This is a genomic window from Curtobacterium sp. MCLR17_007 (genome assembly GCF_003234655.2).
Lineage (GTDB): Bacteria > Actinomycetota > Actinomycetes > Actinomycetales > Microbacteriaceae > Curtobacterium.
Window position 1 is genome coordinate 1,474,891 of sequence record NZ_CP126271.1, and the last position, 57,671, is coordinate 1,532,561.

Consider the following 57,671-nt stretch of genomic DNA (forward strand, 5'->3'; position numbering starts at 1 on the left):
CGAGTAGCAGTCGCCGATGATCGCGTGGTCTTCGATTCGCTGGGGCATGCACCGATCGAACCACCGACCGCCGATGTTCCACCGGCTGCCGGAGGGATCGGCTGAAGGTCGGCTCAGGGTACGGAGCGTCAGCTGTCGGGCTGGTCGCCGAGGTCGGCGAGCCCGATCCGGCCGAGTTCGGTCCACAGGCCGGCACCGTCCGGGGCGTAGACCCACGGCGCGCTGGAGTCCCGCGATCGCTCCTGGGCGCGCGACCGACCACCGGCGAGCACTGCTTCACTCGTCGACAGCTGCCGGATCGCCACGCCGGCGACGTTGCCGGGGTGCTCGCGGACGAAGTCGCCGTACAGGGTCTCGTCGTGCTGCCCGTCGTCGCCGACCAGCAGCCACTGCACGTCGGGGAAGTCGCGTGCCAGGCGCCGGAGGTTCTCGTGCTTGTGCATCTGCCCGCTGCGGAAGAACCGGTCGTGGGTGGGGCCCCAGTCGGTCAGCAGGAGCGTGCCGGACGGGTACATGTTGCGCGTCAGGAAGCGCTGCAGCGTCGGCGCGACGTTCCACGCCCCGGTGGACAGGTAGACGGTCGGGGCGCCGGGGTGCTGCGCGAGGACGCGCTCGTACAGGACGGACATGCCCGGCACCGGGCGGCGGGCGTGCTCGGTGACGACGAAGGAGTTCCACGCGGCGAGCAGGGGCCGGGGGAGCGCGGTCACCATGACGGTGTCGTCGATGTCGGACAGCAGCCCGAAGCGCGTGTCGGGGTGGACGATGAAGACCTCGGCCTCGACGTCACGCTGCCCGCCCGCGGACAGCCGGACGGTGTGCCACCCGGGCTCGAGGTCGATCGGCACGATCGTGTCGACGACGCCGCCCCGGTCGGACTGCACGGTGTGCGAGGTCCCGCCCGCGGTGACCGTCACCTCGGCGTGGTCGACCGCGACGCTCGTGAAGGACTTCCACCCGCGGACGCCCTCGTAGGACACGTCGGACGCCAGGCCGCGCCGCGTGAGGAGCACCCGGCACAGCACGCGGATCCACCCCGGCGCGCCGTACCCGGTGTAGGGGATGACGGTCGGGACCTGTCCGCGGCGGCGGGCACGCTGTTCACGGAACTCCTGCACGGCGTCCTCGATGCGGGCGGCTCGGTGCAGGATGGGCTCGGCCAACGACGGTTCGTGGGACGTCGGGTCGGGCATCGGGCCATCATCCCACGGTGCGGACGCCGGTTGTCCACGATCCGGTGTCGACACTCGACGAATCGCAGCGATGTTCCAGCCGGGCTCTGGGAGAGTTGCCCCGTCACACAATCAGTCCGCGCTCGCTGCGAGAAGGAGAACACGTGCTCGTCACCGAGGTTTCGAACGCACTGCCGGGGGGATCATCACTGCTCAGGAACGAGCCGGTCCAAGCCCGCAGTTCGGCACGCCTCGCCGGACTCCTCGACGCGGCAGCGGCCGTCATCGACGAGATCGGGTTCGAGCGGCTCACGACCGCCATGGTCGCCGAGCGCGCCGGGGCGTCCATCGGCACGGTCTACCGGTACTTCCCGGACCGCATCGCCGTGGTCGAGGCCCTCGCGATCCGCAGCACGCAGCGTCTGGCGGCCCGCTTCGTCGAGGCGCTCGAGACCAGCGGGGCGACGACCTGGCAGGAAGCCTGCGACGCCCTCATCGACATGACGAGCGAGATGTACCGGACCGAGCCGGGGTTCCGCGCGATCCGCTTCGGTGACCCGGCCGACTCGGGCGTCGGTGACGACGACGACCGCATGGCGGCGCTCGGCGGCACCGTCGGCACGATCCTGCGGGAACGGTTCGGCATGCCCGACAACGAAGCGGTCTCGCGTGCGTGGGTGGTCCTGGCCGAGTCGTCCCACGCGCTGCTCGCCCGTGCGCACCGCGACCGCGAGCACCCGGACACCGCGCTCATCGAGGCCTACCGCACGATGAGCCGGGGCTACCTCGAGAAGGTCGTCGCAGCCTCCTGACGTGTTCCGGCGGGTGTCCCGCTGTCCGCGACACGTCACGATTCGACACGCGGTGCGACCACTGTCGGTCCTGACGGGTACTCTCACTCGGAGTCGGGCTACCTCCCATCAGAAGGGCACCCACCCATGATCGAATTCCGCTCGGTGCGCAAGACGTACCCGGACGGCACCAACGCCGTCGAGCGGTTCGACCTCGTCATCCCATCCCGCACCACGACGGTCTTCGTCGGGTCCAGCGGCTGTGGCAAGACGACGTTGCTCCGCATGATCAACCGGATGGTCGACCCCTCCTCGGGCTCGGTCTCCATCGACGGCAAGGACGTCGCCGACGGCGACCCCGTCAAGCTCCGTCGCAGCATCGGCTACGTGATGCAGAGCTCGGGGCTGCTGCCGCACCGCAAGGTCGTGGACAACATCGCCACGGTCCCGTTGCTGACGGGTGTGTCGAAGTCCGAGGCCCGGTCGCGGGCCCTCGAACTGATGGACACCGTCGGTCTCGACCGGGCCTTCGCGGACCGGTACCCGTCGCAGCTGTCCGGCGGGCAGCAGCAGCGCGTCGGCGTCGCGCGCGGCCTGGCCGTCGACCCGAACGTCCTGCTGATGGACGAGCCCTTCGGCGCCGTCGACCCGCTGGTCCGCAACGACCTGCAGGACGAGCTCATCCGCCTGCAGCGTGAGCTCGGCAAGACGGTCGTGTTCGTCACGCACGACATCGACGAGGCCTTCAAGCTCGGCGACCAGGTCGTCATCCTCAAGAAGGGCGGCGAGATCGCCCAGCTCGGCACGCCGGCGGAGATCCTCTCCGAACCGGCTGACGACTTCGTCGCGAACTTCATCGGTGCGGGCCGGGGCCGTCGTGCCCTGCGCATCGAGCAGACCCCCACCGGCCCGATCGTCGTCGACGGCGACGGTCGTGCTGCCGGAGTCCTGACCGGTCCCGTGGCGGTGGTGGACGCCGCGGCAGCAGTGTAGGGTGCCCCGTCCGCCACGACTGAGGCTGTTGCGTCCCACGACGCAGCGGGTGCTCCGGCGCAGGGTGGGAGCACCGAGTGAACTGGGTGCTGGCGAACGTCGACACGATCTGGGACGACGTCGTCGCACACCTGGTGATCGCGATCCCGCCGATCGTCATCAGCTTCCTGCTGTCGATCCCGATCGGGTGGCTCGTCGTCCGGCTCCGTCGCGCCGGCGGTCGGCGAGTCACTCGCGGCGTCGGCGGCGGCATCGTCACGGTCGCGGGTCTGCTCTACGCGATCCCCTCGCTCCCGCTGTTCATCGCGCTGCCGAGCATCCTGGGCACCGGTCTGCAGGACCCCGTCAACGTCGTCATCGGCCTGACGCTCTACGGCCTGGCGCTGATGGTGCGGTCGACCGTCGACGGCCTCGAGTCGATCGACGGCCCGACGGTCTCGGCCGCCACGGCGATGGGCTACTCGGGAGCGCAGCGGTTCTTCCGCGTCGACCTCCCGCTCGCCGGCCCGGTGCTGTTGGCGGGGCTGCGCGTCGTCGCGGTGTCGACCATCTCGCTCACGACCGTCGGTGCCGTGCTCGGCATCCAGAGCCTCGGCTCGCTGTTCACCGACGGCATCGGTCGCGGCATCACCGAGGAGATCGTGACCGGCATCGTGATGGTCCTGGTCCTGGCGTTCGCGCTCGACGGACTGCTCGTGCTGCTCGGTCGGCTCGTGATGCCCTGGACCCGGAAGTCCACTGTGTCCAAGCGTCAGGCGCGCCGGGTGCTGCAGGCTGCAGAGGTGACCTCGTGATCATCGGACAGGCCTTCGCGTGGGTGTTCGACCCCGCCAACTACGGCGGCTACAACGCCATCCCGACGCGGCTGTGGGAACACATCTGGATCTCGCTGCTCGCGGTGGTCATCGCGTCGCTGATCGCCGTGCCGCTCGGCTGGTTGATCGGGCACACCGGGCGCGCCCGTGGTGTCGCGATCGCGCTGTCCGGGGGCATCCGCGCCCTGCCGACACTCGGCGTCCTGACCCTGTTCGGCCTGCTGCTCGGCGTGGGGCTGCAGGCGCCGCTGCTGGCGCTCGTGATCCTCGCGATCCCGTCGGTGCTGGCCGGTGCCTACTCGGGCATCGAGTCCGTCGACCCGGTGACCGTGGACGCAGCCCGGGCGCAGGGCATGACCGGGTGGCAGATCCTGGCCAAGGTCGAGGTCCCGCTCGGCCTGCCGCTGCTGATCGGTGGCATCCGAGCCGCCGTGCTGCAGGTCGTGGCCACCGCCACCCTCGCCGCGTACGTCGGGGCCGGCGGCCTCGGTGGCTACGTCTTCCTGGGGCTCAAGACCCAGGACTACGCCGAGATGCTCGGCGCTTCAGTCCTCGTGATCGCACTCGCGATCGCGTTCGAGATCGTCTTCTCCCTGCTCCAGCGAGCGGTGGTGCCCGCGGGCGTCTCCGGTCGCACCGCGGGGGGACGCCAGGGATCGCGCGAGCGAGCCCGCAATCCCATCCCGGAAGGAAATCCCTCGTGATCACAGCACCCAAGATCCGCGCCGGCATCGCCGTTGCGCTGGCCGCGGGCGTCGTCGCCGCGTTGTCGGGCTGCGCGTCCAGCAACCCGCTCGACAGCGGTTCCAGCGCCTCGTCCGACTCGAAGACGATCGTCGTCGGCTCACAGCAGTACTACTCGAACGAGATCATCGCCGAGCTCTACTCCCAGGTCCTCGAGAAGGACGGCTTCAGCGTGAAGCGCAACTTCAACATCGGCCAGCGCGAGGTCTACCTCCCGCAGCTGCAGAAGGGCGCCATCGACGTCATGCCCGAGTACAGCGGCAACCTGCTGCAGTACTACGACAAGAACTCGACCGCGAAGACCGCGTCGGAGATCTCCGCCGGCCTCAAGGACGCACTGCCGAAGGGCCTCCGGGCACTCGACGCGGCCGAGGCCACGGACCAGGACAGCTACACCGTGACCAAGGAGTTCTCCGAGAAGAACGACGTCACGAGCCTGTCCGACCTGTCGAAGGTCAGCGACAAGCTGACCGTCGGCGCGAACTCCGAGTTCCAGACCCGACCGTACGGTCCCGAGGGCCTGAAGTCCGAGTACGGCGTCGACGTCGGCTTCACGGCCATCGAGGACTCCGGCGGGGCCCTGACCGTCAAGGCGCTCAAGGACGGCACCGTCCAGCTCGCCGACATCTACAGCGCGGACCCGAGCATCAAGGCGAACGACTTCGTGTCCCTCAAGGACCCGAAGAACCTCATCCTGCCGCAGAACGTCACGCCCGTCGTGTCGAGCAAGGTCAGCGACAAGGCCGCTGCCGACATCGACAAGGTCAGCAAGGTCCTGACGACCGACGCGCTCATCGAGCTCAACTCGAAGAGCACCGCGGACAAGGAGAAGGCGTCCACCATCGCCAAGGAGTTCCTGACTGACAAGGGTCTGCTGTAAGCACTGCGAACCGGTAGTACAACGACAGGTGTCGGGCGAACGCCCGGCACCTGTCGTCGTTCGTGGGGGCACAGGGTTTCCGCACGGTTGTGCCGTGCAGGCAGGTTGCACATTCGTGCACGAGCGGCTTCTACAACTTGTAGGAGCAGGTCTCCACTCGGTACCGTTGCAGTGTCCCGAGGACGCGACGAGAACGAAGTGCCCCTCCTACAGGAAGCAACTGACGTGCACCACCTGCGCGCGGCGACCCCGAGCGGAACAGCCGCATGAACGACCTCCTCGATCCCCTGATCCTGTCGCGCTGGCAGTTCGGCCTGACGACGATCTACCACTTCCTCTTCGTCCCGCTCACCATCGGGATGGCCGTCGTCGTCGCCGTGTTCCAGACGGCGTGGTACCGCACGGGCCGGGCCCACTACCTGCAGCTCACGCGGTTCTTCGGCCGCATCTTCCTCATCAACTTCGCGATGGGCGTCGTCACCGGCATCGTGCAGGAGTTCCAGTTCGGGATGAACTGGTCGAACTACTCCCGGTTCGTCGGCGACGTGTTCGGCGCACCGCTCGCGCTCGAGGGCATCCTGGCCTTCTTCTTCGAGGCGGCGTTCATCGGCATCTGGATCTTCGGGTGGGACCGCCTGCCGAAGGGCCTGCACCTGGCGAGCATGTGGTGCGTCAGCGCGGGGACGATCATGTCGGCGTACTTCATCATCGCGGCGAACGCGTTCATGCAGCACCCCGTCGGGTACGAGATCAACCAGGCCAAGGGCCGCGCCGAGCTGACGGACATCTGGGCAGTGCTGACGAACAAGGTCGCGCTGGCGGCCTTCCCGCACACGCTCTTCGCCTGCTTCATGGTGGCGGCCGGCGTGATCATCTCGGTCGCCGCCTGGCACCTGGCGCGCAACCAGAACCTCGAGACGATGATGCCCGCGCTGAAGTTCGGCCTGTGGTTGATGGTCGCGGCCGGAGCGCTCACCGTGCTGACGGGCGACCAGCTCGGACTCACCATGGTCGACACGCAGCCGATGAAGATGGCGGCAGCCGAAGCCCTGTACAACACGGCAACCGGCAAGGACGCCTCGTTCTCGATCTTCACGCTCGGCACCCCGGACGGCGTGCACGAACTGTTCTCGATCCGCGTCCCGTACCTGCTGTCGTTCCTGTCGACGCACACGTTCAGCGGCACTGTCGAGGGCATCAACAACCTGCAGGCCGAGTACAGCCAGGTCTACGGCCCGGGGGACTACAAGCCGGTGATCTGGGTCACCTACTGGTCGTTCCGCTGGATGATCGCCCTGGGCGTGGGCGCCGTGATGGTGTCGCTCGCCGGGCTCTGGCTGACCCGCAAGGGCCGGTTCCCGACGCAACGCTGGGTGTGGCGGATCGCGACGTGGGCCGTCCCGCTGCCGATGGCCGCGATGATCGTCGGCTGGGTCTTCACCGAGATGGGCCGCCAGCCGTGGCTCGTGTTCGGTCTGCTGAAGACCGCCGACGGCGTCTCCCCGAACGTCACCGGGCTCGAGGTACTCATCTCGCTCGTGGTGTTCACGCTCATCTACGGCACCCTGGCGGTGGTCGAGTTCCGGCTCATCAAGAAGGTGGCCCAAGAAGGACCGGCGGCGCCCGCCGAGGTCGACGAAGCGACCGGCGAGGTCAAGCACGAAGTGACGGTGTACTGAGATGGACCTGCCCGTGCTCTGGTTCGCGATCGTCGCGCTGTTCTTCGTCGGCTACTTCGTCCTGGACGGCTTCGACTTCGGCGTCGGCATGGCGCTGCCCTTCCTCGGTCGCGACGACACGGACCGCCGCGTGATGATCAACACGATCGGACCCGTCTGGGACCTCAACGAGACGTGGGTCATCGTGGCCGGTGCGTGCTTGTTCGCGGCGTTCCCGGAGTGGTACGCCACCATGTTCTCCGGGTTCTACCTGGCGCTGCTGCTCATCCTGGCCGCGCTCATCGCCCGCGGGGTGTCGTTCGAGTACCGACACCAGGACAAGCAGCTGTCGTGGAAGCGCCGCTTCGACCTCATGATCATCGTCGGCAGTGCCGTGCCCTCGTTCCTGTGGGGCGTCGCGTTCGGCAACGTCGTGCGGGGCATCCCGATGGACGCCGGACACAACTTCACCGGCACGGTGTTCGACCTGCTCAACCCCTTCGCGCTGCTCACCGGCGTCGCCACGCTGCTGGTGTTCTTCACCCACGGCGTCGTGTTCATCGCGCTCAAGACCGAGGGCGACATCCGCATCCGGGCGAAGCGCCTGGCCACCCGCGCCGGCGTCGTGACGATCGTCGTCGCTGCGGTGTTCCTGGTCGCGATGGCGTTCGTCCGCGCGACGCCGACGTCGCTCGTGCTGTCGGTCGTCGCCGCCCTGGCGCTCGTGCTGGCCGTGCTCTGCAACGCCTGGGGCCGTGAAGGCCGGGCCTTCACCCTGATGGCCGTCACGATCGCCGCGGTCGTGCTGGCGATGTTCACGGCGGTCTTCCCGAACGTGATGCCCGACTCGGTCGACCCCGCGAACAGCCTGACGGTGACGAACGCGAGCAGCGGCACCTACACGCTGACGGTGATGAGCTGGGTGGCGTTGGTCTTCGTGCCGCTCGTGTTCGCCTACCAGGCGTGGACCTACTGGGTCTTCCGCAAGCGGGTCTCCCGTGCACACGTGACCGCCGCTGCTCACTGAGCCACCGACCCCGGGAAGGCACGCCATGAAACCGCTCGACCCGCGTCTGCTCCGCCTGTCGCGGTCCGCGCGCGGCTTCGTCGTGGCCGCCGCCACGACCGGACTGGTCCGGACGGTGGCGACGATCGGCATCGCCTGGGCCGTCGCGGCCGCGGTGACCCAGGTGATCGACGCCGTCGACCGGGGCGTGGTCCCCGAGCGGTTCCCCGCCACCCTCGCGCTGCTCGGCGCGGCCTTCGCCGTGCGGGCGGTCGCGGCGTGGGCGACGGACGACCTGGCCGCCCGTGCAGCTGCGTCGGTCAAGAGCGAGCTCCGGACGACGGTCCTGGCGCGGGCCGCCGAACGCGGCCCCGCCTGGTTGGCCGGGCGATCGAGCGCCGGCTTCGCGACCACGCTCGGCCCCGGGCTCGACGCCCTGGACGCCTACTTCGGCCGGTTCCTGCCGCAGCTGGCACTGACCGCCGTCGCGACGCCCGTGCTGCTGGTCGCGATCGGCCTGAGCGACCGCACCAGCGCACTCATCGTCCTGTGCGCCCTGCCGGTGATCCCCGTGTTCATGGTCCTGATCGGGCTGGCCACCCAGGCGCTGCAGCGGGGTCAGGCCGACGCGCTCGCACGGCTCGGCAGCGCCTGGACCGAGGCCGTCGAGGGACTGGCCACCCTCAAGGTCTTCGGACGCGCACGGCGACAGGTCGGCCGCATCGGCACGGTCACCGACGAGTACCGGCGCGGCACGCTCGGGGTCCTGCGCCTGTCGTTCGTCAGCGGCTTCGCGCTCGAGCTCGCCGCCAGCCTGTCGGTCGCACTCGTCGCGGTCACGATCGGCATCCGGCTCGTCGACGGATCGATGGGCCTGGGCGCGGCGATGTTCGTCCTGGTGCTCGCTCCCGAGGCCTTCGCCCCGATCCGGCAGGTGGGTGCCGACTTCCACGCGGCCCAGGACGGCGCAGAGGCCGCCGGCGCGGTGCTCGACGTCCTCGACGCCGACGATGCGGCGCCGACCGCCACCGACGATGCGGCCCCGACCGCCACCGTCGGTGCGGCGCCGACCGCCACCGTCGGTGCGGCGCCGACCGCCACCGTCGGTGCGGCCGGCGCCGACGCGCTCGTCCTGCGCGGCGTGACGGTCCGTCGCGACGACGTGCGCATCGGTCCCGTCGACCTCGAGGCACCACGCGGGTCGGTCGTCGTGCTGACCGGGGCGAGCGGATCCGGCAAGTCCAGCCTGATCGCCGCGATCCGCGGGGTCCTGCCACACGAGGGCGGGGTCACCGTGCCGGGGCCGGCCGGGTCGACCCGGGCCGACCGGATCGCGTGGGCCGACCAGCGGCCCCGCCTGCTGCGCGGGACGGTCGCGGAGAACGTCGCGCTCAGCGCGACCCCCGACGACGTCGCGGTGCGTTCTGCGCTCGGTGCGGTGGGGCTGGGACTCGACCCGGACCTCCAGGTCGGCTCCGGTGGCACCGGCCTGTCCGGAGGCCAGGCGCAGCGCGTCGCCGTGGCCCGTGCCCTGTACCGGGCCGCGCAGGCAGACACGGCGCTCGTCGTGCTCGACGAGCCGACCTCCGCACTCGACGCCGAGGCCGAGGCGACCGTGCTGACCGCCGTCCGCCGCCTGGCGGACCGGGGCGTCGTCGTCGTCGTCGCGAGCCACCGACCCGCGGTGGTCGCCGCGGCCGACATCCGTGTCGCCGTCGACGCGGCCGTCACCGGAGCGCACGCATGAGCACCACCGAACGGGAGGCCCGGTCCGGCTCCGTCCTGCGACTTGCGACGCCGACGGGGGCCGGGTGGGGACGCGCGGTCGCGGCCGGCGCGCTGAGTGCGCTGTGCGCCGTGGCGCTGTTGGCCGCGAGCGGGTACCTGATCACCCGTGCAGCGGAGCACCCGCCGATCCTGTACCTGACGCTGGTGATGGTCGGGGTGCGCGCGTTCGCGCTCGGCCGGGCCGCGCTTCGTTACCTGGACCGGCTTGCCGGGCACGACGCGTCCTTCCGGCAGCTGGCGGTGGTCCGGACGGCGATGTACCGGCGGCTCGCGTCGGTCGCTCCTGCCGGACTCGGCAGCGCTGGACGGGGCGACCTGCTGACGCGGCTCGTCACGGACATCGACCGGCTGCAGGACCTGCCGATCCGGGTCGTCGGGCCGCTTGTGTCCGCCGGCACGACCGCCGTGCTGTCCGTCGTCGCGGTGGCGGTCGTGTCACCACCGGCGGCGCTCGTCCTGCTCGTGGCGCTGGTCGTGGCGGCGCTCGTCGGTTCGGTCGTGACGGCGTCGATCGCCCGCTCGAGCGACCAGGCGACCGCGGCCGACCGTGGGCGTGTCGCCGACCTGGTGCTCGACACGGTCCGGCTGCTCGACGTGTTCGCCGCGTACGGCACGCTCGACGAGCGCCTCCGCCAGGTCGAGGACCTGGACCGACGGGTGACCCGAGCGGTCCGGCGACGCGGAGCGGTCGAGTCCCTCGTGGGCGCCCTCGTCGGCCTGGCCGGTGGCGGTGCGGTCGTCGGGATCCTCGCCGTCGGTGCACCGCAGGTCGTGTCCGGGGCGCTCGACGGACCGTTGTGGGCGCTGGCGGTGTTCGTCCCCCTGGCGCTGTTCGAGGTCGTCGGCACGGTGCCGATCGCGGTCCTCACCCTGCGCCGTGTGCGCGCGGCGGCCGAGCGGGTCGAGCAGGTCGTCCCGGCGACGCTGCCTGATGGACTCGTCGCCGAGCCGGACGAGCCCGCGTCACCGGCGTCGCTCGTGGTGCACGGTCCGGTGTCCGTCGCGGTGCGGGGGATGCACGTCCGCTGGCCCGGGTCGGCGACCTCCGCGGTCCGGGACGTCTCCTTCGACCTGCACCCCGGCGAGGTCGTGGTGGTCGCGGGTCCGAGCGGCGCGGGCAAGTCCACGCTGGCGCAGGCACTGGTGCGCTTCGTCGACCACGAGGGCAGCTACACGCTCGACGGGGTCGAGGCCCGGTCGATGCACCCCGACGCCGTCCGTGCGCGGATCGGGCTCATCGAGCAGGACCCGTTCGTCTTCGACCAGTCCGTCCGGCAGAACCTGCTGTTCGCGCGCGAGTCCGCGTCGGACGACGAGCTCTTCGCAGTGCTCGACCGCGTCGGGCTCGGTGACTGGGTGTCCCGCCGCGGTGGACTCGACGCCGGGGTGGGCGAGCGCGGCGTCCTGGCGTCCGGCGGTCAGGCGCACCGCCTGGCACTCGCCCGGGCGCTGCTGCACGAGTTCCCCGTGCTGGTGCTCGACGAACCCACGGCGGGCATCGACCCGGACCTCGGGGACCGGGTGCTGCGGGACCTGGTCGGGACGGCCCGTGGCGCAGGGCGCACCGTGGTCGTCGTGTCGCACGTGCCGGTGCCGCCGGAGCTCGTCACGAGGACCCTGCGGATGCGGGACGGCCGCCTGGTCGGGTGAGCCCGCCGTCCGTGCCGGGTGCTCCGGGCTTGTACCCTTGGGGACCGGCGCATGTCTTGCGGACCTGCACCGCGCCTCCAGACCGATTGAGAGTTCCGTGACCACCGAGCAGCACGTCGAGGACCCGAACGCCTACGACTTCCGTCGTATCCAGGACAAGTGGCAGGGCCGCTGGGAAGAGCTCGGGCTCTTCACCACCGACCACGACGACCGCCGTCCCCGGAAGTACATCCTGGAGATGTTCCCGTACCCGTCCGGCGACCTGCACATGGGCCACGCCGAGAACTGGGCGCTCGGCGACTTCGTGGCGCGGTACTGGCGGCAGCAGGGCTTCAACGTGCTGCACCCGATCGGCTGGGACTCGTTCGGGCTGCCCGCCGAGAACGCGGCGATCAAGCGCGGGGTCGACCCCGGGGCCTGGACCTACGCCAACATCGCGCAGCAGAAGGCGTCGTTCAAGCGGTACGCGCCGTCGTTCGACTGGTCGACCGAGATCCACACCTCGGACCCCGAGTACTACAAGTGGAACCAGTGGCTGTTCCTGAAGATGTACGAGAAGGGCCTGGCGTACCGGAAGGACAGCTGGGTCAACTGGGACCCGGTGGACCAGACCGTGCTGGCGAACGAGCAGGTCCTGCCCGACGGCACCTCGGACCGCTCCGGCGCCGTGGTCGTCAAGAAGAAGCTGACGCAGTGGTACTTCGGCATCACGAAGTACGCCGACCGCCTGCTCGACGACCTCAACCAGCTCGAGGGACGGTGGCCGTCGAAGGTCATCGCGATGCAGCGCAACTGGATCGGTCGTTCGGTCGGCGCGGACGTCGACTTCGTCATCGAGGGGCGCGACGAGCCCGTGACGGTGTTCACCACGCGTCCGGACACCATCCACGGCGTGACGTTCCTGGTCGTGGCGCCGGACTCCGACCTGGCGGCGGAGCTCGTCGAGTCCGCCGACGAGTCGGTGCGCACCGCGTTCTCGGACTACCTCGTGGCGACGCAGAAGACCTCCGAGATCGACCGGCAGAACGCGGACCGCCCGAAGACCGGCGTCCCGCTCGACCGGTTCGCGGTCCACCCGCTGACGGGTGAGCGCCTGCCGATCTGGGCTGCCGACTACGTGCTCGCCGACTACGGTCACGGCGCCGTCATGGCGGTGCCCGCGCACGACCAGCGGGACCTCGACTTCGCCCGCACCTTCGACCTGCCGGTGCGTGTCGTCGTCGACACGAACCAGCCGGTGACCGGCGCGATCCCGGTGATCCCCGAGGGCGCGACGCTCGACGACTTCGACGTGCCGACGCTCGACCCGGCATCGACGGGCCAGGCGTTGACCGGCCAGGGGCGGATGATCAACTCCGGCCCGCTCGACGGCATGTCGAAGCAGCACGCGATCACCGCGGCGATCAGGCTCCTCGACGAGCGTGGCACCGGTCGCGCGGCCAAGACCTACCGCCTGCGCGACTGGCTGATCTCGCGCCAGCGGTTCTGGGGCACCCCGATCCCGATCATCCACGGCGAGGACGGCACCGAGCACCCGGTGCCGTTCGACCAGCTGCCGGTCCGCCTGCCGTCCACCGAGGGGCTCGACCTCAAGCCGAAGGGGACGTCGCCGCTCGGTGGCGCCACCGAGTGGGTCAACGTGCCGAACCCGGTCGACGGCACCCCTGCGCTCCGTGACACCGACACGATGGACACGTTCGTCGACTCGTCGTGGTACTTCCTGCGGTTCCTGTCCGCGAACGACGACACGCAGGCCTTCGACCCCGAGCTCGCCCGCAAGTGGGCACCGGTCGACCAGTACATCGGCGGCGTCGAGCACGCGATCCTGCACCTGCTGTACGCGCGCTTCGTGACGAAGGTGCTGTTCGACCTGGGCTACCTCGACTTCACCGAGCCGTTCTCGGCGCTGCTCAACCAGGGCATGGTGCTGTCCGGCGGCTCGAAGATGTCGAAGTCGAAGGGCGGCGTCTCGCTCGGCGACGAGCTCGACGCGCACGGGGTCGACGCCATCCGCCTGGTGATGGGCTTCGCCGGTCCGCCCGAGGACGACATCAACTGGGAGGACGTCTCGCCGGCGGCCTCGGCGCGTTTCCTCGCCCGCGCCTACCGCCTGGCGACCGACGTCACCTCGTCGCCGGACGCCGTGTGGGCCGACGGGGACCGCGCCGTCCGCCAGGTCACCCACCGGTTCCTGGCAGACGCGCCCGGACTGATGGAGTCCTTCAAGTTCAACGTCGTGATCGCGCGGCTGATGGACCTGGTGAACGTGACCCGCAAGGCGATCGACAGCGGCCCCGGCGCCGCGGACCCCGCCGTGCGCGAGGCGACCGAGACCATCGCGCTCGGGCTCAGCGTGTTCGCGCCGTACACCGGCGAGGAGATGTGGGAGCAGCTGGGCCACGACACCACCGTCGCGACGCACGGGTGGCGCAAGGCCGACCCGACGCTGCTCGTGCAGGAGACCCTGACCGCCGTCGTGCAGGTCAACGGCAAGGTGCGCGACTCGTTCGAGGTGTCGAAGTCGATCGAGGCGGACGAGCTCGAGCAGCTCGCGCGGTCGTCGGCGAACGTGCAACGGTACATCGGTGAGCGCGAGGTCGTGAAGGTCATCGTGCGGGCGCCGAAGCTCGTGAACATCGCCATCAAGGGGTAGCGCCGCTCCTCCACATGTCGAGCGTGTTCCTGGCGCTCCACAGTCGCACGTCGAGGAGCCCGGTCTGACGGTCGGGCTCCCTAGCGTTCCCGACATGTCCCGGTTCACCCTCTCGCCGCGTGCGGCGGTCATCCTGGCGGCCGTCGTCGTCGCGGTCGCCCTGGTGGTCGTCGTGCTCGGTGCACGGGGGAGCGGCGCTGCGGGCACGGTGTCCGTGTCGGGCGCCGCGGGGGTCTCCGCCGCGCCGACGGCTCCTCCCACGACCGAGCCCGGCGCCGGGTCCGGTTCCCCGGCCCCCTCGGCGTCGCCGGCACCCGTCGTCGTGCACGTGGTCGGCGCCGTCGGGCGCGCGGGTCTGGTCACGCTGCCCGGTGGCAGCCGGGTCGCGGACGCCCTCGACGCGGCGGGCGGGGCCGGTCCGGACGCTGATCTCGCTCGGGTCAACCTGGCGCGCGCGGTGGTCGACGGGGAACGCCTGTACGTGCCGCGGACGGGGGAGACCGAGATCCCGGCGACCGTGGACGGGGGCAGCGGTGCTGGTGCCGGTACCGGTGCCGGTGGGTCGGCTCCGGGCGCGGGCGGTGCGTCGGCTCCCGGTGCCGGTGGTGGGCCGGGCGACGTCATCGACCTGAACGCCGCTGACCAGACCGCACTCGAGACACTGCCGGGCATCGGCCCGGCGCTCGCGCAGCGCATCCTGGCATGGCGTCAGGAGCACGGCCGTTTCGCATCGGTGCAGGACCTGCTCGAGGTGAACGGCATCGGTGACGCTCGTTTCGCCGAGCTCGAGGACCGGGTGCGGGTGTGAACGTCGCACCGGACCGGTCGGACCTCCGGATCGCCGTCCCTGCAGCGGTCGTGTGGGTCGCGGCAGCGGTCCTCGTCGGGGTCCCGCAGGCAGCCTGGCGGGTGGGTGCGGTCAGCGGTGCGGTGGCGGCGGTCGCGCTCGTGGTCACCGTCGTCCGCGGTGCGGCCCACGGTCGCACGGCCGATCGGATGCCCGTGGCACCCGTGGCACCCGTGGCACCCGTGGCACCCGTGGGGTCCGTGTTCCGGGTGACGGCCGCCCTGCTCGTGACGACCGGACTGCTGGTCGGCCTGGTGGCGGTCGCCGTGGCGGTGGGGGACGCTCGCCGGCGGCCCGCGGCCATCAGTCCTCCGCCGGCCGGTGCCGTTCCGGTCCTCGTCGTCCTCGACCGGGACCTCGCCGCGGCTGACCGGTCGGTGCTCGGCACGCTCCGCTCCGTCGGCGAGTCCGCGGGACTCGACGTGCCGGTGCTGGTCGTCCCGTCGCGCGACGACCAGCGGCACCACACACTCGGCGCCGGTGCCACACTGTCGGGGCCCGCGCAGATCGAGCCCGACGAGCCGGGGTCGTCGACCGCGTTCGTGCTGTTCCTGCGGACTCCGAGCGCGGTCACGGACGCGTCGGGGCTCCTCGGGGTGACGAACGACCTCCGGGCGTCCTTCGCCGCCGTGACCTCCCGGTTGCCGCAGCCGGGCGGCGCACTCCTGCGCGGTCTCGCGATCGGGGACCGCAGTGGTCTCGACCCGACGACCGCGTCGGCGATGGAGACCAGCGCCCTGACGCACCTGACCGCGGTGTCGGGCTCGAACTGCGCCGTCGTCGTCGCCCTGGCGGTGCTGTCGGGTCGCGCGCTCGGCCTCGGGCGGGTCACGCGCGCGGCGTGCGCGGTCGTGCTGTTGCTGGGGTTCGTCGTCCTGGTCCGCCCGGACCCCTCGATCGTCCGGGCGACCGTGATGGCGATCGTCGCGCTCGTCGTGCACCTGGTCGGCAGACCGGTCCGCGGCGTCCCGCTCATCGGTCTCGCAGCCGTCGGCATGCTCGTCGTCGACCCGTGGTCCGCGCGCTCGTTCGCGTTCGGGCTGTCCGTGCTGGCGACCAGCGGGATCGTCGTCCTGGCCCCGCCGCTGACCGCGCTGCTCGGCCGACGGTGCTGGACCCCGGTGGCTGCTGCCCTCGCCGTGCCGATCGCAGCGCAGGTCGCATGCTGGCCGCTGACGATCCCGCTCGCCCCCGCCCTGCCCACGTACGCGGTGCCGGCGAACCTGCTCACCGAGCCGCTCGCGCCCGTGGTCACGGTCCTCGGCCTCGGTTCCTGTCTCCTGGCACCGGTGTGGCCGTGGGGTGCGACCGTCATCGCGGGCATCGCCTGGGTCCCGGCAGCCGCCATCGGGGCCGTTGCCCGCGGGGCCGCGGTGCTGCCGTTCGCGTCGGTGCCCTGGCCGCTCGGCGTGGTCGGTGTCGCCGCGGCCGTCGTGGTCAGCGCCGCGGTCGTCGTCGCCGTCCTCGCCCCCGCGGCGATCCGGTCGCGTGTGCTGCTCGTGGCAGCGGTCGTCGTGGTGATCGGTGTCGCGTCGACCTCGGTGCCGACACTGCTCGTCCGCGCCGGGTTGCCGACGGGCTGGAGCGTCGCGGCGTGCGACGTCGGACAGGGTGATGCGACGCTCCTGCGCAGTGGTGACTCGACCGCGCTCGTGGACGTCGGGGACGACCCGGTCCGGCTCCAGCGCTGCCTCGACCTGCTCGGCGTCCACCACGTCGACCTGCTCGTCCTGACGCACTTCGACCGGGACCACGTCGGAGCCGTGGACACCGTCGCCGGGATCTCCGAGGTCGCACTCGTCGGCCCATCCGGGCGCCCCGCTGACCACGCCGTCGTGCGTGCCCTGGTCGGCGCCGGGGTCGACGTCCGGCGGGCCGACGACCACACCGCTGGGACCCTCGGCGCCCTGGCATGGCGGGTCCTCTGGCCGCGGGCAGGCGACACGACCAGTGGCAACGCGGCGAGCATCGTCGTCACGACCTCGGTCGCGCAGCCCTGCGGGACGTGCGTGCAGGCGACCCTCCTCGGGGACCTCGACGAGCGCGCGCAGCGGCGGTTGCGCGACGCGGTCGAACCGGGACCCGTCGACGTCGTCAAGGTGTCGCACCACGGCTCGTCGGACCAGGACCCGGGACTCTACCGACAGCTCGCGGCGCCGGTCGGGCTCATCGGCGTGGGTGCGGACAACACCTACGGGCATCCGACCTCCCGGGCGCTGGACATGCTCACCGCAGCGGGGACGACGCCCTTCCGGACCGACCGGCAGGGCACGATCGTCGTCCGGCGCGGTGCCGATGGCCCCGAGGTCTGGACCGAGCGACAGGATGCCACCGCTGCCGTTCCGTCAGGATCGGCCGCGTCGGGGCACGTCGTCCCGTCGACGTCGGCGCGGGCCGTGTCGGGGTCGACCCGTAGACTCGGCAGCCGCACCACCGGAAGGACCGCATGCCCGCCAAGAAGCCCGTTCGAGCCGCCGCGAAGATCGACCAGGTCCCGTGGTCGGGCATCCGTCCCGCGCCCGTCGTCCTCGTGACCGGCCCCGAGACGTTCCTGGCGGAGCGCTCGACCGGCATGCTGCGTGACCTGCTCCTCGGCGAAGACCCCGCGCTCGAGGTCCACGACCTCGAAGCCGACCAGTACGCGCCGGGTCTGCTGGCGACCCTCGCCAGTCCGTCCCTGTTCGGCGAACCACGCATGGTCCGCGTCACCAACGTCGAGAAGTGCACCGACGCCTTCATCACCGAGACCATCTCGTACCTCGGCGCCCCGGCCGACGACGTCACCCTCGTCCTGCGGCACGGTGGTGGCGTCCGCGGCAAGAAGCTGCTCGACACGATCCGCAGCGGTGTGGGCGGCGGGATCGAAGTGCAGTGCGACGAACTCAAGCGCGAGACCGACCGCATCGACTTCGTGAACGCCGAGTTCCGCGCCGCGCGGCGCAGGATCGCTCCCTCGGCGGTCCGGACGCTGGTGGCCGCCTTCGCCGACGACCTCGCCGAGCTGGCGGCGGCGTGCCGGCAGCTCCTGGCGGACGAAGCCCAGGAGATCACGGACAAGGTCGTCGACAAGTACTACGGCGGCCGCGTCGAGACCAACGCGTTCAAGGTCGCCGACATCGCGCTCGCGGGTCGGTCCGCGCCGGCGATCGTCGAACTCCGACACGCCCTCGCGACCGGCGAGGCCCCGGTGCCGATCGTCGCCGCCTTCGCCAGCAAGATCCGCACGATGGCCAAGGTCAGCGCGTTCCGCGGGTCGAGCGGACAGGCCGCCTCCGCGCTCGGGCTGGCACCGTGGCAGGTACAGCGTGCGCAGCGCGACGTCGCGGGGTGGAGCGAGTCCGGCCTGGCGAACGCCATCATCAGCATCGCCGAGGCGGACACCGCGGTGAAGGGCGGTTCGCGCGACGCGCACTACGCCCTCGAGGTCATGGTCCGCACCATCGCCCGACGCGGCGAGCCCCGCTGACGCAGGACGGGCCTCCTGACCGGCGCAAGCACCCCACTCAGCGCCCGGAACGACGGAAGCCCCACACCGGAACGGTGCGGGGCTTCCGAGATGGTCAGTGCGTCAGAGCGACGCGACCTTCTTCGCGATGGCCGACTTGCGGTTCGCGGCCTGGTTCTTGTGGATGACGCCCTTGCTCACGGCCTTGTCGAGCTTCTTCGTCGCGGTGACGAGAGCGGCAGCGGCCTTCTCCTTGTCGCCAGCGGTGATGGCTTCGTTGGTGTGGCGGATGAGCGTCTTGAGCTCGGACTTGTAGGCCTTGTTGCGCTCCTGGGCCTTCAGGTTGGTCTTGATGCGCTTCATCTGCGACTTGATGTTCGCCATGTGGTGCTCCTGCTTCGTCTCGTACGGGTGAATGCGACCGCTGGGTAGAGGGGCCCTTGGTCGTCTCGCGTTCCACCCGTGGGCGGGGAACGCGCAAGCCAGCAAGCCACACTACCAGGGCGGAGCGCCGCGGACAACGAGCAGGGGAGCGTGTCACGGACCGGAAACACGGCTCCGTTACCGTGATCGGCATGCCGTCCCTCGCACCTCGGATCGAGACCGTCCCCGCCTCCGGCATCCGCCGCGTCTTCGAGCAGGCGGCGCTCCTGCAGGCCGGCGGCGAGGACGTCACGATGCTCGTGATCGGGGAGCCCGACGTCCCCGTGGCGACGCACATCGGCGACGCGGCACGACGCGCCTGGACGGAGGACCACACCGGCTACACGCCGAACGGCGGCATCGCGCCGCTGCGTCGCGCGATCCAGGAGAAGCTCCTGCGCGAGAACCGCATGGCCGCCGACCTCGAGCAGATCTGGGTGACGGTCGGCGCGACGCAGGCGCTCTTCCAGGCCATGACGCTCGTGCTCAGCCCGGGCGACGAGGTGCTCGTGCCGGATCCCGGGTACACGACCTTCACGATGAACGCGCACATCCTCGGGGCGACGCCGGTGCCGTACCGCCTCGAACCGCAGCACGGGTTCGAGCCCGACCTCGAGGCCCTCGAAGCCAGCGTCACCGAGCACACCCGCGCGATCGTGGTCAACTCGCCCTCGAACCCGCTCGGGTCGGTCTTCGGTGAAGCGACCCTGCGCGAGGTGCTGGCGCTCGCCCGGAGGCACGACCTCTGGGTGGTCTCCGACGAGGTGTACGAGTACTTCACCCACGACGTCCGGCACGTGAGCCCGGCTGCGCTCGACGAGGACGACCGCGTCTTCACGGCCTTCTCGCTGAGCAAGACGTACGCCATGACCGGAGCCCGGGTCGGGTACCTGGTCACACCGAAGGGTCTCGGCCCCACGATGCGCACGACCCAGGAAGCGATGATCAGCTGCGTCGCCGAACCGGACCAGTACGCGGCGCTGGCGGCCATCGTGGGCGACCACTCTGCCGTCCGGGACGCCCGCGAGCACTACCGCGAGAACCTCAGGGTGGCGACGGAGGTCCTCGACGCCGCAGGCATCCGGTACAACGACCCGCGCGGGGCGTTCTACCTGTGGATCGACGTCTCGCACGCGACGGACGGCGACGTCGCCGAGTGGGCGCTCGCCTTCCTGCAGCGCGAGAAGGTCGCCGTGGCGCCGGGGAGCGCGTTCGGCCGGACGGGCGAGGGGTGGATCCGGGTCTGTCTGGCCGCGACGCCCGACGACCTGCGTCGCGGGCTCGGTGCGCTGCCGAGGAAGTGAGGAAGGTGAACAACATGTAGTATTCCGGATACTACTTCCGAAGGGTCTCCTGTTGTCCATGCATCCCCCTGTCCTCCGACGGTCCGTGATCGCGACCGTGCTCGCATCCGCCGCCCTCGTGGGGAGCGCGCTCACCGCCGCTCCCGCCGCCGCTGCTCGTCCGTCGGCACCCGCGGACGATCGCCTGAGCGGTCCACTGGTGTTCCACGCGCAGTCACCGAGCTCCGCGAACTCCTACTGGTACGGCGTCGGCGCTCCCGAGTCGTCCACCCTCGTGCCTGTCAGTCCGGGCGGTTCCTCGGCGGCCGTCGTCGGCGACGCCGTCGCGTGGACCATGCCGGCGCTCGGCGCGACCGGGCCGGTCTCACCCGCATCCGACGAGGCGACGTGTCTGGAGGACCCCAACCAGCAAGCGCTGAGCGCGGTCGCCTGCACCGGGGCACCGATCCAGGACTACCGCTGGGTCGACGTCCCGACGGGGAAGGCACTCCAGAACGTCGTCACCCGGAACTACCTCGGTACGGCTTCGGACGGCGCCAGGGACTACCTGCAGCCGGCGAAGTCCAGCGCCTACGGGACGGGTGCCGTCGACACGGACCTGTTGACCGGTGGTGTCGCACCGCCGGTCGACGATCGGCTCCACGGGCGGGTCGTCTTCCGGCAGGGGACGCACTGGTGGGCGGTCGGAGACCCCGACGACCGCGGGAGCGGACGGGCGAGGGCCGGTGCCGATGCCGCCGCCGCCGCGCGCGTCGGCGCCGACTGGACGACTCCCGCACTCGGTGCGACCGGTCCGCTCTCGCCGGAGGCCAGCCCGACGACGTGCCTCGACGCGAACGCCCGCGGCGCCGTCTACGTGGTCGTCCGCTGCGACGGCAGCGCCCTCCAGCAGTGGCGGTGGGTCGAGCTGCCCGGAGGCGTCGGCTTGCAGAACGTCGCCGACCCGGTCAAGTACATCGGAACGGGGAACGGCGGCGGATTCGACGACTACCTCGAGGGAGCCTCGTACTACGAGGGGCGTGCGAACGGCGTCATCGACCCGACGTACCTCCAGGGCGACGGCGACGGCGACGGAGACGGGGACGGCGACGTTGCGGTGCCGACGGGTTCGGTGGCGTTCGATGCTGACGTGTCCAAGAAGGCCACGGTGTCCGGCACCGGTGTCGATGGTGCGACCATCACCCTGTTCGAGGGCACCGAGAAGATCGGTACCAGCACGGTCACGGGCGGTACGTGGTCCACCCCGATCGATGCGCTGGGTGCGGGCAAGCACACCATCCGCGTCGAGCAGTCCGGCATCGAGGGCGTGCAGACCACCACGACCGAGGCTGATTTCGGTGTTGGGGTGGATGTGACGTCGCCGTCGGCGGGGCAGGTCACGCCGGGCGAGGTCCACGTGCAGGGCACGGGGCAGGACGGTGCGAAGATCACCGTCACGGCCGGCGGGGTGACCGAGACCGGCACGGTCACGGGCGGGACGTTCGACGTCCCGATCGAGGTCCCCGCGTCGAAGGACCCGATCGATGTCACCGTGTCGCAGCTGTCCAAGGGCAACCTGACCACCACCGACACGGTGCAGGTCACCCCCGACGGTGCGCAGCAGCTGCAGCGCGTCGCGATCGAGGGCCCCGGCTCCTACGTCAACGGCGTCAACGGCTACGTCACCGGCACCGCGACCCCCTACGCCTCCGTCGAGGTCTCCCACCAGTGGGGCGTCATCAAGACCATCACCGCGGGCAAGGACGGCACGTGGGGGTTCTGGCGCGGGTTCGGCCCCGACGTGGCCTACACGCTGACCGCGAAGCAGACCACGATCAGCGGGCAGAGCTCCACCTCGGACCCGTTCACCCTCGCCCCCGAGGGTGCTGACCAGAACGCTCCGGCCGTGATCACCGGACCCGAGAAGGGCTGGTACGACCCGACCTCTGGCGGCAACCACGTGACCGGCACCGCGGCGCCGAACGCGTCGGTCGAGATCCGCAGCCAGTTCGGCACCGTGAAGACCGTGCCGGCCAACGGATCCGGCCACTGGGAGTTCTACCGCGGGTTCGGCCCGAACGTGGTCTACCAGCTCACCGCGACCCAGACCCGCACCGATGGCACCACCTCGACCTCGGACGTGTTCCTGCTCAAGCCGAAACCGTCCCAGACCTCCCCGGTCATCATCACCGGCCCGATCGATGCCAAGTACGACGTCGCGGCAACCCTGCTGCAGGGCATCGCCTCGCCCGGCGCGACCGTGCAGGTCTCCTCCCAGTGGGGCGTGCTCGACACCGTCACCGCGAACGCGGACGGCGAGTGGTTCTTCTGGCGCGGCTACGGCCCGAACGTGGACTACACGATCACCGCGGTCCAGACCCGCACCGATGGCACCACCACCACCTCCCCGGCCTTCACCATGACCCCGAGAACCACCAACTAACCACCCACCACAACCACCACACACAACGCACCACACAGAGGGGCGCTCCCGCACACGCAGGAGCGCCCCTCACGGTCACCGAGGACCGTGCACGACCCTCGGTGCACCGGTCGAGCGAGCGCGAGGACACCGATGCCCGCGCAACCGTGGGACAATCGTCCGACCGTCCGACCCACCTGAGGAACCGTGAGCCCACAAGCATCCGCTCCGCTCGAGCCCGCCGCGACTCCGGCCGAGGCGATCCGCAACTTCTGCATCATCGCGCACATCGACCACGGCAAGTCGACGCTGGCCGATCGCATGCTCTCGATCACCGGCATCGTCGAGGACCGGGCGATGCGCGCGCAGTACCTCGACCGGATGGACATCGAGCGCGAACGCGGCATCACGATCAAGTCGCAGGCCGTCCGGATGCCGTGGGAGCTCGACGGTGCGACCTACGCGCTGAACATGATCGACACGCCCGGGCACGTCGACTTCTCGTACGAGGTGTCCCGGTCGCTGGCGGCGTGCGAGGGCGCGATCCTGCTGGTCGACGCCGCCCAGGGCATCGAGGCCCAGACGCTGGCCAACCTGTACCTGGCGCTCGAGAACGACCTGCAGATCATCCCGGTCCTCAACAAGATCGACCTGCCCGCCGCTGACCCGGACAAGTACGCGGCCGAGCTCGCGCAGCTGATCGGCGGCAAGCCCGAGGACGTCCTCCGGGTGTCGGGCAAGACCGGTGTCGGCGTGCCGGAGCTCCTCGACCTCGTCGTCCGCACGGTGCCGGCACCCGTCGGTCGTGTCGACGCCGCGCCCCGCGCGATGATCTTCGACTCGGTCTACGACAGCTACCGCGGCGTCGTGACCTACATCCGCATGATCGACGGCTCGATCGCCCCGCGCGAGAAGGTCCAGATGATGTCGACCAAGTCGACGCACGAGATCCTCGAGATCGGGGTGTCGAGCCCCGAGCCGAGCCCGACGAAGGGCCTGTCGGTCGGCGAGGTCGGCTACCTCATCACCGGCGTGAAGGACGTCCGCCTGTCCAAGGTCGGCGACACCGTCACGAGTGCGCAGCGGCCGGCGACCGAGGCCCTGCCCGGCTACACCGACCCGAAGCCCATGGTGTTCTCGGGCCTGTACCCGATCGACGGCTCGGACTACCCGGACCTCCGTGAAGCGCTCGACAAGCTCAAGCTCTCCGATGCGGCGCTCGTCTACGAACCCGAGACCTCGGTCGCGCTCGGCTTCGGGTTCCGCTGCGGGTTCCTCGGGCTCCTGCACCTCGAGATCATCACCGAGCGCCTGTCCCGCGAGTTCGGGCTCGACCTCATCACCACGGCCCCGAGCGTCATCTACGAGGTCACCAGCGAGGACAACTCGGTCACCGAGGTCACGAACCCCTCCGAGTTCCCGACCGGGCGAATCGTCGAGGTCCGTGAGCCCATGGTCCGTGCCGCGATCCTGGCGCCGAAGGACTACGTCGGGGCGATCATGGAGCTCTGCCAGCAGCGCCGCGGCTCCCTGCTCGGCATGGAGTACCTCGGCGAGGACCGTGTCGAGATCCGCTACCAGATCCCGCTCGGCGAGATCGTGTTCGACTTCTTCGACCAGCTCAAGAGCAAGACGCAGGGCTACGCCAGCCTGGACTACGAGCCGGTCGGCGACCAGGCGGCCGACCTCGTCAAGGTCGACATCCTGCTGCAGGGCGACCAGGTCGACGCGTTCAGCGCCATCGTCCACCGCGACAAGGCGTACGCGTACGGCACGCTGATGACCGAGCGTCTGCGCAAGCTCATCCCGCGCCAGCAGTTCGAGGTCCCGATCCAGGCCGCGATCGGCGCGCGGATCATCGCCCGCGAGAGCATCCGCGCGATGCGCAAGGACGTCCTCGCGAAGTGCTACGGCGGTGACATCACCCGCAAGCGCAAGCTCCTCGAGAAGCAGAAGGAGGGCAAGAAGCGCATGAAGACCATCGGTCGCGTAGAGGTCCCGCAGGAAGCCTTCATCGCCGCGCTGTCGGGTGACGTCGAAGAGAAGAAGAAGTAGGGACTGTCGGGCAGACCGCCGGGAGGCTCACCACAGCCGGTCCCGCCGGCGCGGTCCGCGCAGGCTCGAGTCCAGGGCCGCGCTGACGTCGGACACGGTCGTCATGACGACGACCACGAGCGCGGCCCCTGTCTGCGGTCGGCGGACCGCCGGACGAGCGTCGTGGCGGTTCGCGTGCTGCCCACGACGGATGCGTCCGCGACGTCCCCTGGGCCTCCAGTGCGGTGCGCACCGGCAGTGCGCCGCCCTGGTTCGTCGACGTCCGTGCGCCCCGATACGATTGCCACATGAGCAGCCGCGGAGGGTACCTGACCGCCCTGACCTACGGAGCGGTCGGTGCGACGCAGGCGCCGGACCTCATGACGTACCCGCCCGAGGGCTTCACGCCGGCCGAATCCCGGGCCCGGATCGGCCACGGCGACCAGCGGTTCGAGACCGCGGTGACCCAGGCGCTCACGTGGCAGATCCAGGAGCGCAGCGGCATCGGGGTCCGCGTCGACCAGGCGCCCGACGACGACGAGGTCCGCTACAACCCGGTGACCTTCGACGACCAGGGGGTGCCGATCCGACCGGCCTCGATCGGCACGCCGCGCGTCGAGCAGTTCTCGGCCGACGGCACCCCGCTCGTCACCGCCGGCACCAGCGCCGTGCTGACGATGCACGCGTTCGGGCAGACGGTCCACGCGCCGGTGCGCGTCGTGTCGGTCATCGACGAAGCCGACCGCAAGGGCTTCGCCTACGGCACGCTCGAGGGGCACCCCCTGTCGGGCGAGGAGTCCTTCGTCGTCGAGCGCACCGCCGACGGCTCGGTGTGGCTGCAGATCCGGCAGTTCTCGCAGCCGGCCAGCGCGAAGTGGCGCTTCGTCGCGCCGCTGCTCCGTCGTCAGCAGCGGGTCATGGCAGAGAAGTACCTGACGGCGCTGCGCGGGGACTAGTCCGCGGTCAGTCCTCGTGTCGCAGCGGTGGCAGCGCCGCGATGGCGTCCTCGATGAGCGGCGCGTCGGACACGCAGTCCCGGGCGATCGCGACGGCGTTGGTGTGGCGGAGCGCGTCGACGTCGTAGACCCCGGTCGCGACGGCGAGGAACGGGATGCCCGCGGCGTCCGCGGCCTCACCGTCGCGGGGGGTGTCGCCGACGATCACGGCGCGGGTACCGGCCAGGGCGGCGGCCGCGAGGGCGGTGACGCCGGAGCGCTCGACCGCCTCGTCGCCGAAGTACGAGTGGTCCCAGTCGAAGGCGTCGACGTCGAAGCCCGCACCGGCGAGCTTGACCCGCGCCCGGTACGCCGAGTTGCCGGTGAGCAGGCCGTTCCGCCACCCGAGCGTGCCGAAGCGGGCGACGAGTGCGGCTGCGCCCGGAGCGGCGACCCGGTGCTCGCCCGAGCGGTGTCGTTCCTCGGACAGGTCGCGCAGGTGTCGGCTGACGACCGGGATGACCTCGTCGCCCAGGTCGTGGGCGCGGACGTGCTCGGCGATGATGCCGGCGTCGGTCCGGCCGTGCTGGTGCCCGACGAGCTGAGGGAGGTCCCGGCCGATGGCGCGCTCGAGGGCCAGGTGGTAGAGGTTGCCCGGCGAGGTCGCGTTGCGGACGAGGGTGCCGTCGATGTCCCACAGCACCGTGGTCGGGACGGTGTGGTGCTCCATGGCTCCATCATGGCGGACAATGGAGTCCATGCCGAGTGCTCTCCCGATCGCTGACCCGGCACCCGCGGACGGACTCCTCACACCGCGGGCTGACGCGGGCGACGTCCCCTTCGGCGTGTACGTGCACGTGCCCTTCTGTCGGGTGCGCTGCGGGTACTGCGACTTCAACACGTACACGGCCTCCGAGCTGCGCGGGGTCCGCCGTGACGACTACGCCGGGCACGCGGTGCGCGAGATCCAGTGGGCGGCGCAGGTGCTCGACCGGTCCGGTGTCCCGCGCCGGCCCGTCTCCACCGTGTTCTTCGGTGGCGGCACCCCGACGATGCTGCCGGCGAGCGACCTAGCGATGATCCTCCGGGCCGTCGACGACACGTGGGGCATCCTGCCCGGGGCCGAGATCACCACCGAGGCGAACCCCGACTCGGTCGACGCGTCCTCGCTCGAGACGCTCCGCGCCGGCGGGTTCAACCGGATGAGCTTCGGCATGCAGTCGGCGGTGCCGCACGTGCTCGCCACCCTCGACCGCACCCACGACCCCGAGCGCGTGCCGATCGTCGTGGACCTGGCCAAGCAGCAGGGCCTCGACGTCTCGCTCGACCTGATCTACTCGACCCCGGGGGAGTCCCTCGACGACTGGCGGACGTCACTGGACGCCGCGATCGCGTGTGAGCCGGACCACGTCTCGGCCTACTCGCTCATCGTCGAGGACGGCACCGCGATGGGCCGCGCGGTGTCCCGGGGCGAGCTGCCGGCACCGGACGACGACCTGGCCGCCGACATGTACGAGCTGGCCGACCGGGTCCTGGGCGAGGCGGGGTACGGCTGGTACGAGGTCTCGAACTGGGCGCGCGGCGATGCCCACGCCAGTCGGCACAACCTGTCGTACTGGAAGGGCCACGACTGGTGGGGTGTCGGACCCGGCGCGCACTCGAGCGTCGCCGGCACCCGCTGGTGGAACGTCAAGCACCCCGCGGCGTACGCCGCCCGGGTGCTGGCCGACGAGTCCCCGGCCGCCGGTCGCGAGACCATCGACGACGAGACCCGGTACGTCGAGCGCGTGCTGCTCGCGGCACGCGTGCGCGGCGAGCTCACGACGTCCGAGCTCCGCCAGGAGGCCCGTGGCCGGGTGGCGGGACTCATCGCACGCGGTCTCGTGGACGGCCGCAGTGCCCTCGGCACGCCCGGCACGGCGGGGCGCCTGGACCTGACGCTCCGGGGCCGGTTGCTCGCGGACGCGGTGGTGCGCGAGCTGCTCGACTAGGCCTTGATGAACTGGAACGTGAGCGGGTACTGGTAGAACCGACCCTGGTTCGCGGCGACGGCGGCCATGATCGCGAAGACGACCACGAGCACGCCCATGACGGGCAGCAGGACGAACCCGATCAGCACGACCGTCAGCAGACCCGAGACGAAGCTCGCGATCGCGACGGTGATGTGGAAGTTCAGTGCCTGGCGGGTGTGCTCACGGACGAACTGCCCTCGGTCACGCAGCACGACGTAGGCGACGAGCGGCACGATGAAGTTGAAGAAGATGCCGCCGATGTGCGTCAGCGTGGCCCAGAGGCGCTGGTCCTCGGGCGACATCGGCCGGGGCGGCTGGTACTGGGGCCCGCCGGGCTGCTGTCCGTAGCCCTGGGGTCCGTTCGGCGGCTGTCCGTAGCTCATGCCCAGAGCGTATCGGCACGGTGCGCAGAAGTGCCTGACGTCGGTGCCCGGGCGTAGGATCAGCACTCGACACGTCCGAGTGCCAGTGCGACAGGAAGGGGTCCCGGTGGTCAGTGAACGCTCCCTCGAAGTCCTCAAGGCCATCGTGCGGGACTACGTCGCCTCGCGCGAGCCCGTCGGGTCCAAGACCATCGTCGAGCGCCACGCGTTCGGCGTCAGCGCGGCGACAATCCGCAACGACATGGCCCTGCTCGAGGACGAGCAGCTCATCATTGCGCCGCACACGTCGTCCGGCCGGGTGCCGACCGACAAGGGCTACCGGCTCTTCGTCGACCACCTGGCTGCCGCCCGTCCGTTGACCAGCGCGCAGCGGCAGGCGATCGAGACCTTCCTCGGGGCGTCGAACGACCTCGACGACGTCCTGAGCCGCACGGTCCGGCTGCTCAGCCAGCTGACGAACCAGGTCGCGCTCGTGCAGTACCCGTCGATGGTCCGCGCGCGGGTCCAGCACGTCGAGCTGGTCCGGCTCGGCGACACCCGCCTCATGGTCGTCCTGATCACCGACACGGCCCGGGTCGAGCAGCGCGTGGTCGAGACCGACGTCGACCTCGACGAGTCCGCACTGGTCGAGCTCCGCACCGTGCTCAACGGTGCGACCGTCGGACTGCTGCTGCACGACGTCCCCCGGGCGCTCCGTGCGATTCCGGCGCAGATCCGTCCCGAGTCCCAGACCCTCGCCGGGGTCGTCGTGGCGACGCTGATCGACCAGGTCGCCGCCAACCGGCAGGACCGCCTGTTGATGGCGGGCGCCGCGAACCTGGCGAAGAGCGAGTCGGACTTCTCCGGTGGCCTCTTCCCGGTGCTCGAGGCGATCGAGGAACAGGTGACCCTGCTCCGGCTGTTCGGGGAGATGCAGCTCGACGATGCCGCGGTCACCGCGCGCATCGGCGTCGAGAACGCCGAGTACGGCCTCGACGCCACCAGCATCGTCGCCGGCGGGTACGTCGCGGCCGGCGGCGAGGTCGCCCGACTGGGCGTCCTCGGGCCGACCCGCATGGACTACGGGTCGAACATGGCCGCGGTCCGCGCGGTCGCGCGGTACCTGTCCAGACTGCTCGGGGAGAATTGACGACCGCCCCGGTGTCCGCCGCCTCGGTGCGCGCCACCCCGACGACGCACCAGGCCGTCCGGACGCACCCCGGGCCTCCAGACCGATCCATCCACACCACCGACGAAACCTCCTGAGGAACACGTGGCAGACCACTACGACGTCCTCGGTGTCCCGCGCGACGCGGCCGACGCCGACATCAAGAAGGCGTACCGCCGACTCGCGCGCGAGCTCCACCCCGACGTGAACCCGAGCCCCGACGCAGCCGAGCGCTTCAAGGACGTGACGCACGCGTACGACGTGCTGAGCGATCCCGAGCAGCGACGCCGCTACGACGCCGGCCCCTCGGCCGACAGCCCGTTCGGCGGCGGTGGCGCGGGTGGGTTCAGCGACATCTTCGACGCCTTCTTCGGTGGTGGTGGGGGTGGTGGTGGCCGTGGCAACGGTCCCCGCAGCCGCGCCGAGCGCGGGCAGGACGCCCTGCTCCGCATCGAGGTCGACCTGGACGAGGTCGTCTTCGGCACCCACAAGGACGTCGAGGTCGACACGGCCGTGCTCTGCGAGACGTGCGGCGGTTCCTGCTGCGCTCCCGGCACCAGCCCTCGCACGTGTGACATCTGCGGCGGGACCGGGCACATCCAGCGCCAGGTCCGCTCGCTCCTCGGCAACGTGGTGACGAGCGCCCCGTGCGGCACCTGCCGCGGACACGGCACCGTCATCCCCAACCCGTGCCCGACGTGCCAGGGCCAGGGGCGCGTCCGCGCACGTCGGACCGTCCCCGTCGACGTGCCCGCCGGCGTCGACTCCGGTCTGCGGCTGCAGATGCCCGGTCAGGGCGAGGTCGGTCCCGCGGGCGGTCCCGCTGGTGACCTGTACCTCGAGATCCGGGTGCGGCACCACGACGTCTTCAGTCGCGACGGGGACGACCTGCTCGCCACCCTCGAGGTCGCGATGACCGACGCCGTCCTCGGCACCACCACCACGATCGACGGGCTCGACGGTCCGGTCCAGCTCGAGATCCGCCCGGGCGTGCAGAGCGCCGACGTGCTCGTGCTCAAGGACCGCGGTGTGACGAAGCTGCGCGGGAGCGGCCGTGGCGACCTCCGGGTCGGCGTGCAGGTCGTCACCCCCACAAAGCTCTCGCACAAGGAGCGTGGCCTGGTCGAACAGCTCGCCAAGTCGCACAAGGCGTCGCCGCCGCAGCTCGCCCGCTTCCAACAGGGCATGTTCGGCAAGCTACGCGACCGCTTCTTCAACTTCTGATGGCGTCGCTCTACCTGGTCGACTCGCTCGACGGCGTGACGGTCGGCGGGTCCGTCGCCCTCGACGGACTCGAGGGCCGGCATGCCGTCACGGTGTCGCGCGTGCGGGTCGGCGAGACGCTCCGGCTGTCCGACGGCCGGGGCACCGTCGTCGTCGGGCCGGTCGAGTCCGTCGACCGCGACGCACTCGTGCTCACCGTCGCGACGATCACCACCTCGCCCGTCCCCGTGCCGTCGCTGACGCTCGTGCAGGCGCTCGCCAAGGGCGGTCGCGACGAGATGGCCGTGCAGGCGGCGACCGAGATCGGTGTCGACCACGTCGTGCCGTGGGCAGCGGCCCGGAGTGTCTCACGGTGGGAGGGCGCGAAGGTCGCGAAGGGCCGGGCCCGGTGGCAGGCCATCGCGCACGAGGCGGCGAAACAGGCCATCCGGTCGCGGGTGCCGTCGGTGTCGGACCCGGTGACGACGACCGCGATCGCCGCGACCACAGCGCCGTCCGCCGGCGTCGTGGTCCTGGTCCTCGACCCGACCGCCACCGAGCGGCTCGCGACGTGGGAACCACCGGCGGACGCCACCTCGATCGCGCTGGTCGTCGGACCCGAGGGCGGCATCGACGCCTCGGAGCTCGACCGGCTGTCCGCAGCCGGGGCCGTCCGAGTCCGTCTGGGCGACACCGTGCTGCGGACGTCCACCGCCGGCCCCGCGGCGCTCGCGGTGCTGCAGTCGCGGCTGGGGCGCTGGTGAACTCGGTGTGCCGGTCAGTGGCGCGTCCTACGATGGGTCCATGAGCAGCGTCTTCTCGAAGATCATCGCGCGCGAGATCCCGGCGACCGTCGTCACCGAGGACGACCGCGTCATCGCGTTCGAGGACATCGCCCCGAAGGCCCCCGTACACGTGCTGGTCGTCCCCAAGACCGAGGACTACGCCAACGTGACCGAGTTGGCCGCCGGGGACCCCGGACTCCTCGCCCACATGGTGGCCACCGCGCAACGCATCGCCGACGAGCGTGCCGGCGGCCAGTACCGTCTCGTCTTCAACACCGGCGAATCCGCCGGACAGACCGTGTTCCACGTGCACGCGCACGTACTCGCAGGCGACCTGCAGGAAGGCACCCTTGCCAGCTGACGAAACCGCACCCACCGAGACGGAAGCCGTCTCGGAACTCAGTGTCGACGGGATCGCGATGGTCCAGTTGCTCGGCCCCCAGGACCGACTGCTGAAGACCGTCGAACGCCAGTACCCGGGCGTCCGGGTCCTGGTCCGCGGCAACGAGGTCACCCTCACGGGGCCGGAGCGCGACGTCGCCCGAGCCCGCGCGCTCGTCGACGAGCTCGTCGGCATGGTCAAGCGCGGACAGGACATCGGGCAGGGCGACATCCCGACCTCGGCCCGGATCATCGACGAGGCGCGCAGCCCCGCCGACGTCTTCGGTGCGCCGATCGTGTCCAGCCGCAACAAGTCCGTGCGTCCCAAGACCGACGGGCAGCGCCGCTACGTCGACGCCATCGACGTGAACACCATCACGTTCGGCATCGGTCCCGCCGGCACCGGCAAGACGTACCTGGCGATGGCGAAGGCGGTGCAGGCCCTGCAGCGGCGCGAGGTCACCCGCATCATCCTGACCCGGCCCGCGGTCGAAGCGGGCGAGCGCCTCGGCTTCCTGCCCGGCACGCTGACCGACAAAATCGACCCGTACCTGCGGCCCCTGTACGACGCGCTCAACGAGATGATGGACCCCGAGCTCGTGCCGAAGCTGCTCGCGGCGGGCACGGTCGAGGTGGCCCCGCTGGCGTACATGCGCGGTCGCACGCTGAACGACTCGTTCGTCGTCCTCGACGAAGCGCAGAACACCACACCCGAGCAGATGAAGATGTTCCTGACGCGACTCGGCTTCGGGTCGAAGATGGTCGTCACGGGTGACATCACCCAGGTCGACCTGCCGGGCAACCTCTCGGGGCTCCGACTCGTCACGCAGATCCTCTCCGAGGTGCAGGACATCCACTTCGCCCGGCTCGGCAGCGAGGACGTGGTCCGGCACACGCTCGTCGGGCGCATCGTCGACGCCTACACGGTCTACGACGAACAGCGTCTGGCGGAACAGGCCGGTCATCGCCCCGGTGGCCGGGGGACCGCCCCGACGCCGAACCCGGGCGGCGCGAACCGCGCCGAGCGTCGCGGGCACGCGCCGCAGGACCGTCAGAGCGGTCCGTACCCCCAGAACGACGCCCGAGGAGGCACCCGGTGAGCATCGAACTCAACAACGAGTCCGGTGTCGCCATCGACGACGACGCGGTGCAGCGGCTGGCTGCGTTCGCGCTCGACGCGATGCACGTGCACGCCGACGCCGAGCTCGCCATCGTGCTCGTCGACGAGGGCGCGATGGAGCAGCTGCACATCCGGTGGATGGACGAACCGGGGCCCACGGACGTCCTGAGCTTCCCGATGGACGAGCTCCGTCCCGGCACCGAGGACGACCCGACGCCCGCCGGACTCCTCGGGGACATCGTGCTCTGCCCGCAGGTCGCCGAGGCCCAGGCCGCCACGGCCGGTCACTCGACGACCGACGAACTCCTCCTGCTCACGTGCCACGGCATCCTGCACCTGCTCGGGTTCGACCACGCCGAGCCGGACGAGAAGGCCGAGATGTTCGGGCTGCAGGGGGAGATCCTGACCGCCTTCGCCGCCCAGCGTCGGGGGCGGTGACCGCAGTGCTGCTCGTCGCCGTCCTGCTCGCGGTGGCGTTCGTGCTCGTCGTCCTCGGCGGTCTGCTCGCCGCGTCCGACAGTGCCCTCGGGGTGCTGTCGCGTGCCGACCTCGACGAGATCGCCCGCGGACACCAGCGCCGCCGTGCGATCGAGGCGATCGCCGACGACGTCGGTGCCCACGTCAACGCCCTCAACTTCTTCCGCGTGCTCGCCGAGACCGCGGCCGCGGTGCTGGTGACCATCGCGTTGTTCACCGTCCTCGACACCTGGTGGGTCGCGCTCGTCGTGTCCGCGGCGATCATGACCGCGGTGTCCTTCGTGCTCGTCGGGTCCAGTCCCCGCAGCGTCGGTCGTGCCCACGCGGACCGCCTGGTCGGGGCGACCGGCGGGCTGGTGCACGGGGTCCGCATCGTCCTGGGGCCGCTGGCCGACCTGCTCGTCGTGATCGGCGACCGGGTGACACCGGGGCGCAACGGCAGCACGTCGAGCGTCTCGAGCGAGGAGCAGTTGCTCTCGCTCGTCGACGAGGCGACCGAGAGCAACGTGCTCGAGGCGGACGACCGCGAGCTCATCCACTCGGTGTTCGAGTTCAGCGACACCCTCGTGCGCGAGGTGATGGTGCCGCGCACGGACATGGTGACCGCCGACGCCGCGCACACGCTGTCCGCCGTCATGGAGCAGTTCCTCGCCACGGGCGTCTCCCGCATGCCCGTGACGGGTCGCGACAGCGACGACGTCCTGGGCGTGGTGTACCTGCGCGACCTGGCCCGCGCCCTCCACGAGAGCAAGGACGCCGGCGGGCGCGTGGTCACCTCGCTGCTGCGCCCGGCCGAGTTCGTCCCGGAGTCGAAGCACGCCGACGAGACCCTGCGGCACATGCAGGCTGCCAAGAACCATCTCGTGCTCGTCGTCGACGAGTACGGCGGGGTCGCCGGGCTGGTCACGATGGAGGACCTCATCGAGGAACTGGTCGGCGACATCTCGGACGAGTACGACCGCACCGTGATCGACCGCGTCGAGGTCTCCGACGGCGTGTGGCGCGTCTCGGCGCGCATGCCGATCGACGACCTCGGCGACCTGTTCGGCGTCGACCTCGACGACGACGACGTCGACACCGCGGGTGGCCTGCTCACCAAGGAGCTCGGCCACCTGGCGACGGCGGGGGAGTCCGTGTCCGTGTCCGGCGTGGTGCTGACCGCCGACCGGGTCGAAGGCAAGCGCCGACACCTCATCTCCGTGCTCGCCGAACGCACCGACGCCCTCGCCGGCGCCGAGCAGGCGTTCGACGACACCGCATCCACCACGACGGGAACCACCCACGCATGAGCGACACCGAGCAGACCCCCACCTACCGCGCGGGCTTCGTCTCGTTCGTCGGCCGGCCGAACGTCGGCAAGTCGACGCTGACCAACGCGCTCGTCGGCGAGAAGGTCGCGATCACCTCGTCGAAGCCGCAGACCACGCGGCGCGCGATCCGCGGCATCGTGCACCGTCCCGACGGCCAGGTCATCATCGTCGACACCCCCGGTGTGCACCGTCCGCGCACCCTGCTCGGCGAACGGCTGAACGACCTGGTGCAGTCCACGCTCGGTGACGTCGACGTGATCGGGTTCTGCGTGCCGGCCAACGAACCGATCGGCCCGGGCGACCGGTTCATCAACGAGACGCTCGACCACTTCCCGCGTGCGAAGAAGATCGCGATCGTCACGAAGGTCGACCGCGCCGGCAAGGAGAAGATCGCCGAGCAGCTCCTCGCCGTGTCGGCGCTGCGCGAGTGGGACGCGATCGTGCCCACCTCGGGCACCCAGGGCACGCAGCTCGAGGCGCTGCTCACCGAGATCACGTCGATGCTCCCCGAGTCGCCGCCGCTCTACGGCGCCGACGCGATCACCGAGGAGACGAGCGAGGAACGCATCTCGGAGCTCATCCGCGAAGCCGCGCTCGAGGGGGTCCGCGACGAGCTCCCGCACTCGCTCGCGGTCATGATCGAGGACATGGTCGAGCCGGACCCGGACGACGACCCGAACGGCCCGCTGCGCATCTTCGCGAACCTGTTCGTCGAGCGCGACAGCCAGAAGTCCATCGTCATCGGACACAAGGGCGAACGCCTGAAGGACGTCGGGACCCGCGCGCGGGTCGAGATCGAGTCGCTGCTCGGCGGACGCCACGTGTACCTGAACATCCGCGTCAAGGTCGCCAAGGAGTGGCAGCGTGACCCGAAGCAGCTGGGTCGGCTCGGGTTCTGAGCGTCCATCGCGCGTCATCCCGGCGAACGACGCGCACATGACGGGCTCGACGTACCGTGGACGGGTGTTCCGTCCCATGCTGCGCGCGCAGGTCATCGCCGACCTGGTGATCGCCGGCGCGCTCGGGCTGCTCGTCGCGGCGTCGTCCGCGCGCGGCATCGACGACCTGAGCAGCTACGTGGTCATCGTGGGGCTCACCGCGGCACTCGCGCTCCGTCGCCTGTCGCCCGGGCTGGCGTTGACGATCGCCTGGGTGTTCGCCGTCGTGCAGATGGTGACCATGCAGGTGCTCGGGTCGAGCAGCGTGTTCCCGGCCGACCTGTTCATCGGCGGCGTGCTGTACACCACGAGTGCGTACGGCAGCCGGCGGGTGCGCCTGTACGGCCTGGTCTCGGCCATCACCGGGGCCGTCGTCGCGGCCGGCTACTACGGCATCACCGACTTCGCCACCCGGTCGCAGGGCGAGACGATGTACGGCGCCGGACCGGAGTCGTGGACGCTCACCGTCGGGGTGTTCGCGGTGGTGCTCGCCGTGCTGCTCCTCCCGTGGCTCGGCGGCGTCGTCGCCCGCACGCGGCAGACAGCCCGGATGAGCCGTGAGGCCCAGCTGCTCGCCGAGCGTGACGCCGCGCGCGCCGACCGCGCCGTGGCCGTCGAACAGGAGCGGGTCCGCATCGCCCGCGACATGCACGACATCGTCGCGCACTCCCTCGCCGTCGTGATCGCCCAGGCCGACGGCGCACGGTACGCGCTGAAGGCCGACCCGGCCATCGCCGACCAGGCACTCGGCACCATCTCCGGCACGGCTCGTCGTGCCCTCGGCGACGTGCGCGAGCTGCTCGGCGCACTCCGGCACGAGCAGGGGACCACACCGACCCCGGACGTCGACGACATCGAGCGGCTCGTCCACGAGATGCGGGACGTCGGCGTCGACGTGCGGGTCGAGCGGCGCGGGGACCCCTCGTCGCTGCCCACCTCGACGCAGCTCGCGGTGTACCGCATCGTCCAGGAGAGCCTGACGAACGCGTACAAGCACGGCGAACAGGGCACGCCGGTGCACACGACCCTGACCTACCGCCCGGACACCGTCGAGATCGACGTGGTGAACCGGCGCGCCGACGACGGCCGCGCGGGACCCGGCACGGGCCACGGCCTGGTCGGGATGCGCGAGCGTGCCACCATGTCCGGGGGCAGCATGACCGCGGGACCGCGCGGTGACGACTTCGCGGTGGCCGTCCGGATGCCGTCGCACCCCGCCAGCGGGCAGATGCCACGCGGGCTCTTCACCCCGACCGACCAGGAGCGAACCGCCCGATGACCGCCAACCCCATCCGCGTCGCGCTCGTCGACGACCAGGCGCTGTTCCGCACCGGCATCCGGATGCTCATCGACTCCCAGCCGGACCTGCAGTTCGTGGGTGAAGCGGGCGACGGTGCCGAGGGCGTCGAGCTCGTCCGCCGTCACCGCCCGGACGTGGTCCTGATGGACGTCCGGATGCCCGTGATGGACGGCATCTCCGCGACCGCCAAGATCGTCGAGGATGCGGGTCCCGACGGTGCGAAGGTCCTGGTCCTGACGACCTTCGACTTCGACGAGGCAGCTGCCAAGGCGATCCGGGCCGGCGCGAGCGGCTTCGTGCTCAAGGACGCCGACCCCGAGTTCCTGCTGGCAGCGGTCCGCACGGTGCACGCGGGCACCGCCGTGTTCGCGGCGTCCGCCACCCGCGAGCTCCTCCGCCGGTACGACGACTCGGCCGAACGAGCCGCGAACGTCCCCGCCGCCGTGGACGACCTGACTCCGCGGGAGCGCGAGATCTTCGACCTGGCGGCACGGGGCTTCAGCAACAGCGAGATCGCCCAGCACGAGTTCGTCAGCGAGGCCACGGTGAAGACGCACGTGTCCCGCGTCCTGACGAAGCTCGGGCTGCGCGACCGCGTCCGGTTGGTCGTGTTCGCACACGAGCACGGGCTCGTCACCCGGGACTGAACCCGGCGGCGCGCCGGCGCTGCTGTCATCCCGCAGGATGAGTCCTCCACCGGGACGTGCACCGATCGGTCCATCCACAGGAGACGACCGGCCGACGCGCCAGGAGCCTCCGGCGGGCGAGGGTTGACCCATGACCACCAGCCACGCTCCGATCATCCGCCTCGACCACGTGTCCAAGCACTACGGCGACGCCGCGCGCCGGGTCACCGCGCTCGACGACGTCAGCGTCGACATCGGCGCGGGGGAGTTCACCGCGGTCATGGGACCGTCGGGTTCCGGCAAGTCGACCCTGATGCACGTCGCAGCCGGTCTCGACGCCGTGTCGACCGGCCGGATCTCGATCGACGGCACCGACATCACGCAGCTCGGTGACAAGGACCTCACCGAACTGCGTCGCCGCCGGCTCGGGTTCGTGTTCCAGTCGTTCAACCTCGTCCCGACCCTCGACGTCAGCGAGAACATCCGTCTGCCGTTCCTGCTCGGCGGCCACAAGCCCTCGCGGGACGAGACCGCCTGGATCGACCGCCTCGTCGACCAGCTCGGGCTCGGCAACCGGCTCGGGCACCGCCCGCACCAGCTCTCCGGCGGCCAGCAGCAGCGGGTCGCCATCGCCCGGGCACTCGCCTCGCGCCCGGCCGTGGTGGTCGCGGACGAACCGACCGGCGCGCTCGACTCCCGGACCGGTCGCGACGTGCTGGCGATCCTGCGCGGTGCCGTGGCCGAGTGGGGCCAGAGCGTCGTGATGGTCACGCACGACCCCTCCGCCGCCGCCAACGCGGACCGGATCCTGTTCCTCGCCGACGGCCGCATCGTGGGGGACCGCCCCGCGATGTCCGCCGCCGAGATCTCCGCGACGATGCTCGGGATGGAGGCCGCAGCGTGAACGCCGTCCGCGACTTCCGGCCCACCATCCTGGTGGCTGCCCTCGGCACCACCTTCGGCTCCGCCCTCGTCATCGCACCCGGCATCGTCACGGAAGCGCTCGGCGCCGCCGGGTTCGGCGACGTCGCCGCGGTGAAGTCGATCCTCGACGTCATCGGGTGGCTGTTCCTCGGGATCGCGCTCTACGTCGGCGCGATCGTCACCGCCAACACCTGCGCGACGCTCATCGCGGGGCAGACCCGGGTGATCGCACTCCAGCGCCTGGTCGGCGCCACGGGAGCGTCGCTGCGTGCTCGCATCACCCGCGCCGGGCTCGTCGTCGGTGTCATCGGCGGCCTCGTCGGGGCCGTCGCGGGCACCGGTCTGAGCGCGTTGTTCGTCGCCGTCCTGCGCAGCAACGGGTTCCTGCCGGACACGTCGTACACACTGGTGCCGTGGCAGCTCGTGCTGCCGATCGTCGCCGTGGTGCTGGCGACGTGGGGCGCGTTCGCCGTCGGCTCCAAGCGCGTCCTCAGCGTGACCCCGCTCGAGGCCCTGTCCGCGAGCATCGAGCCGAGCCACGACGACCTGCGGTCCGGCACGGCGCGCAAGGTCTGGGCGATCCTGCTCATGGCCGGTGGTGGTGCACTCATGCTGCTGGGCCTGGTCCTCAGCGGGTCCACGCCCGTCGCCGTGCTGCCCGCGGCACTCGGCGGGTTCGTGTCCTTCGCGGGTGTCGCCGTCGGTGCCACGATCGTGATGCCGCCGGTCCTGGCACTCATCGGCAAGATCGGCGCGAAGGACCCGGTCGTGCTCCTCGCCGGGCGCAATGCCCTGCGTGCGCCCGGTCGTGCCGCACGGGCCACCATCGGGCTCGTCATCGGCGTCACCCTGCTCGTCACGTTCGCGGTCGCGTTGGGGATGATGCAGCACGTGCTCGAGACCGAGGTCGGCAAGCAGGTCCAGGGCGCCAGCGCCGACCAGGTGCAGGCCGTGCGCGACTTCTTCCTCCAGGTCAACGGCGTCGTCAGCGTGATCGTCGGGTTCTCCGCCGTCATCGCCGCCGTCGGGGTGGTGAACGCGCTGGCACTCGGCGTGCTGCAGCGGCGTCGTGAGCTCGGACTGCTGCGCGTCCTCGGCCTGACGGGCGCCCAGGTGCGGCGCATGATCATCACCGAGGCGGTCCAGATGGTCGTCGCGGCCGTCCTGACCGGGCTCGTGCTCGGCACCTTCTACGGCTGGGTGGGCGGGCAGACCCTGCTCGGCACGCTCGGCACCGTCGGAGCTCCGGTCCTGCCCCCGATGACCATCGTCATCGTGGTCCTCGGCGCGCTGCTCCTCGCCGTCGCCGCGACCGTCGCCCCGGTGCGGCGCGCCATGCGCGTCCCGCCGACCGAGGCACTCGCGGTCGACTGACCGGCGCGCGTCGTCACCACACGACGATCAGGAGGCCCGGTGCCAGCTGGCACCGGGCCTCCCGTCCGTCGTCGGGTCCGAGCCGCGGCGGTGCGGTCTGCAACGGTCCGCGCGAGGAACCGCAGGTTCCGCAACTCGCCGCTCGCGTCCGTCGAGGTGCGACGTCTCGCGCGTGCTGGCGCACGAGATGCCGGAATCGTGGAACCTCGGGGAAGCCCACGTCACCGCCCCTGTCACAGTCGAGAGCTGCGGTGCTAGCGTGGGCGACGATGTACTCGGCGCTCCTCCTCCTTCGCTGCCGCGACGAGGCCTGACTCAACGGCCCACCTCGTCGCGGAGTCCGTCGTGGCCGCACACACGCAGACGCTGACGAACAGCGCGACGAAAGCGACACCATGCAGAACACCCAGCGCCCCTCCGGGATGCCGATCCACAAGTACGTCCCCTTCCACGAGCAGATCACCGTGGACCTGCCCGACCGCACCTGGCCGGCGAAGCGCATCGACAAGGCCCCTCGCTGGTGTGCCGTCGACCTGCGTGACGGCAACCAGGCACTCATCGACCCGATGGACGCCGACCGCAAGCGCGCCATGTTCGACCTGCTCGTGGGCATGGGCTACAAGGAGATCGAGGTCGGGTTCCCGAGCGCCTCGCAGACCGACTTCGACTTCGTCCGCAGCCTCATCGACGAGGGCGCGATCCCGGACGACGTCACCATCCAGGTCCTGACCCAGGCGCGTGAGCACCTGATCCAGCGCACCTACGAGGCGATCGACGGCGCGAAGCAGGCCATCGTCCACCTGTACAACTCGACGTCGATCGTCCAGCGCGAGGTGGTGTTCCGCACCGACGTGCAGGGCGTCGTCGACATCGCGGTGGCCGGCGCGAAGCTGTGCAAGGCGGCCGAGGCCACGCTGCAGCACGACACGACGGTCTACTACGAGTACTCGCCGGAGTCCTACACGGGCACCGAGCTCGAGGTCGCGCTGCAGATCTGCAACGCGGTGCTCGAGGTGTTCGAGCCCACCCCGGAGCGCAAGGTGATCATCAACCTGCCCGCGACGGTCGAGATGGCGACGCCGAACGTCTACGCCGACTCGATCGAGTGGATGTCGCGCAACCTGGCCCACCGGCAGGACGTGATCCTGTCGCTGCACCCGCACAACGACCGCGGCACCGCCGTCGCCGCGGCGGAGCTCGGCTACATGGCCGGCGCCGACCGCATCGAGGGCTGTCTGTTCGGCAACGGCGAGCGCACGGGCAACGTCGACCTGGTCGCCCTCGGGATGAACCTCTTCACGCAGGGCATCGACCCGGAGATCAGCTTCGCGGACATCGACCAGGTCAAGCGCACGGTCGAGTACTGCAACCAGCTGCCCGTGCCGGAGCGCCAACCGTGGGCCGGCGACCTGGTCTACACCGCGTTCAGCGGCTCGCACCAGGACGCGATCAAGAAGGGCTTCGACGCCATGCAGGCCAAGGCGGCCGCGGCGGGCACGAGCATCGACGAGGTCGAGTGGGCCGTGCCGTACCTGCCCGTCGACCCGAAGGACATCGGCCGCTCGTACGAGGCCGTCATCCGCGTCAACTCGCAGTCGGGCAAGGGCGGGGTCGCCTACCTGCTCAAGACCGACCACGCGATCGACCTGCCGCGCAAGCTGCAGATCGAGTTCTCCGGCGTCGTGCAGCAGCGCACCGACACCGAGGGCGGCGAGTTCACGTCGGAGAAGATCTGGGACCTGTTCCGCGACGAGTACCTGCCGGCCGACGACGAGTCGGACAAGTGGGGCCGCTACGAGATCACCAAGACGGCGACGTCGAGCGACTTCGCGGGCACCACGTCGCTCTCGGTCGCGATGCGCGTCGATGACGGCTCGGTCTCGGCCGAGGCGATCGGCACCGGTCCGATCGACGCGTTCCTGTCGGTCATGCGGGAGCAGGGCGTCGCCGTGACGCTCTACGACTACTCGGAGCACACCATGAGCGCCTCCGGTGACGCGAAGGCGGCGTCCTACGTCGAACTCGACGTCGACGGAGTCCGCCTGTGGGGCGTCGGGATCGACGCCGACATCGCCACCGCCTCGCTCAAGGCGATCGTCTCGGCGGTCAATCGTGCGGTCCGCGCGGGCGCCGCGTCCGGCGCGGCGCCGGAGCTCGTCTCCGCCTAGGCATCGCACCCCGCTCCACACATCGCGCCCCGTCCTGACGGGGCGCGATGTCGTTGCGGGGGTGCGATCCGTGCGGTCAACGGCACCAAGGCCGGGAGGCGCGGTGCGGGTCCGACGCGCACCGCGCCTGGCGTCCAGTGTCGGCCCGGTGCGCACCGACCCCGTCGGCGCAGGGTGTCGTGGGCACGGGGGATACTGGGTCCATGCCGCTGTACCGGGACGAGTGCGTCGTGCTCCGCACCCACAAGCTCGGCGAAGCGGACCGCATCGTCACCATGCTCAGCCGGCAGCACGGCAAGATCCGCGCCGTGGCGAAGGGCGTCCGGCGCACCGGGTCCAAGTTCGGCAGCCGGCTCGAGCCCTTCATGGTGGTCGACGCGCAGTTCTACGAGGGCCGCTCGCTCGACATCGTCACGCAGGCTGAGTCGCTCGGGTCGTACGGCGCCCAGATCGTCGCGGACTACGGCGCCTACACGGCGGCGAGTGCGATGGTCGAGACGGCCGACCGGCTCAGCGAAGCAGACGCCGGACTCCAGCAGTACCTGTTGCTCGTCGGCGCGCTGCGCTCCCTGTCGAGGAGCGAGCACATGCCGAGTGCGACGCTCGACTCGTACCTGCTGCGGGCGATGAGCATCGCGGGGTGGGCGCCCTCGTTCTCGGACTGCGCCGTGACGGGCGAGCCGGGTCCGCACTCGGCGTTCGTCGTGCAGCTCGGCGGTGTCGTCGCGAACAGCGCTGCGCCTCCCGGGTCACCGCGGCTCGACGGCACGACGCTGACGATCCTCGGCTCGCTGCTGGCCGGGGACTGGGCCACCGTCGACGCGGCGGACGAGCGCTCGCGGTCGCGCGCCTCCGGCGTGGTGGCGGCGTACGCCCAGTGGCACCTGGAACGATCGCTGAAGTCCCTGCCGCACGTCGACCGGTCCGAGCGTCCGGCCGCGGTGCCGGCGCACGACGGACCGGCGCACGACGGGGTGGCCGTGGTGGCACGAGCGGTCGCCGCGACCCCGGCGCCGCCGGTCCCGCAGCCGGACGAGCACGACCTGTCCTGACGGCCGCACACGGACACGCACACGGACACGCACACGCACACGGACACGGACACGCACACGCACACGCACACGGACACAGACACGCACACCCGCCCCGCACCCGCGGACGCATCCACCGAGGAGGAACGCACCGCATGAGCCCGCGCCGATCCGATGCCGCCGAACCCTTCCGGCCGGTCGACTGGACGGGCGAGACACCGCCCGCGATCCCCAAGCGCTTCGTCCCGCAGCACGTGGCGATCGTGATGGACGGCAACGGCCGGTGGGCGAACGGCCGCGGACTCACCCGCATCGAGGGGCACAAGGCCGGCGAGGCGTCGTTGCTCGACGTCGTCGCCGGGGGCATCCAGATCGGCGTCGAGCACATCAGCGCCTACGCGTTCTCGACCGAGAACTGGAAGCGGTCACCGGAGGAGGTCCGGTTCCTGATGGGCTTCAACCGCGACGTGATCCGCCGTCGCCGCGACCAGCTGAACGAGTGGGGCGTCCGCGTGCGATGGGCCGGCCGACGTCCGCGGCTGTGGCGCAGCGTCATCGACGAGCTCGAGACAGCCGAGCAGATGACGGCGGGCAACGACGTCCTGACGCTGACGATGTGCGTCAACTACGGCGGCCGGAACGAGATCGCGGACGCCGTGCGCTCCCTGGCCGAGGACGTCGCCGCCGGTCGACTCAAGCCGAGTCAGGTCACCGAGAAGGCGATCGCCAAGCGGTTGTACGTGCCCGAGATGCCCGACGTGGACCTGTTCCTGCGGAGCTCGGGCGAGCAGCGCACCAGCAACTTCCTGCTGTGGCAGTCGGCCTACGCCGAGATGGTGTTCCTCGACCGGCTGTGGCCGGACTTCCGACGGACGGACCTCTGGGGAGCGGTGGAGGAGTACGCACGCCGCGATCGCCGGTTCGGCGGCGCGGTGGACACCCCGACGGCCTGATCGAGGGGCGCGATCCCGCGATCGGTACCCGGGAGACCGTCACGCCGACGAACGGCTGACGCGGACGCTACGACAGCAGTGCAGCCGCGGAACCGACGGCCTCGAGGGTGGCCCGCACACTCGGCACCCGCTCGGCCCCGGCCGCGACGACCACCTCGACGCGCCGGGCCAGGTCGTCGTCGACGGGGTCGATCACCACCTCGGCGGGGATCACCGTCGTCGCGAGCGCCAGTCGGGGGAGCAACGCCACGCCGAGCCCCGCGGCGACGAGCCCCACGACCGCGGCGGCGTTGTCGGTCTCGAGCACGATGTCCGGCGTGAACCCGGCCGTCGCGCACGAGGCGAGCAGGTGGCCCCGGCAGCGGGGGCAGCCGCCGATCCAGCGGGCATCACGCAGCGACGCCAGGTCCACCGTCGGACCGGATCCAGCGGACGCGCCGGACCCGGCCGACGCCCGCGAACCGTCCACGGGACCGTCCGCAGCGGACGCGTCCGACGGCCCAGGGCCTCCTGCCCGGACCAGCGCCAGCGGGTCCCGCCCGATCGCGCGCGTCAGCAGCGTCGGGTCCGCGACGACCTCGTCACCGACGTACGTGAACGTCAGCGCCAGGTCCACCTCGCCGCGGCGGAGCATCGCGAGCGCCTCGGGAGGCTCGACCTCGACGTAGGTGGTGCTGACACCGGGGACGGTCGCGGCCATCGTCGCCAGGATCGCGGGGACGAGCGTCGACGAGGCGCTCGGGAAGCCGGCGATCCGCACGCGTCCGCGCGTGAGGCCGCCGACGGCGTCGAAGTCCTCGCGCGCGGCGGCCAGCGCGGCCTGCACGTGCAGGGCGTGGTCGGCGAGCACCCGGCCGGACTCGGTGAGCGTCACACCACGCGCACCGCGGAGCACGAGCGCGTGCCCGAGTCGCTGCTCGGAGCGGTGCAGCATCTGGCTGACGGCGGGCTGGCTGTACCCGAGGGCGGTCGCGGCCCCGGTGATCGAGCCCGCGTCGGCGACGGCTCGGAGCACACGGAGCAGCTGCAGGTCGATCGTCTCCACAACACGATGTTATGGCAGGGCGAAGGATCCTGTCCTGGTGTGATGGCTCGGGCTCCCGGACCATGGGCGGCATGGACTCCTACGTCGATGGCCACGGGTACCTGGCCGCCTGTACGGCCGGGTTGCCGACGCACGGCACGCTCGCCGCCATGCGCGCCGACCTGGACGAGTGGGGGCGCGGTGCGTCGGACCCGGCGCGCTACGGCGCGCTCGTCGAGGAGGGCCGCGCGCGTTTCGCGACACTGGTCGGGGTGCCTGCCGACCGGGTCGCGACCGGCTCGCAGACCTCGGCCATGACCGCGGTCGTCGCGGCGGCGCTGCCGGACGGAGCCGAGGTCGTGGTGCCCGACGGCGACTTCAGCTCGATCGTCTTCCCCTTCCTGGCACAGGCGCACCGCGGCATCCGGGTGCGGAGCGTCCCGCTCGCGACGCTGTCGACCGCGCTGACGTCGGACGCGGCGCTGGTCGCCTGGTCGGCCGTGCAGTCCGCGACGGGGGAGGTGGTCGACTCCGCGGCCGTCGTCGCAGCGGCTCGTGCCGTCGGCGCCCGCACACTGTGCGACCTCACCCAGGCCGCGGGCGTGCTCCCCGTCGCCGCCGCACCGTTCGACGTCACCGTCACCCACGCCTACAAGTGGCTCTGCGCGCCGCGTGGCGTCGCCTTCATGACCATGTCCGACGACGCGCTCGGCTGGCTGCGGCCCGTGCAGGCCGGGTGGTACGCGGGCGCCGACGTGTGGTCCTCGTGCTACGGCCCGGACATGCGGCTCGCCGACGACGCCCGGCGGTTCGACGTGTCCCCGGCCTGGCAGGCCTGGCCCGGGGCGGTCGCCGCCCTGCGGCACGTCGGATCCCTCGACATGGCCTCGGTCTGGAGGCACGGTGCCGGTCTCGCGGACCGGCTGGCGGACGCGCTCGGTGCGGTGCGGCAGTCGCAGGCGGTCATGACCGTGCCCGATCCGTCCGGCGCGGGGCTCGCAGCGCTGACGGCCGCGGGCATCACCGCGTCGGGGCGTGCCGGTCGGCTGCGGCTCGCCTTCCACCACTGGAACGACGACTCCGACGTGGACGCGGTCGCCCGGGTGCTCGCCCGTTAGTCTTGCCGGGTACGTTTCCGCACCGGGCACCCAGCTCGGCGACACTGATGGAGTTCTCCTTGGCTCAGCCCTCCCGTCTCGACTCGGTCATCGCCCTCGCGAAAGGCCGCGGGTTCGTCTTCCAGTCGGGTGAGATCTACGGCGGGTCCCGCTCCGCGTGGGACTACGGGCCCCTCGGCGTCGAGCTGAAGGAGAACATCAAGCGGCAGTGGTGGCAGCGGTTCGTCCGCGGTCGCGGCGACATGGTCGGCCTCGACTCCGCCGTCATCCTGCCCCGCAAGGTGTGGGAAGCATCCGGTCACGTGGCGACCTTCACCGACCCGCTGGTCGAGTGCCTGCACTGCCACCACCGCTTCCGCGAGGACCACCTGATCGAGGCCTTCACCGCCAAGAAGGGCCGTGCCCCCGAGGGTGGCATGGCCGAGATCGCCTGCTCGAACTGCGGCACCCGCGGGCAGTGGACCGAGCCCCGCGAGTTCTCCGGCATGCTCAAGACCTACCTGGGCCCGGTCGAGTCGGAAGAGGGCCTGAACTTCCTGCGCCCCGAGACCGCGCAGGGCATCTTCGTCGACTTCGCCCAGGTCGTCACGACCAGCCGCATGAAGCCCCCGTTCGGCATCGGGCAGGTCGGCAAGGCGTTCCGCAACGAGATCACCCCCGGCAACTTCATCTTCCGCACGCGCGAGTTCGAGCAGATGGAGATCGAGTACTTCGTGCCGCCGGCCTCGGCGCAGGAGCACTACGAGCAGTGGATCGCGGACTCGGTCGCCTGGTACACCGACCTCGGCATCGACCCGGAGAACCTGCGCCGCTTCGACGTGCCGGACGGCGAGCGCGCGCACTACTCCGACGCCACCGCCGACATCGAGTACCGGTTCGGGTTCCAGGGCTCGGAGTGGGGCGAGCTCATGGGCGTCGCGAACCGCACCGACTTCGACCTGAACAACCACATCGAGTCCTCCGGCAAGGACCTGCGCTACTTCGACCAGGCCGCCAACGAGAAGTACGTGCCCTACGTCATCGAGCCGTCGTTCGGCCTGACCCGCGCGCTCATGGCCTTCCTGCTCGACGCCTACCACGAGGACGAGGCGCCGAACGCGAAGGGCGGCGTCGACAAGCGCACGGTGCTGCGGCTCGACCCGCGCCTGGCCCCGGTCAAGGCCGCCGTGCTGCCGCTGTCCCGCAACGAGCAGCTGTCGCCCGTCGCCCGCGGCCTGGCCGACGACCTGCGCAAGGTCTGGAACGTCGACTTCGACGACGCCGGCGCGATCGGCCGCCGCTACCGCCGTCACGACGAGATCGGCACCCCGTTCTGCATCACGGTGGACTTCGACACCCTCGACGACCGGGCCGTCACCGTGCGCGAGCGCGACACGATGAGCCAGGAGCGCGTGTCGCTCGACCAGCTGCAGGGGTACCTGGCCCAGCGCCTGCTCGGCGCGTAGCCACCGCCTCCGCGACGCGGTCGTGCTGCCGGGAATGCCGACGGCACGGCCGCGTTGACGGTCGTGTGAACGATTCTGTGAAGGTCGACGTCTGGTCCGACATCGCGTGCCCCTGGTGCTACATCGGCAAGCGCAAGTTCGAGGCCGGGGTCGCCGCGTTCGGCGGTCCGGTCGAGGTCGAGTACCACTCCTTCGAGCTCAGCCCGGACACCCCGGTGGACTTCGAGGGCACCGAGGCCGAGTTCCTCTCCGGCCACAAGGGCATGCCCGTCGACCAGGCACAGCAGATGCTCGACCAGGTGACCGCGATCGCCGCTTCGGTCGGGCTCGACTACGACTTCGACGCCATGCACCACACGAACACGGTCAAGGCGCACCAGGTCATCCACCTGGCCAAGCAGCACGGCAAGCAGCTCGCGATGGTCGAGCGCTTGTTCGCCGCGTACTTCGAGCGAGGCGAGCACGTCGGGCAGGAGTCCTCGTTGGCGGACCTGGCCGCCGAGGTCGGTCTCGACCGCGACGAGGTCCTCGCGACCCTGCGCGACGACGCCAAGGTCGCCGACGTCCGTGCCGACCAGGCACAGGCCCAGGCGTACGGCATCACCGGGGTGCCGTTCTTCGTGATCGACGGCAAGTACGGTGTCTCGGGCGCCCAGGACCCGGCGGCGTTCGAACAGGTCCTGCGCCAGGTGGTCGCGCTGCGCGAGACCACACCGGACGAGGTCGCGTCAGCGACGGAGCGTGCCGGGGACGACCGTGCAGCCGACGTGGCGGCGACCCGATGACGGACCTGGACGTGCGCGCCGCGGCCGCACCGGTCCTCCAGGCCGTGCCCGGACTGCAGCCGCTGCTGGCGGACGCCGCCGTGTGCGAGGGTGACGCCTGCTTCGTGCCTGGCGCCGAGGGCGACTGGTCAGAGGTCCCGGACTAGCGCGGTGGTTCCTCGTCGGTGATGTCGGCGACCGTCGCGTCGTACGCGGCGATCAGCGCATCGGCGTCGACGAACGCGCTGGCGCCGTGACGACCGGCCCCGAGCGCCACGCGGCGGCCGACGATGCGTTCGTCGGCGAAGACCGGCAGGTCGCCCGTCGCGCCGATCGGGGTGATCGTGCCGCGTTCGTAGCCCGAGGCCTGCAGGGCCGTCGCCGCGTCGGGCATCGAGAGCTTGTTCACGCCGACGAGTGCGCGGAGCTTCTTCCACGCGATGCTCCGGCCCCCGGGCACGAGCGCCAGCACGAAGTCCCCGTCGTGGCGCTTCACCACGAGCGTCTTCACGATGTCGCCTGGGTCGATGCCGAGCAGCTCGGCAGCCTGGGCCAGGGAGTCGGCGGCGGGACGCTCCAGGACCTCGACCTGCAGGCCTCGGGCTGCTGCGTCGGCGTCGAACCGGGCGATGGCGTCGGTGGTCATGTGGAGAACGCTACCGGCGGACGCCGACGTGGGAGGATGGAGGGGCGATGACGATCACACAAGCCCCCCGGAAGCCCCTGCGCATCGGCCCCATCGAGGTCGACGTGCCGGTCGTGCTCGCGCCGATGGCGGGCATCACGAACATGGCGTACCGCCGGCTCTGTCGTGAGTACGGCGCGGGCCTGTACGTCTGCGAGATGATCACCTCGCGCGCGCTGGTTGAGCGCACGCCGGTGTCGATGCAGCTCATCCAGCACCACGAGTCCGAGACGCCGCGGTCGATCCAGCTCTACGGGGTGGAACCGAACACCGTGGCCGAAGCCGCCACGATCCTGGTCGGCGAAGACCGTGCCGACCACATCGACCTCAACTTCGGGTGCCCCGTGCCCAAGGTCACGCGCAAGGGCGGCGGCGCTGCCCTGCCGTGGAAGACCGACCTGTTCCGCGACCTGGTGACGAAGACCGTCAAGGCCGCCGGCGACGTCCCGGTCACGGTCAAGATGCGCAAGGGCATCGACGCCGACCACCTGACCTACCTCGACGCCGCCCGCATCGCGCGTGACGCGGGCGTCGCCGCTGTGTCACTGCACGCCCGCACGGCGAACGAGCACTACTCCGGCCAGGCCGACTGGTCCGCCATCGCGACGCTGAAGCAAGCCGTCACCGACATCCCGGTGCTCGGCAACGGTGACATCTGGTCGGCCGCCGACGCGCTGCGCATGGTCGACGAGACCGGCTGCGACGGCGTGGTCGTCGGGCGTGGCTGCCTGGGGCGTCCGTGGCTGTTCGGCGACCTGGCGGCGGCGTTCCGCGGCGAGGGGCTGCGGTACATGCCCTCGCTGGGCGAGGTCGCGGTCGGGTTCCGCCGGCACGCCGAGCTGCTCGTCGAGTTCTTCGGGTCGGAAGACCAGGGGTGCAGGGACATGCGCAAGCACGTGGCCTGGTACTTCAAGGGCTACCCGATCGGCAGCGACGTCCGCTCCGGACTGTCCACCGCGTCGTCGCTGCAGGAGATCGACGACCTGCTCGGCCAGCTCGACCACGACGCGCCCTACCCGGGCGCCGACGCCGAGGGGCCGCGCGGTCGTGCCGGACACGCTCGGCGGACGGCCCTGCCCGACCGCTGGCTCGAGAGCCGCGACGTCGACGCAGAGTTCCGCAAGGTCCTCGCCGCCGCCGAGCTGCACCACAGCGGCGGATGAGCGCCACCTCCTCGTACGGGCCCGCCGACGCCGACCGGTGGCTGCCGGAGCAGCACGGCAACCGCCGCAGCGACTTCGCCCGTGACCGCGCCCGGCTGCTGCACTCCAGTGCGCTCCGGCGTCTGGCCGCGAAGACCCAGGTGCTCAGTCCGACGACCGGACTCGACTTCGCCCGCAACCGGCTGACCCATTCGCTCGAGGTCGCCCAGGTCGGGCGCGAGCTCGCCGACCAGCTCGGGCTCGACCCCGACGTCGTCGACACCGCGTGCCTGGCACACGACATCGGCCACCCGCCGTTCGGCCACAACGGCGAGACCGCGGTGAACGCCTGGGCGGCCGACATCGGCGGGTTCGAGGGCAACGCGCAGACCCTGCGGCTGCTGACCCGGCTCGAGCCGAAGGTCTACGGGGCCGACGACCGTCCGTACGGCCTGAACCTGACCCGGGCGTCGCTCGACGCGTCGTGCAAGTACCCGTGGCCGGCCTCGCAGGGCGTCGGCGAAGCATCCTCCGGGCGCACCAAGTTCGGCTTCTACGACGACGACCACGACGCGTTCGAGTGGCTCCGTGCGGGCGCACCCCGACGACAGCGCTGCATCGAGGCGCAGGTCATGGACCTCTCCGACGACATCGCCTACTCGGTGCACGACTTCGAGGACGCGGTGGTGGCGGGCTTCATCGACGTGGCCGCCCTCGGTGACCGCGTCGGCGAGAACGACATCGTCTCCGCCATGCACGCCTGGGTCGGCGACGACCTCAGCCGCGACGAACTGCTCGAGGCGTTCGACCGCCTGCGCGCGCTGCCGCTGTGGATGACCTCCTACGACGGCTCCCGGCAGGACGCGGCACGGCTCAAGAACCTGACGTCGCAGTTGATCGGCCGCTTCGCCCGCACCGCGACCAGTGCGACGCGACAGGCCTACGCGTCCGGCTCCCTGGTCCGGTTCGCAGCGTCGGTCGTGACCCCGCCCGAGATCATCGGGGAGATCGCGGTGCTCAAGGGCATCGTGGCGGCGTTCGTGATGACCCAGGGCGATCGGCAGCCGGTGTACCAGGACCAGCGCACGATCCTGACCGAACTGCTCGACGCCGTGGCTGACCGCGGGGACCGCGCCCTCGAGCCCGGGTTCGCGGCCGACTGGCGCGCCGCCGAGGACGAGGCCGGGCGGCACCGGGCGGTCGTCGACCAGGTCGCCAGCCTGACCGACCAGGGCGCCATCGCGTGGCACAGGCGCCTGGTCGTGGGGGAGCGGGAGCCCGTCCACATCCCCGTCTGAGCGGTCGGTGGGGTCCCCGGTCCGAACTAGGATCGAGGGGTGGCTGGACTCATCGTGCGGAACGACATCGACGAGGTCCGCGCGCGCGTGAACATCGCCGACGTCGTCGGTGACTACGTCACGCTGAAGTCGGCCGGGGTCGGCTCGTTGAAGGGTCTCTGCCCGTTCCACGACGAGCGATCGCCGTCGTTCCACGTCCGCCCGCAGGTCGGCCGCTACCACTGCTTCGGCTGCGGCGAGGACGGCGACGTCTTCAGCTTCATCATGAAGCAGGACCACACGACCTTCTCCGAAGCGGTCGAGCGGATGGCCGCCAAGATCGGCTTCACGCTCCACTACGAAGAGGGCGACGGGCCCCGCACCGACTACAACACGCGTGCCCGCCTGATCGCCGCCAACGAGGCGGCGCTGCAGTTCTACACCGCGCAGCTCACGACCCCGCAGGCCGACCCGGCCCGGCGCTTCCTGGGCGAGCGTGGGTTCGACCCGGCCGCCGCGCAGCACTTCGGCGTCGGGTTCGCCCCGAAGTCGTTCGACGTCCTGCGGGACCACCTGCGCGGGCAGGGCTTCACCCTCGACGAGATCGTCGCGGCTGGTCTGGTCAGCCAGGGGGACCGGTCGCCCTACGACCGGTTCCGCGGGCGGCTGATGTGGCCGATCCGCGACGTCACCGGGGCGACGATCGGCTTCGGCGCGCGCCGCCTGCTCGAGGACGACAAGGGCCCGAAGTACCTCAACACCCCCGAGACCGCGATCTACCACAAGAGCCACGTGCTCTATGGCATCGACCTGGCCCGACGTGACATCTCCAAGCAGAAGCAGGTCGTCATCGTCGAGGGCTACACCGACGTCATGGCCTGCCACCTGGCCGGGGTCACGACCGCGGTGGCCACGTGCGGCACGTCGTTCGGCGTCGACCACATCAAGTCGCTGCGCCCGATGCTCGGCGACGTCAGCGGCGGTGACCCGAACGCCAACGGCGAGGTCGTCTTCACGTTCGACCCGGACGAGGCCGGACAGCGTGCGGCCTCCCGAGCCTTCGCCGAAGAGCAGCGGTTCGCCGCCCAGACGTACGTCGCGGTCGCCCCCGGCGGACTCGACCCGTGCGACCTCCGGCTCGCCAGGGGTGACGACGCGATCCGACGGCTGGTCATGAACAAGCGGCCGATGTTCGAGTTCATGATCCGGCGCACGCTCGACGGACACGACCTCGAGACCGTCGAGGGTCGGGTCAGCGCCCTCCGCTCGGCAGCGCCCGTGCTCGCCGGCATCCGTGACCGCTCCCTGACCCAGGGCTACGTGCGCGAGCTCGCCGGCTGGCTCGGCATGGAGATGGGCGACGTCCGTCGTGCCGTGGAGAGTGCCCGGTCGCGGGCCTCGTCCGACCAGGGCCGCGGGCACGGATCCTCGAGCGCGGGGCAGTCCGGTCCCAGTACGCAGCCGGTCGCGCCGATCGACGAGCCCGTCGCCGGCATCCGGTCGCTGCCGAACGACCCGATCACGCGCATGGAGCGTGACGCGGTGATGGCGATGGTGCAGCAGCCGACGTCCGTGGGCGCGCCGCTCCTCGGCCTGGCGGCCGCGGCCACGTTCTCCGCGCCGATGCTGGCCGTGGTGCGCGACGCCGTCGTCGCGAACGTCGACGCGCTCGGCGGGAGCGACTGGCTCGATCGACTGTCCTCGGACGTGCCCGCACCGGTCCGCGGCCTGGTGTCCGAGCTCGCGCTCGCGCCGATCCCAGCCCGCAACGACGAGGACCTGGCGATCTACTGCCGGGGCATCGTCGTGGCGCTGGTCGAGCGCGACCTGCTGGCGCGCAAGGCGTCGTTGCTCGGGCAGCTGCAGCGTGCCGACCCGAACGAGAACGCCGAGCGTCGCGGCGAGATCCAGCGTCAGCTCGTCGACCTCGACGCGCAGCGGATGCGGCTGCGCGCCGACGCCGAGGCGTCCTGACCGCTCGCCGTCCCCGCGTGCCCCCGGGCCCGGATCGGCGGCCGTCGCGGGGTGTTCGCGGGTCGTCGCGGGGTCCTTGCGGTCGTCCCGAGGTCGCATGACGCGCCGTCGGCGCATCGTCGGGGTCGCACGACGTGCCGCCCGCCGGAGCGCGAGGCGGCCGATGGTGCGACCTCGCCGAACATGAACGGCATGTCGGGCGACGTCGAGCAAACCCCGCCGTGGTGCGCGGCGCAACGAAGCTGCGCGACGCGCCGAACTCCAGTGGCGGAATCATGCGGCATACGCACGACTGCTGCGTTACAGCGGTGTAACAGAATCGCCCCCGGTGGAAGAAGTTCCGTGGCAGGGTGTCTCTCAATGAGTGTCCCTGGTCGGTCACACAGTCGAACCACCCTCCGTCCAGGGTCCCTGCAACCACCACCAGAGAGGCATCGGACATGGCATCCGTGTTCACGAACCACCGCGCCACGTGGGGCAAGCGCGCCCTCGCGCTCGGCGCCGGAGCAGCAGCGACGGCGCTGGTGCTGACCGGCTGCGCGGGCGGCGGCAGCGGCGGCTCCGGCGACCTGAACGGCCTGATCATCGGCACGACCGACAAGATCACGTCGCTCGACCCGGCGGGCTCGTACGACAACGGCTCGTTCGCCGTCCAGAACCAGGTGTTCCCGTTCCTGATGAACACCCCGACGGGCAGCCCCGACGTCAAGCCGGACATCGCCACGAAGGGCGAGTTCACCGACCCCACGACGTACGAGGTCACGCTCAAGAAGGGCCTCGAGTTCGCCAACGGCAACAAGCTGACCTCGAGCGACGTCAAGTTCTCGTTCAACCGCGAGATCAAGATCAACAACCCGAACGGCCCGCAGTCGCTGCTCGCGAACCTCAAGAGCATCGACACGCCGAACGCCACGACGGTCGTCTTCCACCTCGACCACGCGGACCAGACCTGGCCGCAGGTGCTGTCCAGCCCGGCCGGCCCGATCGTCGACGAGGACGTCTTCTCGGCGAGCAAGCTCACGAGCGCCGACGACATCGTCAAGGGCAACGCGTTCGCCGGCCAGTACGTGATCAAGTCCTACAAGGAGAACGACCTGATCTCCTACGAGGCGAACGACAAGTACGACGGCGTGCTCGACAAGGCGAAGACCAAGGACGTCACCGCCCAGTACTTCACCAAGGAGACCGACCTGAAGCTGGCCGTGCAGAAGGGCGACGTCGACGTGGCGTACCGCTCGTTGACGCCGACCGACATCACCTCGCTCCGCAAGGACAGCAAGCTCCAGGTCATCGACGGCCCCGGCGGCGAGATCCGCTACGTGGTCTTCAACTTCAAGACCCAGCCCTTCGGCACCGGGCAGAGCGACGCCGACGAGGCGAAGGCCCTGGCCGTCCGCCAGGCCGTCGCCGACGTCGTCGACCGGAGCGCCCTGGCGAAGGAGGTCTACAACGACACCTACTCGCCCGTGTACTCGATGGTGCCGGACGGGCTGACGGGTGCCGCGACGCCGTTCAAGTCGATGTACGGCGACGGCAGCGGCGCACCGGACGTCGACAAGGCGAAGCAGACCCTGTCGGACGCCGGTGTCGACGGCAAGATCGAGCTCAACATCCAGTACGCACCGGACCACTACGGTTCGGCGTCCGATGACGAGTACGCGCTGCTGAAGTCGCAGCTCGAGGCCTCGGGTCTGTTCACCGTGAACATCCAGTCGACGGTCTACACGACCTACGCCACGGAGCGCACGAAGGACGCCTACCCGGAGTACCAGCTCGGCTGGTTCCCGGACTTCTCGGACGCGGACAACTACCTGTCGCCGTTCTTCACGAAGGACAACTTCGTGCAGAACCACTACGACGACCCGACGATCCAGAAGCTGATCGCCGACGAGCAGGAAGAGTCCGACAAGTCCAAGCGCGCGGACATCATCGAGCAGGCGCAGGAGCGTCAGGCGTCGCAGATCTCGACGCTGCCGCTGCTGCAGGGCAAGTCGGTCGCGGTGGCCGGCAAGGACGTCAAGGGCGTCGAGCTCGACGCGTCGTTCAAGTTCCGCTACGGGACCATCACCAAGTAACCCGGCGACGGGCAGGGGGCGCTCCCACGAGGAGCGCCCCCTGCTCGTGTCACTGGAAAGGCACCCCACCCCGTGACCCTCACGAACTCCGCTGGCGTCGACACGGAGCCCACCAAGCCACCGGCACAGCGACGTGCCAGCGGCGGCGGGCTCGGTCGCTACATCGTCGTCCGCTTCCTGCTCATCTTCCCGACCGTCTTCATCCTGGTGACGCTCGTGTTCTTCCTGATGCGCGTCATCGGGAACCCGATCACCGCGAGCGTCGGCGGACGCCTCACCCCCTCGCAGCTGCAGGAACGTCTGCACGCCGCCGGCTACGACCGCCCGGTGATCGTCCAGTACCTGGAGTACCTCGGCCAGATCGTCCGCGGCGACTTCGGCTCGTCGGTGACCGACAACCGTCCGATCACCGAGATCATCCTGCAGTACGGCGGCGCGACGGCCGAGCTGGTGTTCTACGCGCTTGTCGTGGCCCTCGTGCTCGGCATCCCGCTCGGCATGCTCGCCGCGTACCTGCGCGACAAGTGGCCGGACGTGCTGCTCCGCGCGCTCGCGATCCTGACCTACGCGACCCCCGTGTTCTTCGGTGGCCTGCTGCTGAAGCTCGTGTTCTCGGTGTGGCTCGACTGGCTGCCGCTCGGCGACCGGGCGTCGACCCGCGCGCAGCTCGTCCTCGACCGGATCGACAACCCCACCGGCGTGTACATCATCGACGCGATCCGGACCGGCAACGGGCAGATCATCGGCGACGTCCTGTCGCACGCGGTGCTGCCGGCGCTGACCCTCGGTCTGCTCACCGCCGGGATCTTCCTGCGGCTCGTGCGCGCGAACATGATCGGGTCGCTCGGCTCGGAGTACGTCGACGCGGCCCGCTCGCGCGGCGTCCGTGAGTCGCGGCTGGTCCGGACGCACGCCTTCCGACCCGCCCTGGTGCCGATCATCACGGTGATGGGCCTGCAGATCGCGATGCTGCTGGGTGGCTCGGTCCTGACGGAGACCACCTTCGGCTGGCGCGGGCTCGGCTTCGAGCTGAACCAGTACCTGTCCGCCCGTGACTTCGTCGCGGTGCAGGGCATCGTCGCTATGCTCGCGGTCATCGTGGCCGTCACCAACTTCGTGGTGGACGTCGTCGCCGCGCTGATCGACCCGAGAGTGAGGTTCTGACGATGTCCGACATCACCCTCGTCGACCGCCACGAGCCGCTGTGGAAGCGGCTCCCCGTCGTCGTCCAGCTCCGCAAGAGCACCGGATGGCAGCGCGCGATGCTCATCGTCGGCGTCGTCATCTGCGCCGTGTACCTGCTCGTCGCCGTGTTCGCACCGCTCATCGCCCCGTACGGCTTCGGCCAGCTGCAGGGCACCGACGGGCAGAGCTTCCCCCGCACGGGCGCCCCGAGCGCCGAGCACATCTGGGGCACCACGGTCGGTGGCTTCGACGTGTTCAGCCGCGTCGTGTTCGGCACCAGGACCGCCGTGCTCGTCGTCATCGTCGCCGTCGTCGTCTCGATCATCATCGGCGTCCTGCTCGGGATGGTCTCCGGCTACCTGGGCGGCTGGCTCGACCGGGTCCTGGTCGTGGTGGCCGACGCCGTGTTCGCGTTCCCCTCGCTGCTGCTCGCGATCGTCGTGTCGATCGTGATCTCCGGCGGCAACTCGAGCTACCAGGGTGGCATCCTCGCGGCGGCGATCTCGATCACCGTGGTCTACGTGCCGCAGTACTTCCGCGTCGTCCGCGCCGAGGCCGTCCGCCTGAAGAACGACGCCTTCGTCGAGTCGGCGCGCGTGATCGGTTCGAACCCGTGGCGCATCATGACGCGCCACGTGCTCCGGAACTCGACGCGGTCGCTGCCGCTCATCCTGACGCTCAACGCGAGCGACGCGATCCTGACCCTGGCGGGCCTCGGCTTCCTCGGGTTCGGCATCGGCCCGACCGCCGGCGCGGAGTGGGGGTACGACCTCAGCCGTGCCCTGTCCGACGTCGCGTCCGGCGTCTGGTGGACCGGCGTCTACCCGGGTGTCGCGATCGTGGTCCTGGTCCTCGGGGTCACGTTCATCGGCGAGAGCCTCAACGACATCTCCGATCCCCGCCTGCGTGCGCGTCGGCGGCTGAAGCAGCTGGTCTCCACGCGCGACAAGGCGACCACCGCGGAAGGGGCAGCAGCATGACCGGCACCGACACGGAACCCCAGGGCGACCCGGTCGTCGTCGTCGACGACCTGACGGTCACCTTCGCGACCGACGGGGGCGCCGTCGACGCGGTCAAGGGCGTGAGCATCGACGTCCGGCCCGGCGAGGTCCTGGCGCTGGTCGGCGAGTCCGGTTCGGGCAAGTCGGTGACGGCCAGGAGCATGCTCCGGCTGATGCCCGAGACCGCGACGCTCGGCGGCGCGGTGCTGCTCGACGGCACCGACGTGGTGTCGGTCGGGTCGCAGAAGCTCCGCGAGCTGCGCGGCACCGCCGGCGCGATGGTGTTCCAGGAGCCCTCGACCGCGCTCAA

At 70.8% G+C, this 57,671-nt stretch carries 51 protein-coding genes (2 of these 51 only partly in view); 44 read left to right on the top strand and 7 right to left on the bottom strand.

The genetic code is table 11. The features are described from left to right. Both DEJ13_RS06980 and DEJ13_RS06985 read right to left on the bottom strand, forming a co-directional pair. A protein-coding gene (locus tag DEJ13_RS06980; RefSeq protein WP_258374081.1) for a glycoside hydrolase family 15 protein crosses the window boundary here: on the bottom strand, nt 1-75 show its 5' end (the start). Its footprint begins 1,824 nt before the window's first position; 75 of the gene's 1,899 nt are visible here — the first part of the coding sequence; the start codon lies at nt 73-75; its stop codon lies off the left edge, out of view. Nucleotides 76-128: 53 nt separating this feature from the next. Next, entirely contained in the window at nt 129-1,193 is a 1,065-nt protein-coding gene (locus tag DEJ13_RS06985; protein WP_056125417.1) for an App1 family protein phosphatidate phosphatase, read from the bottom strand. Between the two features lie 143 nt (nt 1,194-1,336). Between DEJ13_RS06985 and DEJ13_RS06990 the strand changes: the two genes are divergently transcribed. From DEJ13_RS06990 to holA, 13 genes are all read left to right on the top strand, one after another. Continuing rightward, nucleotides 1,337-1,984 (top strand): TetR/AcrR family transcriptional regulator, encoded by a 648-nt coding sequence (locus tag DEJ13_RS06990; protein WP_056125415.1) that lies wholly within the window; start codon nt 1,337-1,339, stop codon nt 1,982-1,984. Nucleotides 1,985-2,110: 126 nt separating this feature from the next. Beyond that, on the top strand, nt 2,111-2,956 hold the full coding sequence (locus DEJ13_RS06995; RefSeq protein WP_111106779.1) for an ABC transporter ATP-binding protein: 846 nt from the start codon (nt 2,111-2,113) through the stop codon (nt 2,954-2,956). A gap of 77 nt (nt 2,957-3,033) precedes the next feature. Then, nucleotides 3,034-3,750 (top strand): ABC transporter permease, encoded by a 717-nt coding sequence (locus tag DEJ13_RS07000; RefSeq protein WP_056125411.1) that lies wholly within the window; start codon nt 3,034-3,036, stop codon nt 3,748-3,750. After that, nucleotides 3,747-4,475, top strand: coding sequence for an ABC transporter permease (locus DEJ13_RS07005; RefSeq protein ID WP_056125408.1), 729 nt, complete (start codon nt 3,747-3,749; stop codon nt 4,473-4,475). Before DEJ13_RS07000 ends, DEJ13_RS07005 begins: the two co-directional genes overlap by 4 nt. After that, nucleotides 4,472-5,395, top strand: coding sequence for an ABC transporter substrate-binding protein (locus DEJ13_RS07010; protein ID WP_056125407.1), 924 nt, complete (start codon nt 4,472-4,474; stop codon nt 5,393-5,395). The genes DEJ13_RS07005 and DEJ13_RS07010 overlap by 4 nt, the downstream gene beginning before the upstream one ends. Before the next feature lie 266 nt (nt 5,396-5,661). Then, complete coding sequence (locus DEJ13_RS07015) at nt 5,662-7,074, top strand: cytochrome ubiquinol oxidase subunit I (RefSeq protein WP_111106780.1); 1,413 nt, start codon at nt 5,662-5,664, stop codon at nt 7,072-7,074. Between the two features lies 1 nt (nt 7,075). Beyond that, nucleotides 7,076-8,080 carry a cytochrome d ubiquinol oxidase subunit II gene (gene cydB, locus DEJ13_RS07020; protein ID WP_111106781.1) on the top strand — a complete coding sequence of 335 codons (1,005 nt, stop codon included), beginning with the start codon at nt 7,076-7,078 and terminating at the stop codon, nt 8,078-8,080. Between the two features lie 25 nt (nt 8,081-8,105). After that, nucleotides 8,106-9,806 (top strand): thiol reductant ABC exporter subunit CydD, encoded by a 1,701-nt coding sequence (cydD, locus tag DEJ13_RS07025; RefSeq protein ID WP_111106782.1) that lies wholly within the window; start codon nt 8,106-8,108, stop codon nt 9,804-9,806. Next, nucleotides 9,803-11,497, top strand: coding sequence for a thiol reductant ABC exporter subunit CydC (gene cydC, locus DEJ13_RS07030; protein WP_111106783.1), 1,695 nt, complete (start codon nt 9,803-9,805; stop codon nt 11,495-11,497). The genes cydD and cydC overlap by 4 nt, the downstream gene beginning before the upstream one ends. A gap of 97 nt (nt 11,498-11,594) precedes the next feature. Then, nucleotides 11,595-14,150, top strand: a complete 2,556-nt coding sequence (gene leuS, locus DEJ13_RS07035) for a leucine--tRNA ligase (protein WP_056125403.1) — start codon at nt 11,595-11,597, stop codon at nt 14,148-14,150. A gap of 94 nt (nt 14,151-14,244) precedes the next feature. Further along, nucleotides 14,245-14,958 (top strand): ComEA family DNA-binding protein, encoded by a 714-nt coding sequence (locus DEJ13_RS07040; RefSeq protein ID WP_111106784.1) that lies wholly within the window; start codon nt 14,245-14,247, stop codon nt 14,956-14,958. Then, nucleotides 14,955-17,531: a ComEC/Rec2 family competence protein gene (locus DEJ13_RS07045; protein ID WP_111106785.1), complete on the top strand. Its 2,577-nt coding sequence runs from the start codon at nt 14,955-14,957 to the stop codon at nt 17,529-17,531. The genes DEJ13_RS07040 and DEJ13_RS07045 overlap by 4 nt, the downstream gene beginning before the upstream one ends. Continuing rightward, nucleotides 17,444-18,463, top strand: coding sequence for a DNA polymerase III subunit delta (gene holA / locus DEJ13_RS07050; RefSeq protein ID WP_111106786.1), 1,020 nt, complete (start codon nt 17,444-17,446; stop codon nt 18,461-18,463). The genes DEJ13_RS07045 and holA overlap by 88 nt, the downstream gene beginning before the upstream one ends. A 102-nt stretch (nt 18,464-18,565) precedes the next feature. Here the strand turns inward: holA and rpsT are convergent, their stop codons facing one another. Continuing rightward, nucleotides 18,566-18,826, bottom strand: a complete 261-nt coding sequence (gene rpsT, locus DEJ13_RS07055; protein WP_056125396.1) for a 30S ribosomal protein S20 — start codon at nt 18,824-18,826, stop codon at nt 18,566-18,568. Between the two features lie 191 nt (nt 18,827-19,017). On the opposite strand from rpsT, the gene DEJ13_RS07060 reads away from it, so the two are divergent. The 4 genes from DEJ13_RS07060 to DEJ13_RS07075 all read left to right on the top strand — a co-directional run bounded on the left by DEJ13_RS07060 (nt 19,018) and on the right by DEJ13_RS07075 (nt 25,560). Next, the gene (locus tag DEJ13_RS07060; RefSeq protein ID WP_111106796.1) at nt 19,018-20,169 is read left to right on the top strand and encodes a pyridoxal phosphate-dependent aminotransferase; all 1,152 of its coding nucleotides are present in this window, start codon (nt 19,018-19,020) and stop codon (nt 20,167-20,169) included. A 52-nt stretch (nt 20,170-20,221) separates the two neighbouring features. Further along, on the top strand, nt 20,222-22,591 hold the full coding sequence (locus tag DEJ13_RS07065) for a ricin-type beta-trefoil lectin domain protein (protein ID WP_284158166.1): 2,370 nt from the start codon (nt 20,222-20,224) through the stop codon (nt 22,589-22,591). A gap of 186 nt (nt 22,592-22,777) precedes the next feature. After that, on the top strand, nt 22,778-24,625 hold the full coding sequence (lepA, locus tag DEJ13_RS07070) for a translation elongation factor 4 (protein ID WP_111108262.1): 1,848 nt from the start codon (nt 22,778-22,780) through the stop codon (nt 24,623-24,625). A gap of 287 nt (nt 24,626-24,912) precedes the next feature. Next, nucleotides 24,913-25,560: a DUF1990 domain-containing protein gene (locus DEJ13_RS07075; protein ID WP_056125388.1), complete on the top strand. Its 648-nt coding sequence runs from the start codon at nt 24,913-24,915 to the stop codon at nt 25,558-25,560. A gap of 7 nt (nt 25,561-25,567) precedes the next feature. Here the strand turns inward: DEJ13_RS07075 and DEJ13_RS07080 are convergent, their stop codons facing one another. After that, the gene (locus DEJ13_RS07080) at nt 25,568-26,269 is read right to left on the bottom strand and encodes an HAD family hydrolase (protein WP_181437163.1); all 702 of its coding nucleotides are present in this window, start codon (nt 26,267-26,269) and stop codon (nt 25,568-25,570) included. 28 nt (nt 26,270-26,297) lie between these two features. Here DEJ13_RS07080 and hemW point away from each other — a divergent pair, with 28 nt between their 5' ends. Further along, nucleotides 26,298-27,530: a radical SAM family heme chaperone HemW gene (hemW, locus tag DEJ13_RS07085; protein ID WP_111108260.1), complete on the top strand. Its 1,233-nt coding sequence runs from the start codon at nt 26,298-26,300 to the stop codon at nt 27,528-27,530. On the opposite strand, the gene DEJ13_RS07090 is transcribed toward hemW, so the two are convergent. Then, nucleotides 27,527-27,934 carry a DUF4870 domain-containing protein gene (locus tag DEJ13_RS07090; protein ID WP_258374227.1) on the bottom strand — a complete coding sequence of 136 codons (408 nt, stop codon included), beginning with the start codon at nt 27,932-27,934 and terminating at the stop codon, nt 27,527-27,529. The genes hemW and DEJ13_RS07090 overlap by 4 nt on opposite strands. A 106-nt stretch (nt 27,935-28,040) precedes the next feature. Between DEJ13_RS07090 and hrcA the strand changes: the two genes are divergently transcribed. From hrcA to DEJ13_RS07165, 15 genes are all read left to right on the top strand, one after another. Then, nucleotides 28,041-29,063, top strand: coding sequence for a heat-inducible transcriptional repressor HrcA (hrcA, locus tag DEJ13_RS07095; protein ID WP_056125382.1), 1,023 nt, complete (start codon nt 28,041-28,043; stop codon nt 29,061-29,063). A gap of 123 nt (nt 29,064-29,186) precedes the next feature. Beyond that, a complete protein-coding gene (gene dnaJ / locus DEJ13_RS07100; protein WP_056125380.1) occupies nt 29,187-30,305 on the top strand; it encodes a molecular chaperone DnaJ in 1,119 nt (372 codons plus the stop codon). After that, nucleotides 30,305-31,048, top strand: a complete 744-nt coding sequence (locus DEJ13_RS07105) for a 16S rRNA (uracil(1498)-N(3))-methyltransferase (protein ID WP_111107472.1) — start codon at nt 30,305-30,307, stop codon at nt 31,046-31,048. Before dnaJ ends, DEJ13_RS07105 begins: the two co-directional genes overlap by 1 nt. A 40-nt stretch (nt 31,049-31,088) precedes the next feature. Next, on the top strand, nt 31,089-31,430 hold the full coding sequence (locus tag DEJ13_RS07110; RefSeq protein WP_056125376.1) for a histidine triad nucleotide-binding protein: 342 nt from the start codon (nt 31,089-31,091) through the stop codon (nt 31,428-31,430). Beyond that, nucleotides 31,420-32,550 carry a PhoH family protein gene (locus tag DEJ13_RS07115; RefSeq protein WP_056125374.1) on the top strand — a complete coding sequence of 377 codons (1,131 nt, stop codon included), beginning with the start codon at nt 31,420-31,422 and terminating at the stop codon, nt 32,548-32,550. The genes DEJ13_RS07110 and DEJ13_RS07115 overlap by 11 nt, the downstream gene beginning before the upstream one ends. Next, nucleotides 32,547-33,008: an rRNA maturation RNase YbeY gene (ybeY, locus tag DEJ13_RS07120; RefSeq protein ID WP_056125372.1), complete on the top strand. Its 462-nt coding sequence runs from the start codon at nt 32,547-32,549 to the stop codon at nt 33,006-33,008. The genes DEJ13_RS07115 and ybeY overlap by 4 nt, the downstream gene beginning before the upstream one ends. Then, a complete protein-coding gene (locus tag DEJ13_RS07125; RefSeq protein ID WP_321164490.1) occupies nt 33,005-34,336 on the top strand; it encodes a hemolysin family protein in 1,332 nt (443 codons plus the stop codon). The genes ybeY and DEJ13_RS07125 overlap by 4 nt, the downstream gene beginning before the upstream one ends. After that, entirely contained in the window at nt 34,333-35,256 is a 924-nt protein-coding gene (gene era / locus DEJ13_RS07130; RefSeq protein WP_056125369.1) for a GTPase Era, read from the top strand. Before DEJ13_RS07125 ends, era begins: the two co-directional genes overlap by 4 nt. Nucleotides 35,257-35,320: 64 nt before the next feature. Further along, nucleotides 35,321-36,574, top strand: a complete 1,254-nt coding sequence (locus tag DEJ13_RS07135) for a sensor histidine kinase (protein WP_200938516.1) — start codon at nt 35,321-35,323, stop codon at nt 36,572-36,574. Then, the gene (locus DEJ13_RS07140) at nt 36,571-37,242 is read left to right on the top strand and encodes a response regulator (RefSeq protein WP_056125362.1); all 672 of its coding nucleotides are present in this window, start codon (nt 36,571-36,573) and stop codon (nt 37,240-37,242) included. Before DEJ13_RS07135 ends, DEJ13_RS07140 begins: the two co-directional genes overlap by 4 nt. A gap of 130 nt (nt 37,243-37,372) precedes the next feature. After that, complete coding sequence (locus DEJ13_RS07145; RefSeq protein ID WP_111107471.1) at nt 37,373-38,125, top strand: ABC transporter ATP-binding protein; 753 nt, start codon at nt 37,373-37,375, stop codon at nt 38,123-38,125. After that, complete coding sequence (locus tag DEJ13_RS07150) at nt 38,122-39,519, top strand: ABC transporter permease (protein ID WP_111107470.1); 1,398 nt, start codon at nt 38,122-38,124, stop codon at nt 39,517-39,519. Before DEJ13_RS07145 ends, DEJ13_RS07150 begins: the two co-directional genes overlap by 4 nt. Nucleotides 39,520-39,914: 395 nt before the next feature. After that, nucleotides 39,915-41,687, top strand: coding sequence for a 2-isopropylmalate synthase (leuA, locus tag DEJ13_RS07155; RefSeq protein ID WP_111107469.1), 1,773 nt, complete (start codon nt 39,915-39,917; stop codon nt 41,685-41,687). A 203-nt stretch (nt 41,688-41,890) separates the two neighbouring features. Continuing rightward, nucleotides 41,891-42,739, top strand: coding sequence for a DNA repair protein RecO (recO, locus tag DEJ13_RS07160; RefSeq protein ID WP_056125352.1), 849 nt, complete (start codon nt 41,891-41,893; stop codon nt 42,737-42,739). 134 nt (nt 42,740-42,873) lie between these two features. Further along, nucleotides 42,874-43,671 carry an isoprenyl transferase gene (locus tag DEJ13_RS07165; protein WP_056125350.1) on the top strand — a complete coding sequence of 266 codons (798 nt, stop codon included), beginning with the start codon at nt 42,874-42,876 and terminating at the stop codon, nt 43,669-43,671. A 67-nt stretch (nt 43,672-43,738) separates the two neighbouring features. Here the strand turns inward: DEJ13_RS07165 and DEJ13_RS07170 are convergent, their stop codons facing one another. Continuing rightward, a complete protein-coding gene (locus tag DEJ13_RS07170; protein WP_056125348.1) occupies nt 43,739-44,716 on the bottom strand; it encodes a LysR family transcriptional regulator in 978 nt (325 codons plus the stop codon). 71 nt (nt 44,717-44,787) lie between these two features. On the opposite strand from DEJ13_RS07170, the gene DEJ13_RS07175 reads away from it, so the two are divergent. The 4 genes from DEJ13_RS07175 (at nt 44,788) to DEJ13_RS07190 (ending at nt 48,189) form a co-directional block, all read left to right on the top strand. Beyond that, nucleotides 44,788-45,813, top strand: coding sequence for an aminotransferase class V-fold PLP-dependent enzyme (locus tag DEJ13_RS07175; RefSeq protein WP_111107484.1), 1,026 nt, complete (start codon nt 44,788-44,790; stop codon nt 45,811-45,813). A gap of 59 nt (nt 45,814-45,872) precedes the next feature. Beyond that, complete coding sequence (locus DEJ13_RS07180; protein ID WP_111107483.1) at nt 45,873-47,258, top strand: glycine--tRNA ligase; 1,386 nt, start codon at nt 45,873-45,875, stop codon at nt 47,256-47,258. Nucleotides 47,259-47,323: 65 nt separating this feature from the next. Further along, on the top strand, nt 47,324-48,043 hold the full coding sequence (locus DEJ13_RS07185) for a DsbA family oxidoreductase (protein ID WP_111107468.1): 720 nt from the start codon (nt 47,324-47,326) through the stop codon (nt 48,041-48,043). Then, nucleotides 48,040-48,189: a hypothetical protein gene (locus DEJ13_RS07190; RefSeq protein ID WP_156463673.1), complete on the top strand. Its 150-nt coding sequence runs from the start codon at nt 48,040-48,042 to the stop codon at nt 48,187-48,189. Before DEJ13_RS07185 ends, DEJ13_RS07190 begins: the two co-directional genes overlap by 4 nt. Here DEJ13_RS07190 and DEJ13_RS07195 read toward each other — a convergent pair. After that, on the bottom strand, nt 48,186-48,668 hold the full coding sequence (locus tag DEJ13_RS07195) for an aminoacyl-tRNA deacylase (RefSeq protein ID WP_111107467.1): 483 nt from the start codon (nt 48,666-48,668) through the stop codon (nt 48,186-48,188). The genes DEJ13_RS07190 and DEJ13_RS07195 overlap by 4 nt on opposite strands. Before the next feature lie 47 nt (nt 48,669-48,715). Here DEJ13_RS07195 and dusB point away from each other — a divergent pair, with 47 nt between their 5' ends. From dusB to DEJ13_RS07230, 7 genes are all read left to right on the top strand, one after another. Further along, entirely contained in the window at nt 48,716-49,870 is a 1,155-nt protein-coding gene (dusB, locus tag DEJ13_RS07200; RefSeq protein WP_111107466.1) for a tRNA dihydrouridine synthase DusB, read from the top strand. Then, a complete protein-coding gene (locus tag DEJ13_RS07205; protein WP_111107465.1) occupies nt 49,867-51,147 on the top strand; it encodes a deoxyguanosinetriphosphate triphosphohydrolase in 1,281 nt (426 codons plus the stop codon). Before dusB ends, DEJ13_RS07205 begins: the two co-directional genes overlap by 4 nt. A gap of 39 nt (nt 51,148-51,186) precedes the next feature. Beyond that, nucleotides 51,187-53,100 (top strand): DNA primase, encoded by a 1,914-nt coding sequence (dnaG, locus tag DEJ13_RS07210; RefSeq protein WP_111107464.1) that lies wholly within the window; start codon nt 51,187-51,189, stop codon nt 53,098-53,100. Between the two features lie 440 nt (nt 53,101-53,540). Beyond that, nucleotides 53,541-55,175: an ABC transporter substrate-binding protein gene (locus DEJ13_RS07215; RefSeq protein WP_111107463.1), complete on the top strand. Its 1,635-nt coding sequence runs from the start codon at nt 53,541-53,543 to the stop codon at nt 55,173-55,175. 72 nt (nt 55,176-55,247) lie between these two features. Then, a complete protein-coding gene (locus DEJ13_RS07220; RefSeq protein WP_111107462.1) occupies nt 55,248-56,339 on the top strand; it encodes an ABC transporter permease in 1,092 nt (363 codons plus the stop codon). A gap of 2 nt (nt 56,340-56,341) precedes the next feature. After that, nucleotides 56,342-57,340: an ABC transporter permease gene (locus tag DEJ13_RS07225; RefSeq protein ID WP_056125327.1), complete on the top strand. Its 999-nt coding sequence runs from the start codon at nt 56,342-56,344 to the stop codon at nt 57,338-57,340. Then, nucleotides 57,337-57,671 carry the 5' portion of an ABC transporter ATP-binding protein gene (locus tag DEJ13_RS07230; RefSeq protein WP_111107461.1) on the top strand. 1,351 nt of this gene lie beyond the right edge of the window, so the window shows 335 of its 1,686 coding nt (coding positions 1-335); its start codon is at nt 57,337-57,339; its stop codon lies off the right edge, out of view. The genes DEJ13_RS07225 and DEJ13_RS07230 overlap by 4 nt, the downstream gene beginning before the upstream one ends.

Coding starts and splice junctions, on each gene's coding strand:
- dusB (WP_111107466.1), top strand. CDS start 48,716: ATGACGATCACACAAGCCCCCCGGAAGCCCCTGCGCATCGGCCCCATC.
- hemW (WP_111108260.1), top strand. CDS start 26,298: ATGCCGAGTGCTCTCCCGATCGCTGACCCGGCACCCGCGGACGGACTC.
- DEJ13_RS07090 (WP_258374227.1), bottom strand. CDS start 27,934: ATGAGCTACGGACAGCCGCCGAACGGACCCCAGGGCTACGGACAGCAG.
- rpsT (WP_056125396.1), bottom strand. CDS start 18,826: ATGGCGAACATCAAGTCGCAGATGAAGCGCATCAAGACCAACCTGAAG.
- DEJ13_RS07040 (WP_111106784.1), top strand. CDS start 14,245: ATGTCCCGGTTCACCCTCTCGCCGCGTGCGGCGGTCATCCTGGCGGCC.
- DEJ13_RS07140 (WP_056125362.1), top strand. CDS start 36,571: ATGACCGCCAACCCCATCCGCGTCGCGCTCGTCGACGACCAGGCGCTG.
- DEJ13_RS07175 (WP_111107484.1), top strand. CDS start 44,788: ATGGACTCCTACGTCGATGGCCACGGGTACCTGGCCGCCTGTACGGCC.
- DEJ13_RS07205 (WP_111107465.1), top strand. CDS start 49,867: ATGAGCGCCACCTCCTCGTACGGGCCCGCCGACGCCGACCGGTGGCTG.
- DEJ13_RS07165 (WP_056125350.1), top strand. CDS start 42,874: ATGAGCCCGCGCCGATCCGATGCCGCCGAACCCTTCCGGCCGGTCGAC.
- DEJ13_RS06995 (WP_111106779.1), top strand. CDS start 2,111: ATGATCGAATTCCGCTCGGTGCGCAAGACGTACCCGGACGGCACCAAC.
- leuA (WP_111107469.1), top strand. CDS start 39,915: ATGCAGAACACCCAGCGCCCCTCCGGGATGCCGATCCACAAGTACGTC.
- recO (WP_056125352.1), top strand. CDS start 41,891: ATGCCGCTGTACCGGGACGAGTGCGTCGTGCTCCGCACCCACAAGCTC.
- DEJ13_RS06985 (WP_056125417.1), bottom strand. CDS start 1,193: ATGCCCGACCCGACGTCCCACGAACCGTCGTTGGCCGAGCCCATCCTG.
- cydC (WP_111106783.1), top strand. CDS start 9,803: ATGAGCACCACCGAACGGGAGGCCCGGTCCGGCTCCGTCCTGCGACTT.
- DEJ13_RS07145 (WP_111107471.1), top strand. CDS start 37,373: ATGACCACCAGCCACGCTCCGATCATCCGCCTCGACCACGTGTCCAAG.
- DEJ13_RS07080 (WP_181437163.1), bottom strand. CDS start 26,269: ATGGAGCACCACACCGTCCCGACCACGGTGCTGTGGGACATCGACGGC.
- DEJ13_RS07105 (WP_111107472.1), top strand. CDS start 30,305: ATGGCGTCGCTCTACCTGGTCGACTCGCTCGACGGCGTGACGGTCGGC.
- cydD (WP_111106782.1), top strand. CDS start 8,106: ATGAAACCGCTCGACCCGCGTCTGCTCCGCCTGTCGCGGTCCGCGCGC.
- DEJ13_RS07190 (WP_156463673.1), top strand. CDS start 48,040: ATGACGGACCTGGACGTGCGCGCCGCGGCCGCACCGGTCCTCCAGGCC.
- holA (WP_111106786.1), top strand. CDS start 17,444: ATGCCCGCCAAGAAGCCCGTTCGAGCCGCCGCGAAGATCGACCAGGTC.
- DEJ13_RS07075 (WP_056125388.1), top strand. CDS start 24,913: ATGAGCAGCCGCGGAGGGTACCTGACCGCCCTGACCTACGGAGCGGTC.
- DEJ13_RS07060 (WP_111106796.1), top strand. CDS start 19,018: ATGCCGTCCCTCGCACCTCGGATCGAGACCGTCCCCGCCTCCGGCATC.
- DEJ13_RS07225 (WP_056125327.1), top strand. CDS start 56,342: ATGTCCGACATCACCCTCGTCGACCGCCACGAGCCGCTGTGGAAGCGG.
- DEJ13_RS07110 (WP_056125376.1), top strand. CDS start 31,089: ATGAGCAGCGTCTTCTCGAAGATCATCGCGCGCGAGATCCCGGCGACC.
- era (WP_056125369.1), top strand. CDS start 34,333: ATGAGCGACACCGAGCAGACCCCCACCTACCGCGCGGGCTTCGTCTCG.
- cydB (WP_111106781.1), top strand. CDS start 7,076: ATGGACCTGCCCGTGCTCTGGTTCGCGATCGTCGCGCTGTTCTTCGTC.
- DEJ13_RS07015 (WP_111106780.1), top strand. CDS start 5,662: ATGAACGACCTCCTCGATCCCCTGATCCTGTCGCGCTGGCAGTTCGGC.
- DEJ13_RS07215 (WP_111107463.1), top strand. CDS start 53,541: ATGGCATCCGTGTTCACGAACCACCGCGCCACGTGGGGCAAGCGCGCC.
- DEJ13_RS07195 (WP_111107467.1), bottom strand. CDS start 48,668: ATGACCACCGACGCCATCGCCCGGTTCGACGCCGACGCAGCAGCCCGA.